General features: G+C 63.8%; 35 protein-coding genes (2 of these 35 running past the window's edge). 18 read left to right on the top strand and 17 right to left on the bottom strand.

Annotated features, from left to right (window positions below):
* From BMY90_RS03500 to BMY90_RS03475, 6 genes are all read right to left on the bottom strand, one after another.
* A protein-coding gene (locus BMY90_RS03500) for a CocE/NonD family hydrolase (protein WP_245734850.1) crosses the window boundary here: on the bottom strand, positions 1 to 342 show its beginning. 1,626 nt of this gene lie to the left of the window's left edge; the window shows 342 of its 1,968 coding nt (coding positions 1–342); the start codon lies at positions 340 to 342; its stop codon lies beyond the left edge, outside the window.
* A gap of 84 nt (positions 343 to 426) precedes the next feature.
* The gene (locus BMY90_RS03495) at positions 427 to 3,456 is read right to left on the bottom strand and encodes a TonB-dependent receptor (RefSeq protein WP_245734848.1); all 3,030 of its coding nucleotides are present in this window, start codon (positions 3,454 to 3,456) and stop codon (positions 427 to 429) included.
* A gap of 331 nt (positions 3,457 to 3,787) precedes the next feature.
* A complete protein-coding gene (locus BMY90_RS03490) occupies positions 3,788 to 4,555 on the bottom strand; it encodes a DeoR/GlpR family DNA-binding transcription regulator (RefSeq protein ID WP_092701581.1) in 768 nt (255 codons plus the stop codon).
* The gene (locus BMY90_RS03485; protein ID WP_217638546.1) at positions 4,545 to 6,209 is read right to left on the bottom strand and encodes an ABC transporter permease subunit; all 1,665 of its coding nucleotides are present in this window, start codon (positions 6,207 to 6,209) and stop codon (positions 4,545 to 4,547) included. The genes BMY90_RS03490 and BMY90_RS03485 overlap by 11 nt, the downstream gene beginning before the upstream one ends.
* An 8-nt stretch (positions 6,210 to 6,217) precedes the next feature.
* A complete protein-coding gene (locus BMY90_RS03480) occupies positions 6,218 to 7,225 on the bottom strand; it encodes an ABC transporter ATP-binding protein (protein WP_092701578.1) in 1,008 nt (335 codons plus the stop codon).
* Between the two features lie 30 nt (positions 7,226 to 7,255).
* Positions 7,256 to 8,263, bottom strand: a complete 1,008-nt coding sequence (locus BMY90_RS03475) for an ABC transporter substrate-binding protein (protein ID WP_092701823.1) — start codon at positions 8,261 to 8,263, stop codon at positions 7,256 to 7,258.
* Positions 8,264 to 8,490: 227 nt separating this feature from the next.
* On the opposite strand from BMY90_RS03475, the gene hisN reads away from it, so the two are divergent.
* The 3 genes from hisN (at position 8,491) to BMY90_RS03460 (ending at position 13,698) form a co-directional block, all read left to right on the top strand.
* A complete protein-coding gene (hisN, locus tag BMY90_RS03470; protein ID WP_092701575.1) occupies positions 8,491 to 9,324 on the top strand; it encodes a histidinol-phosphatase in 834 nt (277 codons plus the stop codon).
* An 18-nt stretch (positions 9,325 to 9,342) separates the two neighbouring features.
* A complete protein-coding gene (locus BMY90_RS03465) occupies positions 9,343 to 11,508 on the top strand; it encodes a phosphocholine-specific phospholipase C (protein WP_092701572.1) in 2,166 nt (721 codons plus the stop codon).
* Positions 11,509 to 11,649: 141 nt separating this feature from the next.
* Positions 11,650 to 13,698, top strand: a complete 2,049-nt coding sequence (locus tag BMY90_RS03460) for a S9 family peptidase (RefSeq protein WP_092701569.1) — start codon at positions 11,650 to 11,652, stop codon at positions 13,696 to 13,698.
* A gap of 415 nt (positions 13,699 to 14,113) precedes the next feature.
* Here the strand turns inward: BMY90_RS03460 and BMY90_RS03455 are convergent, their stop codons facing one another.
* Positions 14,114 to 15,079 carry a GlxA family transcriptional regulator gene (locus BMY90_RS03455; RefSeq protein WP_092701566.1) on the bottom strand — a complete coding sequence of 322 codons (966 nt, stop codon included), beginning with the start codon at positions 15,077 to 15,079 and terminating at the stop codon, positions 14,114 to 14,116.
* A 94-nt stretch (positions 15,080 to 15,173) separates the two neighbouring features.
* Here BMY90_RS03455 and BMY90_RS03450 point away from each other — a divergent pair, with 94 nt between their 5' ends.
* The 3 genes from BMY90_RS03450 to BMY90_RS03440 all read left to right on the top strand — a co-directional run bounded on the left by BMY90_RS03450 (position 15,174) and on the right by BMY90_RS03440 (position 17,305).
* Positions 15,174 to 15,884 carry an alpha/beta hydrolase gene (locus BMY90_RS03450; protein WP_092701563.1) on the top strand — a complete coding sequence of 237 codons (711 nt, stop codon included), beginning with the start codon at positions 15,174 to 15,176 and terminating at the stop codon, positions 15,882 to 15,884.
* 100 nt (positions 15,885 to 15,984) lie between these two features.
* Complete coding sequence (locus BMY90_RS03445) at positions 15,985 to 16,875, top strand: alpha/beta fold hydrolase (RefSeq protein ID WP_092701560.1); 891 nt, start codon at positions 15,985 to 15,987, stop codon at positions 16,873 to 16,875.
* Positions 16,876 to 16,984: 109 nt separating this feature from the next.
* The gene (locus BMY90_RS03440) at positions 16,985 to 17,305 is read left to right on the top strand and encodes a hypothetical protein (protein ID WP_217638545.1); all 321 of its coding nucleotides are present in this window, start codon (positions 16,985 to 16,987) and stop codon (positions 17,303 to 17,305) included.
* Positions 17,306 to 17,535: 230 nt separating this feature from the next.
* Here BMY90_RS03440 and BMY90_RS03435 read toward each other — a convergent pair whose 3' ends face one another.
* From BMY90_RS03435 to BMY90_RS03420, 4 genes are all read right to left on the bottom strand, one after another.
* Entirely contained in the window at positions 17,536 to 18,261 is a 726-nt protein-coding gene (locus BMY90_RS03435) for a 3-keto-disaccharide hydrolase (protein ID WP_245734846.1), read from the bottom strand.
* Positions 18,262 to 18,335: 74 nt separating this feature from the next.
* Positions 18,336 to 20,729, bottom strand: a complete 2,394-nt coding sequence (locus BMY90_RS03430; RefSeq protein ID WP_092701554.1) for a GH92 family glycosyl hydrolase — start codon at positions 20,727 to 20,729, stop codon at positions 18,336 to 18,338.
* A 420-nt stretch (positions 20,730 to 21,149) separates the two neighbouring features.
* Positions 21,150 to 22,781 carry a family 43 glycosylhydrolase gene (locus BMY90_RS03425; protein WP_092701551.1) on the bottom strand — a complete coding sequence of 544 codons (1,632 nt, stop codon included), beginning with the start codon at positions 22,779 to 22,781 and terminating at the stop codon, positions 21,150 to 21,152.
* Positions 22,782 to 22,858: 77 nt separating this feature from the next.
* Complete coding sequence (locus BMY90_RS03420) at positions 22,859 to 24,520, bottom strand: glycoside hydrolase family 43 protein (RefSeq protein ID WP_245734844.1); 1,662 nt, start codon at positions 24,518 to 24,520, stop codon at positions 22,859 to 22,861.
* A gap of 327 nt (positions 24,521 to 24,847) precedes the next feature.
* On the opposite strand from BMY90_RS03420, the gene BMY90_RS03415 reads away from it, so the two are divergent.
* Positions 24,848 to 27,826 carry a TonB-dependent receptor gene (locus BMY90_RS03415; protein WP_245734842.1) on the top strand — a complete coding sequence of 993 codons (2,979 nt, stop codon included), beginning with the start codon at positions 24,848 to 24,850 and terminating at the stop codon, positions 27,824 to 27,826.
* Between the two features lie 241 nt (positions 27,827 to 28,067).
* On the opposite strand, the gene BMY90_RS03410 is transcribed toward BMY90_RS03415, so the two are convergent.
* Positions 28,068 to 29,669: an alpha-L-fucosidase gene (locus BMY90_RS03410; RefSeq protein ID WP_092701819.1), complete on the bottom strand. Its 1,602-nt coding sequence runs from the start codon at positions 29,667 to 29,669 to the stop codon at positions 28,068 to 28,070.
* Positions 29,670 to 30,036: 367 nt separating this feature from the next.
* Here BMY90_RS03410 and BMY90_RS03405 point away from each other — a divergent pair, with 367 nt between their 5' ends.
* The 7 genes from BMY90_RS03405 to BMY90_RS03375 all read left to right on the top strand — a co-directional run bounded on the left by BMY90_RS03405 (position 30,037) and on the right by BMY90_RS03375 (position 45,446).
* The gene (locus BMY90_RS03405) at positions 30,037 to 32,877 is read left to right on the top strand and encodes a TonB-dependent receptor (protein ID WP_092701546.1); all 2,841 of its coding nucleotides are present in this window, start codon (positions 30,037 to 30,039) and stop codon (positions 32,875 to 32,877) included.
* 150 nt (positions 32,878 to 33,027) lie between these two features.
* Entirely contained in the window at positions 33,028 to 35,184 is a 2,157-nt protein-coding gene (locus BMY90_RS03400; RefSeq protein WP_139201675.1) for a beta propeller repeat protein, read from the top strand.
* Positions 35,181 to 37,166, top strand: a complete 1,986-nt coding sequence (locus BMY90_RS03395; RefSeq protein WP_092701542.1) for a sialate O-acetylesterase — start codon at positions 35,181 to 35,183, stop codon at positions 37,164 to 37,166. The genes BMY90_RS03400 and BMY90_RS03395 overlap by 4 nt, the downstream gene beginning before the upstream one ends.
* Positions 37,061 to 38,794: a GH35 family beta-galactosidase gene (locus BMY90_RS03390; protein WP_425438641.1), complete on the top strand. Its 1,734-nt coding sequence runs from the start codon at positions 37,061 to 37,063 to the stop codon at positions 38,792 to 38,794. The genes BMY90_RS03395 and BMY90_RS03390 overlap by 106 nt, the downstream gene beginning before the upstream one ends.
* An 11-nt stretch (positions 38,795 to 38,805) precedes the next feature.
* Positions 38,806 to 41,328, top strand: coding sequence for a glycoside hydrolase family 3 C-terminal domain-containing protein (locus tag BMY90_RS03385; protein ID WP_092701539.1), 2,523 nt, complete (start codon positions 38,806 to 38,808; stop codon positions 41,326 to 41,328).
* A complete protein-coding gene (locus tag BMY90_RS03380) occupies positions 41,325 to 44,183 on the top strand; it encodes a TIM-barrel domain-containing protein (protein WP_092701535.1) in 2,859 nt (952 codons plus the stop codon). The genes BMY90_RS03385 and BMY90_RS03380 overlap by 4 nt, the downstream gene beginning before the upstream one ends.
* 207 nt (positions 44,184 to 44,390) lie before the next feature.
* Positions 44,391 to 45,446 carry an SGNH/GDSL hydrolase family protein gene (locus BMY90_RS03375; RefSeq protein ID WP_175481483.1) on the top strand — a complete coding sequence of 352 codons (1,056 nt, stop codon included), beginning with the start codon at positions 44,391 to 44,393 and terminating at the stop codon, positions 45,444 to 45,446.
* Positions 45,447 to 45,470: 24 nt separating this feature from the next.
* Here BMY90_RS03375 and BMY90_RS03370 read toward each other — a convergent pair whose 3' ends face one another.
* Positions 45,471 to 46,658: a XylR family transcriptional regulator gene (locus tag BMY90_RS03370; RefSeq protein WP_092701530.1), complete on the bottom strand. Its 1,188-nt coding sequence runs from the start codon at positions 46,656 to 46,658 to the stop codon at positions 45,471 to 45,473.
* Positions 46,659 to 46,890: 232 nt separating this feature from the next.
* Between BMY90_RS03370 and dgoD the strand changes: the two genes are divergently transcribed.
* The 4 genes from dgoD (at position 46,891) to BMY90_RS03350 (ending at position 52,807) form a co-directional block, all read left to right on the top strand.
* Positions 46,891 to 48,039 carry a galactonate dehydratase gene (gene dgoD / locus BMY90_RS03365; RefSeq protein ID WP_092701527.1) on the top strand — a complete coding sequence of 383 codons (1,149 nt, stop codon included), beginning with the start codon at positions 46,891 to 46,893 and terminating at the stop codon, positions 48,037 to 48,039.
* A 148-nt stretch (positions 48,040 to 48,187) separates the two neighbouring features.
* A complete protein-coding gene (gene xylB / locus BMY90_RS03360) occupies positions 48,188 to 49,702 on the top strand; it encodes a xylulokinase (protein ID WP_092701524.1) in 1,515 nt (504 codons plus the stop codon).
* A 40-nt stretch (positions 49,703 to 49,742) separates the two neighbouring features.
* Entirely contained in the window at positions 49,743 to 51,080 is a 1,338-nt protein-coding gene (gene xylA, locus BMY90_RS03355) for a xylose isomerase (RefSeq protein WP_092701521.1), read from the top strand.
* Positions 51,081 to 51,373: 293 nt separating this feature from the next.
* Positions 51,374 to 52,807, top strand: coding sequence for a sugar porter family MFS transporter (locus BMY90_RS03350; protein ID WP_092701518.1), 1,434 nt, complete (start codon positions 51,374 to 51,376; stop codon positions 52,805 to 52,807).
* Between the two features lie 62 nt (positions 52,808 to 52,869).
* Here the strand turns inward: BMY90_RS03350 and BMY90_RS03345 are convergent, their stop codons facing one another.
* The 4 genes from BMY90_RS03345 to mprF form a co-directional block, all read right to left on the bottom strand.
* Positions 52,870 to 53,889: a hypothetical protein gene (locus BMY90_RS03345; RefSeq protein WP_092701515.1), complete on the bottom strand. Its 1,020-nt coding sequence runs from the start codon at positions 53,887 to 53,889 to the stop codon at positions 52,870 to 52,872.
* A gap of 157 nt (positions 53,890 to 54,046) precedes the next feature.
* The gene (locus BMY90_RS03340; protein ID WP_008213839.1) at positions 54,047 to 54,220 is read right to left on the bottom strand and encodes a DUF1328 domain-containing protein; all 174 of its coding nucleotides are present in this window, start codon (positions 54,218 to 54,220) and stop codon (positions 54,047 to 54,049) included.
* 265 nt (positions 54,221 to 54,485) lie between these two features.
* Entirely contained in the window at positions 54,486 to 55,331 is an 846-nt protein-coding gene (locus BMY90_RS03335) for an AcvB/VirJ family lysyl-phosphatidylglycerol hydrolase (protein WP_092701512.1), read from the bottom strand.
* A protein-coding gene (mprF, locus tag BMY90_RS03330; RefSeq protein ID WP_175481482.1) for a bifunctional lysylphosphatidylglycerol flippase/synthetase MprF crosses the window boundary here: on the bottom strand, positions 55,328 to 57,671 show its 3' portion. It continues 212 nt past the right edge of the window; 2,344 of the gene's 2,556 nt are visible here — the last part of the coding sequence; the start codon falls outside the window, past its right edge — the gene reads right to left on this strand; the stop codon is at positions 55,328 to 55,330. Before mprF ends, BMY90_RS03335 begins: the two co-directional genes overlap by 4 nt.

Below are 57,671 nucleotides of genomic sequence, written 5' to 3'. Positions count from 1 at the left end.
GATGTCGTCGGGGGTGTCATAGCCGACGATCGTCGGGCCCAGGTGCGGGCTGTCGGCATGATGGGTCATGCTGTCCGCGCCATAGGGCGTGCGGGTGAGCAGGATGCCTGCGTGTGTCGCGCCCTTCGGGATGAGGATCACGGTGTGCAGCTTCACGCCGTCGCGCATCGGGATGTCGACGACGCGGCGGGTGAAGTCGAAACTGCCGGTCACCGGTTTGAAGTGTGCCGGTATCTCGCTGGGAAGCTGCACGTGGGCCTGGTCGGCGCCGTGGGCCGATCCGGTGGCCATGGCGGCGACCAGAAAGAAAGCGGGAAAGGCATGACGCATGAAGCGATGCATGTTCGGTCCTCTTGGGTCCGGTTGTTCCAGAATGCCGGACCCGGCCATGCGCGCCACGCGCTGGCCGGGGCAGGCATCGCCGTGTCAGAAGTCGTAGGAGATTCCGAAGCGGACGTATCGAGGCATCGTGTAGTCGATGACGCGCTCATAGCTGTCGTTGATCGATTTGCTCGAGCCGTATCCAGGGCTGATCTGCAGGGGCCGTTGCTGGTTGAGCAGGTTGTACACCATCAGGTTGAATGCCAGCTTGTGGTCGGCCCACTGCGGGCGGTATTCGACGCTGCCGGTGATGATCTCCTGCCACGGATTGCTGCCGACCTTGCCCGGAGGAGAAGGTTGGCCATCGCAGTAATGGTAGTAACTGCCATAGCCGACCGGATCGTTCTGCTGCGTCCCGAAGAATCCGAGGCACTCCTTGGGCAGGCCGGAGAGAATCGAAAGATTCGCCGACACCATCCATTCCGGTGCGATCTGGTACGAGCCGTAGATCTTCAGCGCATGGCGCCGGTCGTTGCCCTGGTCGCCATTGGCGTAGAGCATCAGCTGGTAGTAATCCCAGTCACGCGTGGCGGACACGTTCTGCTGCCCTGTGAACGAGGTGACCTGGCCCTCGGTGTTGCCGTAGCTGTGCGACCAGACGTAATCGATCTTGCCCGACCACTTGCCGTCGAACGGATGCGACAGGTAGACCTCCAGTCCATCGTAATTGCGCTTGAGTTGGGGGAAGCCGAAGTCCTTGTTGGTGACGGTCACCTTCGTGTAGCCGCCGCTGGCGTTGACCAGGTCGTAGGTATTGGCGCGCCCCGGGTTGGACAGGTAGCACGAGCCGATGGTGAGCGTGGAAAGATCCGCCCCCTGCGCCTGTGCCGCGCGGCCGATCGCGCCGTTGTCGCAGACGTCGTCCAGTGCATTCCTCAGATGGCGCACGGTCCCCTTCATGCCCCATAGCCACTTCGGATTGATCTGCTGGTCGAAGCCGAGGATGAATTCATCCTGGTATTCCGACTTGATGTTCTGCGCACTGACGGTCTTCGGGTCCGGTGGCTGGCCGTATTCGCCGTTGGGCGAGACGGCGCCGCCGGTAGACGACTTTAGGAAGGTCATGCCGGTCGGCATGCCATTGGCATCGATGCCGGTATAGGTGAAGTACTGGTTCGTGGCGATCGAGCCCGCTGCCGTGCGCAGCGCCACGCTGGCCGGCATGGCGAGGTAGTAGCGTCCGGCGTTGCCGTAGACCTTCAGCGACGAATCACCATGCACGTCCCAGGAGAAGCCCAGCCGAGGTGCCCACTGCGGACTGGTGAGGCGAAGATAGGGGGCGCCGGCGGGGTTGTAGTTGGTGAACTGGTCGTTGCGGATGCCAAGTTGCAGCATCAACCGGTCGGTAACCTGCCAGTGGTCCTCGACGTATTGCGCCCGCTGTTTCACCCGCACCGAGGCGGAATTGGAATAGTGGCGGATGTAGCCGAAGTAGCCCTCCTCGCCGCCGGGGTATTTGCCGGGCGCATCGACGAAGGGAGATTCGCTGATGTCGGTATTCGGGTCGCCCTTGCCGTACCACAGCTCGTAGCCGCTACCGATGGTGGCGCCGTCGTCGATGTCGTGCGAGTCCTGGTTGTCGATGCCCGCGGTGATCGAGTGGTCGCCGATCTTGTAGGTGAGGTCCAGCCGCAGGTTGCGATTGGTCGAGCGATGGCTGGGATTGTTGACTACGTCAATGGTCTGGCCGTTGGTGCGCGGTTGGTTCCCGACATATGCCGGGTTCTCCTGGTCAAGTCCGCGAATGCTGGGGCCATCCACGCCGGAGTCAGGCACCTGGGTGAAGTAGTCGATGCTGGACTTGCCGTACATGGCGCTCAGCGTGAGGTCGTCGGTAATGTAGCTGGTGAACTTGGCCACATAGATTTTTGCGCTGGTCTTGTTGGTTGTGTCCTTGCTGACGAAGCCGCCAGTGCTGCCGCTGTCGTAGTCGTAGGCATAGTCGGAAGCGTCGGAGCGATGGGTCTGCGACACCCCGGTCAGTTCCAGGATGTTGGAGTCGTTGATGTTCCAGTCGAGCTTCAGGTAGCTCTTCGGATCCTTGTAGGTGTAGCGGGTATTGGCGGGGGTCGATGATTTGTCGCTGATCGTGTTGCCTTGCTGCTGCTTCGCCTCGACGGCGGCGAAGACGTACAGGCGGTCCTTGATCAGCGGTCCGCCAGCGTAGGCATCCACCGTGGTTTCCCATGATTTGTTCTGGTTCTTGCGCTGGAAGATCTGGCCGGCCTTGCTGCCGCGGGCGTAGTAGATGTTCCGCTGGTCGTTCTGCGCGAAGGCCGGCTGCCACAGCACCTGTGCACCGAAATGCCATTGGTTGGTGCCGCGCTTGCCGACCTGGCTGATCACGCCGCCGTCGGAGCGGCCATAGGCTGCCGAGTAGCCGCCATTCAATATCTCTTCCTGCTCGACCGCGCCGTAGGGCAGGGTGATGCCGCCAAAGCCGCTCAGCGGGTCGGTCGTGTTGAAGCCGTTGATGTAGTAGGCGTTCTCGGTGGCCGCCGAACCGCTGAACGAGACCAGTGTGTTGCCCATGGCACCATGGAAGTAGGTGCTGGCGGGCAGTGCGCCGGGAGCCAGCAAGGCCACCGCCTCGGCCGTGCGCGCCAGCGGCAACCTGGCCATCTGTTCGGCCGTGATGATGGTGCTGGAGCCGGTGGAGGTGACATCTATAGGGGGCAGCGCATTGGCGCTCACCGAGACGGTGCTGAGTTGTTGCACGCCGGCCGGCGAGGTGTTTGCGGAGGCCGTCGCGGAGAAGGACACATTGGTGGCAATGCCGACGCGCAAGGTGACATGGTCGCGCGTGTCGAGGGTCTTGCCGTTCTGCTGCAGCGACACCGTGTAGGTGGCCAGGGGCAGCGATACCGCGCTGTAGCGGCCCCGGCTGTCGACGGGCACTTCGCGAGTGAGGCCGTTGCTGCCCTGGATCAGGACGGTTTCGCCGCTGACGACAGGGGCTTGCCCGATGATGCTGCCGGTGGTGGATTGGGCGTGCACGACGGTGCCTGACAGCACGGCTGCCAGTGCCAGCGCAATCGCCGATCGGAGTGAAACGGATTTCATTTGCCGACTCATGGTGGTGACTCCTTGAAAAGAAGATAGGTTGCTGACAAGCAATGGATACATCGATTTCAATCGATCCAAAAGCCATCCATGAAAAATCGGGTCCCGGGTATTCCGCCGAGCCCCTGGAGCTGAGGGGGTTCGATGACGGCAGGTGCCCGATGCACCGCCGTATTGAATTTTTTCGACCGACATATCGTCGGTGGCCAACGCAACATGCAGCTTCTATTCCTTGTGCTTCATTCGGAGCGGGCTCATGGGCCGTCTGCTTCAAGTGTTTCCCGGCAGGCGCGGTGTCGTGGTGGCGACTGTCCGCGATACCCGCCTCGTCGGATAACCGGTTTCATGCGTAGATCACCTTTCCGACGTGTCTGCTTATCGCCTTCATCGCCTTGATCTTCACGGCAGCCCGGTCCGTTACCAGCACATCGATGTCCTTCAGCGGGCAGTAGCCGATCCTGCTGCGCACGCCAATCTTCGAATGGTCGGCGGCGATCACCGTACGCAATGCATTCGCGTTCATGGCTCGTGCGATTTCCGACTCATCCAGCAAGAAGCTGCTCGCGCCGTACTCGGTGTCTACGCCCACTGGTGAGAGAATCGCCAGGTGCGCCTGGTAGCGCTGGATTTCGGCGATGGTGCCGGGCCCGTAGTTCGAGGACAGTTCGCCGTGGAAACGGCCGCCCAGCAGTTGCACGTGATTGTTGTTGCGGTCACCCGTGGGGCCAGCGATCTTCCTGGCCACGTCCACCGAATTGGTGACGACGGTCAGGTTGATCAGCCCTGCCAGCGCTTCGGCGACCGCCGACATGGTGCTCCCCGAATCGAGGAAAACGGTTTGCCCGCTTTCGACCAGCGCGGCAATCTTCTTTGCGATCAGCTGTTTTTCCTTGACCCGCGTGGTGGCACGGACCCCGATGGGAGGTTCGTTTCCGGCAAGTACGGCACCGCCATGCACCCGCAAGACCTCGCCCATGGCTTCGAGCTTCAGCAGGTCGCGGCGGATCGTTTCGCGCGATACGCCGAGATCGCTGGTGAATCGATCGACCGAGACCTGTCCGAACGCCTTCAGCAGGCTGCGGATGCGTTGATGGCGTTCCTCATGCCACATGCAGTTTTCCCCTTTGTTGCAGATAGATGCCGATGCGGGCCGTGCTCAGGCGCATCAGGCCGAGTGCGACGGCCACGACGGCGACGATGCACGCGGAATAGGCGGCCGCCTGCGAAATGAAGCCGTTCTCGTTCAACTGCATGACGGATACGGAAGCCAGGTTCAATTCCGGCGTGACCAGAAAGGTCACCGCCGAGAGGGTGACCATCGATTGCATGAAAAGCAGGAAGAACGTCGATACCAGTGCCGGGGCGACGAACGGCAGCACCGCGTCCCGGGTGGATTGCAACGGGCCGCCTCCAAGGCAGGTGGTAGCGTCTTCCAGCGCGGCCGGCACGGTACGCAAGCCGGTCGATATCGTGAGGAAACCTTGCGTGTGGTAGTGGTAGAAATTGCACAACGCGACGATGGCCAGGCTGCCGTAGAGCCAGTGCGACAACGGACCATGGTTGAAGGCCAGCACGTAGCCGATGCCGATGATCATGCCGGGCACGGCCGCCGGCATCATGGCGAGGAACGCGACGATGCGGGCCAGGGCGGGCGACAGTCGACGCATGCCGATCGCCAGCATGAACAGTAGCAGCGTGCCGAAGATGGCTACGGCAATCGAGATCTTCAGTGAAGTAAGGATAGGCGTATAGCCGTCCGGAAGGTTCGTGTGGTAATGCGCCAGCGTCAGGCTGAAGTCGTAGGGCCACAGCTTTACGAAGCTGGCGTAGAACACGGTCGCCAGTACGACCGCCACCGGCAACAGCAAACCGATGCAGGTCATCGACAACGCCGCGTCGCGCCCGCGCCCGGGCGGTGCTTCGGAAGGCAGCGCGTGTTCCGAACCGTTGTGCTGGCGCGAGGCCACGTGCTCGATATACAGCGACAGAATCGCCGGCAGCAAAAGGACCATGCCGATGGTTGCGCCCATGCCGAAATCCATCTGGCCGGAAACCTGATTGTAGATCTCGGAGGCCAGAACCCGATACGAGCCGCCCACGACCATGGCATTGCCGAAATCGGTGATGGTGATGGTGAACACCACGAAGGCCGCTGACAGCAGGCCAAGCTTGGCCTGGGGCAAGGTGATGTCGATGAATTGCCGCCAGGCGGAGGCACCCATCGATTCCGCGGCGTCGTAGTAGCGGCGATCGGTGCGTACCAGCGCGACGGAAATGATCAGCACGGCTTGTGGAAGCGCGTACAGGACGTCCGCGGCGACCAGGCTGGCGAAGCCGTAGATGTCGGTGGGCAAGCCGGTGAGCCTGTGCACCAGGCCGTTGCGCCCGAACAAAAAGATCAATCCCAGCCCCTGCACCAGCGACGGCGCCAGCAGCGGCAGAATGAGGACGCCACGGACCAGCCACTTGCCCTTCATCCGCGACCGGTGCAGCGCCATCGCGATCGCCAGCGCCGCCACCGTGGTGAGCAGCATGGTGGTGCCGCTGACCCACAGCGTATGCAACATGACACGCGGAAGGCCGGGGTCGGTCCACAGCCGCCGGTAATGGGCCAGGCTCAGGACATCCCCCTGACCGAGGAAGCTGCGCAGGCCGATGACGATCAGCGGGTAGCCGAAGAACAGCAGCAGGCCGAGCACGGGCAGGCCGATGAAGGTCCAGGCCAGCAGGCGATCGCCCGGCACGCCAGGATGGTTTGTACGCACGGCCCGGTTCATGCGGCCACCCATGCGGAACGGTCCGGTCGCACGTCCAGGGTGACGCTGTCACCGGGCTTGAGCGTGCAGTCGCGATGCTGCTCCGCGGTGAATGAGCGGCCCCGCCAGTCGATCACCAGCCGGATCATGCTGCCGAGGAAGGTGACGGCGCGTACCGTGCCTTCGCCGTCTTCGGCGGCAGTTGCGTGCACGTCCTCCGGACGCAGGCAGGCTTCCAGATGGTGGTCGGGTGCTGCAGGTCGCCCGGACAGCAGCGTCGGCAGCGCTTCGCGCACCCAGCTTGTCGGCAACAGGTTGGACGCGCCGATGAACTGGGCCACAAAGCGCGTCGCCGGATTCATGTACAGCTGGCGTGGCGTGCCGATCTGCTCGATGCGGCCCCGGTTCATGCAAATGATCGTGTCGGCCAGGGTCAGCGCTTCCTGCTGGTCATGCGTGACCATCAGGGTGGGAATGCCGAGTTGGCGTTGCACCTGGTGAATCTCGCCGCGCATCTGTTCGCGCACGCGGGCGTCCAGGGCGGAAAGGGGCTCGTCGAGCAGCAGCAAGGCCGGATCGACGGCCAGCGCTCGTGCCAGCGCAACACGTTGCTGCTGCCCACCGGAAAGCTGCGCGGGATATTTGCCTGCTTCATCCGGAAGCTGGATCAGCCGGAGCAGTTCATCGCGGCGTGCTGCGGCGGCGCGGGGCGGCAGGCCGCGAAGCTTCATGCCGTAACCGATGTTTTCCGCCACGGTCATGTTCGGAAACAGCGAGTACGACTGGAACACGATGCCGAAATTGCGTTCGCGCGCCGGCATGCGGGTGATGTCCCTCGCACCGAGCATGATGCTGCCGCTGTCAGTCGCGAGCAGGCCCGCGACGATTCGCAGCAAGGTGGTCTTGCCGCAGCCGCTCGGCCCGAGCAGGCAGACGAAGTCGCGTTCGCCCACGGCAAAGCTCACCCGATCCAGGGCCGGGCGGCCACCGAAGGACTTGCTGACGTCGTTTACCGTGAAATGCACCAGAGAGCTCCCCGTTCTTGTGCCCGTGTATCAGTTCGCCACGTCGCTCTTCCATCTGGCGATGGTCGCCGCGCGGTTTTCCATCGATGCCTTGAAATCCATCGGATACAGTCGGTGCGCGATGTCTGCCGGCAGCCCGTCCTTGATCTGCTCGGGCGTCGGTCCGGCGCCGGGCATCGCGACGATGCTCTTGTACTTGCGGTACAGCGCGGCGGCCTGCGGTGAGGCGATCCAATCGAGGAAGCGCTTCGCATCGACCTGGTTTGCCGAGGTCTTCATCATGGCGGAGGCCTCCAGCTGATAGGCGACATCGCTCGATGGGATCACCATCCTGATCGGAAAGCCCTGTCGGATCGATTGCATGGCGGTGAAGGCGAACGACACGCCAATGGGAAATTCACCGGTGCGCGCCAGCTTGCAAGGGCTGGACCCGGACGGACTGAACTGGGCGACGTTGCCGGCGATCTGCTTCAGCAGAGCCCAGCCTTTGTCCGCGCCCATGCCTTGCAGGATCGCCGCCACAATCATGTAGCCGGTACCGGAAGATTGCGGGTCCGGCATGACGACTTGGCCCTTGTAGACCGGCTTCGCCAGGTCAGCCCACGATGTCGGCATGGGCAGATGCTGGGCCGCGAGCGCATCGGTATTCACGCAGAAGGCGGCGAGGTAGCCGGTGGCGACGAACCATTTGTCGTCCGGCGCGCGGTAGCGCGAAGGCAGCTTCGCGATGTTGGGCGATGTGACCGGTGCCAGCTCGGCCTCGATGCGCGGATCGAGCATGTCGGTGAGTGCCTCGCCCCAGATCACGTCGTTATGCGGCGCGGCGGATTCGGCGATCAGGCGTGCGGCCAAGTCTCCCGTGGAAAGGCGCAGCACGTGGACGTGCAGGTCAGGCATCGCCTGGCGCGCGGCGGCCAGGTACACCGAGACTTCGTCGTTCTCGAGCGCCGTATAGACCGTGATCGAGCCCGCCTGTGCCCAACCACAGGCAAGGGCATACACGGCAAACGCGGCGGCGAGTCTGGTGGCTATGCGCATGAGAGCAACCTGTGCGGTACGGCTGTTGGCGTCGATTCGCGAACGGGCGTCCTTGAAGCGTGGGACGTCCTGATACCCGGTCCCCAGCTTGCCCAGAGAATGTGTCATTTTGTGGACATTTGCAAATTTGAGGAAAATCCTACAAAAGTGCTCGCTGCCCTGTCATGATCCGGGCAGGCGTCGACGAGGGTCGGCTCCGTCTTCGTTTCCATTCGTGAGGTAGCCAAATGGCCTTGCCTGCGTCGTCCACCGAGGAATTCCGTCGATTCGCCGAAAGCGTTGCCGAGCGCGCGCGGGCCATGTCGTTGCCGGGCTTCCGCAGCAACTTGCATGTCAAGTTCAAGGGTGACGCTAGTCCCGTCACGGAAGTGGACCGCAATGTCGAGGCGATGGTGCGCGAGTGCATCCGGGAGGCCTACCCGGAACATGGTGTACTTGGCGAAGAGCATGGCTCGAGCCACACCGATGCGGAATACGTGTGGTCGATCGATCCCATCGACGGGACGCGAAGCTTCGTCACGGGCTGGCCACTGTGGGGGACGCTACTGGCCCTGTTGCACGAGGGCCAACCGGTGCTTGGCTTGATCGACATGCCGGTGCTCGACGAACGCTGGATAGGCATGCGCGGTGCAAGCACGACCCTCAACGGACGGCCGTGCCGCAGCAGGCAGGGCACGGCGCTGGCAGGTGCGGTGGTCTACACCACCTCGCCGGATGCGTTTTCGCAAGCCGAGTTGGCGGTGTTTGAACGGATCAGCCGGGCCGCACAGAACCGGCGTTTCGGCGGTGACTGCTACAGCTATGCGTTGCTTGCCTCCGGGCATATCGATGTGGTGATCGAGGCCGACCTGAAGCCCTATGACTATCTGGCGCTGGCGCCGGTCATCGAGGCAGCGGGCGGTGTGATCACGGATTGGGAAGGGCATTCGCTGGGCATGCACAGTGGCAGCCGGGTCATTGCCGCAGGCTCGGCGGAACTGCATCGCGAAATCATGGGTCTGATCGGGAAGCCTGCCCTGCGCGATTCCGTTTCACCCGGCAGCCACCCGCGCATGGCGTGATTCGGAGAGTTCGGTTTCATGGTGTCCATTGATCGTCGGCGTTTTCTGCAAATGTTTGGTGGTGCCGTCGGCACCGCGGCCTCGGGCCAGGTACTTCCGGCCAGTTTGCGCAAGGCACTGCAGGTACCGGCGCAGCGGAGAACGGGTACGATCCGCGATGTCGAGCACGTGGTGATCCTGATGCAGGAGAACCGTTCGTTCGATCACTATTTCGGCACGCTGCGCGGCGTGCGCGGGTTCTCCGATCCCCGGCCGCTGCTGTTCCCCGATGGCCGACCGGTCTGGTACCAGCCGAATGCGTCGATAACCACGCCGAAGTACAACGCGTGTGGTGTGCCGGCCGACGCCGACTACGTGCTGCCGTTCCGCGTCGACACCCGCGAGAACGGCGATCACCAGCACAGTACCGATCACAGTTGGAGCTCGGGCCACTTGTCCTGGAACCACGGCAGATACGACCAGTGGATTACCCAGAAGCAGGATGTGCTGACGATGGGCTACTTGCGTCGCGAAGACGCGGCTTTCCATCATGCGCTGGCCGATGCCTTCACCATCTGCGACAGCTATTTCAGTTCGGTGCCCGCCGACACGGCGATCAATCGCATCTACCTGTGGTCGGGCACCTGTGATCCGAACAACGTGATGGGCCGGATTCCCAACGGCCCCGGTCTGGCCGAGCGGCCGCGAGTGAATGGCTACACCTGGACCACCTATCCGGAGCGGCTGGAATCGGCAGGGATCAGCTGGAAGCTGTATCAGGGCGGGACGGGCGAGCCCGGCTCGCCCACCGACAACTTCACCGACAATTCGCTGGAGTTCTTTGCCAACTACCAGGTGGACGAAGGCGCCGATCCGCGAGGTCCGCTGGTGCGCAAGGGCGTCTCGCAACATACGTTGAAGGAGCTGCGCGACGATGTGCTGCACGACCGTTTGCCGCAGGTCTCGTGGATCGTCGCACCCTACAAGTATTGCGAGCACCCGGCCGCCTCGGCCGCCGATGGCGCGTATTACATCAAGCGTGTGCTTGAGGCGTTGACCGCCGATGCGGAGTCGTGGAGCAAGACCGTGCTGTTTCTCTGCTACGACGAAAACGACGGCTTGTTCGATCACGTCGTGCCGCCGATGCCGCCCTCCAGTAGCGAGCGCAACAGTCGCGGCATGGTTTCGCACTCGCTGGCTGGCAGCTTTCGCGACGAATTTCTCGACCTGGATGTCAACACGTCGATGATTCATCCACTCGTGCCCGGCGCTGATCCGGGTGGACGGCAGCCGCTGGGCTTGGGCATGCGTGTGCCGATGATCGTCATCTCGCCGTGGACGACGGGCGGCTGGGTTTGCTCGCAGACTTTCGATCACACGTCGATACTGCAATTCCTGGAAACCCGCTTCGGCGTCGCCGAGCCCAATATCAGTGCGTGGCGACGTTCCGTCTGCGGCGATCTCACCAGCGCCTTCGATTTCGGCCTCAAGCCCGACCTGGGCATGCCGAATATTCCCCTGCCCGAATCGCATCCGGATCTCTTTGCGCCGATCATCGCGCCGGCGATTCCAAGCATGCCTATCCAGGAGGATGGTCTGCGCCCGGCACGACCGATCCCCTATCAGTGGCAACTGGAGCACCGGCTGGATGCCGCAGCGGGCAAGTTCTGGCTGGACTTCCGCAACACCGGCGCGGCGGGGGCGGGTTTCTATGCCTACGACCAAACGGCGCCGGCCAGTGATCCGCGTCGCTACACGGTCGCCGCCGCCGAGATGGTCAGCGATTACTGGCCGCTGCACCCGCACGGTGTTGCTTACGACATCCTCGTGCATGGGCCGAATGGCTATCTCTGTCATGCGCGCGGTGAACTGCCGGCTGCGACGACCGCGACTGTCGAAGTCCGACTGATATACCAACCGGAGCGCTGTCAGATCCAGGCCATCCTGTCGAACACGGGCAGCCTGGCGTGCTCGGCTTTCATCCACGACGCCTATGTCGGGCATCTGGCCGAACTGCCATTGAAGCCGGGCGCCACGATGGAGTTGACCCACGACTTGAGCGCCAACCATGGCTGGCATGACATCTCGGTCACGCTGGATACGTCGGACGTCTATCTGCGCCGCTTCGCCGGCCATCTCGAAACCGGCCGTCCAGGCACCAGCGACCCGATGCTGTCGCCTTCGTTGCGTACGCGTATCGGGTGAGCAAGACCCGGGTTCCGGGTGGCCGAGCGGGACGATGGGGCCTCTGCGCCTGCGTTCCGGGGATGACATGTGCCATCCGGCACATGGGGCGATGGGGTGCGCAGGAGTAGGTTCAGACGGTTATCCCACTGGGGCCCCGTCATGAAGCTTGCTTGTACCCCCGCGTTCGCCGTCGCCGCTTTGGCTGGCCTAGCTTTCTCATCAGCCGGTTTCGCCAAGGACTCGCCCGCGTCGCCATCGGAAACGGCGCGCATCGAGCAGATCCTCGCCGCGCACGCCAAGGTGGTGCAGGTCGGGTCGGTAGCGCTGTCCCACGATGGCACCCATCTCGCATGGACGCAGTCGAAAAAGGGCAAGAAGGAGCTGATGCTGGCGTCGTGGGATGGAAAAAACGCGCACGCAGTGAAGATTCCGGGGGATTGCCACGAAGAGGACATCCACTGGGCGCCTGATTCCGACAACCTGGCAATCTTGACCCGCTGCAAGGTCGATCCGAGCAACACCAAACCCATCAAGGGCGCGCTTTGGGTGGTGGACGGGGCCGGGAAGGCCGCACCGCGAAAGGTGACGGATTTGAGCGGTTTTGCCTCCGACGTGCAATGGTCGCGCGGTGGCCAGAGCATCGCGTTCATGTATGTGCCGGGCGCGACGCGGATGCCGTTCGCGACGGCGTCCGGCAACCCCCGGGTCGGCGTCATCGGCCAAGAGACCGAGCAAGTGGAGCGGATCGCTGAAGTTCCGACTTCCGGCGGCACCCCGAACATCCTGACTCCCGCGAGTTTGTACGTATACGAGTTCGACTTTTCGCCCGATGGCCACACGATCGCGTATACCGCGGCGCCGCCTCCGGGCGACGACCACTGGTGGTCGGCCAAGTTGTATACGCAGAAGGACCAGGCTGGCGCCACACCGGAAGTGGTGGTGGATCCGGCCACCGTCACCGGTTCGCTGCACGGCATGCAGATGCAGCAACCGACGTGGTCGCCGGATGGCAAGTCCATCTATTTCGTCGGCGGTCTGATGAGCGACCGCGGCGCGGATGCCGGCGAGCTTTATCGCGTGGCCCCGCAAGCTGGGCAAGTGGTGGACATGACACCGGGTATTCCGGTCACGCTGCACCAGTTCACTTTCCTGACGCCCGATACGCTGGTGTTCACCCAGGAAAAACTGGGCCACGTGCAGATCGCCAAATACACGATTTCCGATTCGGCGGCGCAGCCGTCGCGCGTGTTGTACACGCTGCCCGGCGCCGTGCGCGGTGTATCGATCTCGTCGAGCGCGCCACATCGCATCGCCTATGCGGCCAGTTCATTCGAACACGCGCCGGAGGTGTACTCGGGCGCGCTGGGTGATCAGCCACCGTCTGCGGTGACTGCCGTCAACGCCGCGTTGAAACCGAGCTGGGGCAAGGCCCGGTCGGTGACATGGCATAGCGGCAAGCTGTTGATCCAGGGCTGGCTGCTGTATCCGGCGAACTTCGACCCGCACAAGACCTATCCCTTGATCGTGTCGGTGCACGGTGGTCCGACGTTTGCGAACCTGCCTTACTGGGGCACCAACGCCACGGCCTATTCGTCTTTCGGCTATTTCGTGCTGCTGCCCAATCCGCGTGGCAGCACGGGTGAAGGCGAAGCCTTCGTGCGAGAGAACATCGGCACGGGCAAGATGGGTTACGGCGATCTCGACGACATCCTCGCCGGGATCGATGCCGTCGAGAAGATCGCGCCGGTCGACAACAATCGCCTCGGCATGACCGGCTGGAGCTATGGCGGCTTCATGAGCATGTTTGCACCGACCCAGACCAACCGCTTCAAGGCCGTGGTCGCCGGCGCCGGCATCTCCGACTGGAAGAGCTATTACGGCGAAAACCAGATCGACGGCTGGATGATCCCGTTCTTCGGCGCGTCCGTATACCAGAACCCGTCGGCGTACGAGAAGAGCTCCGCGATCAACTTCATCACCCGTGACCACACCCCGGCACTGATCGTCGTGGGCGAACGCGACGAGGAATGCCCGGCGCCGCAATCGTTCGAGTACTGGCACGCGCTGCAGACCCTGGGCGTGCCAAGCAAGCTGGTCGTCTACGCCAACCAGGGCCACGGCATTGCCAATCACGACGACCAGGTCGACATCCTGCGTCGTTCACTGGACTGGTTCGGCAAATATCTCGCAGCCGCGCCGGCAAAATAATCCGGATTTCGCCTGTTGGTACTGGGCAGCTGGAACGCAGAGCCGAGGTTCTGCGTTCCAGCTGCCCAGCGTCATTCAGTAGTTCGAGTGCCATGAATGGCGGATGTGGCAGGGTGGCGGCGGACGACCCACGCATGCGTCGCCGCCGCGAAAAATAGCAGTCAAACACCCCGAGCCGCGACGGTTGGTCGCGAATCGTTGTCTGGTTGAGCAACAAATGCAGGTCAAAGGTCGCTTTTCGACCCATTTGTGTCGGTCATGAATGGCTGCTTTGTGGCGAGCATTTGAAGCAGTCTGTACCCATCGTTGGCCAAAAGCGTACCTCAGGCTAGTGCGATTGGAGTTCGTTATTGACGGTAGGGAAGTGCTCAGTACCTATCCCTCCATAGAGACAACTTGCTTCCCACGCCCTGCGCTAGCCATGCAAGCCGCGGCTACGGCGGCGCAGCGCCCGGGGTGAGAGGCCGTAGATACGCAGGCAGGCGCGCCGCATGCGCTCCGTATCCAGTCCCACCTGTCTTGCGATCTGCTCCAGTGGCTCGCCGGTTTCCTCGATGCGCGGCAAGGCCGCTTCACAGCGCAGGCGCTCAATCGCACGCGCAGGGGTTTCGCCGGTCTCGGCGGTGAACTGCCGCGCGAACTGACGCGGGCTGATGTTTGCCACCTCGGCCAGCCGCTCGACTGAAAGCTGGTCTTTGAGGTGCAGCCGAGCGTGGGCCAGCGCGTCGCGAATCCGCCCCGGGGTCGGCTCAAGATCGAGCATGGTCGAGAACTGCGATTGTCCTCCGCTGCGGCGGTGATAGACCACCAGGTCGCGCGCGATGGCCTTGGATGTTTCGGTGCCGCAGTCCTCCTCGATCATCGCCAGCGCGAGGTCGATCCCGGCGGTGATGCCGGCTGAGGTCCAGATATCGTCTTCGCGGATGAAGATCCGGTCCGACTCGACCTTGATGGCGGGGTAGCGCCGTTGCAGCTCGGGTGCACAGCGCCAATGCGTGGTGGCACGACGGCCGTCCAGTAGACCGGCGGCCGCGAGCAGGAAGGCCCCGGTGCAGACACTCGCCGTGCGTCGGGCACGGGGGGAGATGGCGCGGACGAGGTCCACCGTATCGGCTTGTGCATCGGATGAGTCTGGCGTTGGCGCACCCACCACCATCAAGGTATCGACATGCCCGCGAGGCGATGCCGCCGTGGTGTCGATCGCGATTCCGGAGCTTCCACTGACCAGCCCGCCAATGCTGGAGATGACGCGGATGTCGTAGCCGGCCTGATGAAAGTCCCTCGCCAGCGTGAAGGCGCAGAGCGGGCCACCGAGGTCGAGCAACTCGAACCCCGGAAACACCACAAACCAGAGCGTTTTCGATGTCTTTGAACGCGGCATGCCAGATTTCCAGAGTTGGCAGGATAAGTGGGAATTATGTCCTTTCTGACATTCGCTCGGGAGCCAAAATTTCTCGGTCAAACAACCCACGGCCATGGCCGACTACCGACGGAGAAAATCGATGAACACTTCCATCCCAAATGTGATTCTGGTCCATGGCGCCTGGGCCGATGGCTCGACCTGGTCGAAGGTAATCCCGCTGCTGGCCCGCAACGGGCTCACCGCAACCGCTGTGCAGCTCCCGTTGACTGGCTTCGAGGCCGACGTGGCCGCCGTGCAGCGTGCCATCGCGCTGGCAGAAGGCGACGTGGTCCTGGTCGGCCACAGCTATGCCGGCGCGGTGATCGGCGAAGCGGGCAACGACCCGAAGGTGGCCCGCATGGTCTACATCAACGCGTTCGCACCGGACGCGGGCGAGTCGGCGGGTACGTTGTTCGAGAAGTTCGAGACCGCACCGCTCAATGACGAAATCCGCCCTGATGCACAGGGCCATCTGAAGCTCACCCGGGACGGTATTTTCAAGCTGTTCGCGCAGGACCTGGACGACACCGAGAAAGCTTTGGTCTACGCCACGCAAGGTCCGCTGCATGCCTCCGCACTCGGCGGCACGCTGACCGAAGCGGCATGGCGCAGCCGGCCGACGTACTACTTCATCGGAAACCAAGATCATGCGATTCCTCGTGTGGAGCAGGAGCGCATGGCCGCTCGCATGAACGCCACCGTGGCACACGCCGACAGCAGTCACGTGCCGATGCTGTCGCAGCCGCAGGCTGTTGCTGACTTCATCGTCTCGGCCGCCGCTTGAGGCCGCCCCCAGCGCGGCCTGTTGGCAGCGTCAAAGCTATCGCGTGGCGCTCGATGCCAGATCGGCGCCACGCCGTGATTCTTCGCAGGAGTGATGTCTCATGATGATCGAAGCAAACGGCATTGATCTGCATGTCGAACAACGTGGCGCGGGAGGACCAGCGCTGGTGTTCCTGCACTACTGGGGTGGTTCTTCGCGTACTTGGCAACACGTGGTCGACGCGCTTTCGCCCGACTACCGCACCGTCGCCATCGACCAGCGCGGCTGGGGCAAGTCCGCTGCACCGGAGGCAGGCTATGCGTTGAGCGATCTGGCCGGCGACGTGCTCGCCGTGGTCGATTCCCTAGCGCTGGAAAGCTACATCCTGGTTGGCCATTCGATGGGCGGTAAGGCTGCACAGCTTGCGGCATCGCAGCGTCCGCGCGGGCTTCGGGGTCTGGTGCTAGTGGCGCCCGCACCGCCGACGCCGTTGGCGCTTCCGCTCGACGCTCGTCAGGGCATGGTGCATGCCTACAACTCGCGCGAGAGCATCGTCGCCACCTTGCAGCAAGTGCTTGCACCCGACGGCTTGTCTGACGGTGATCTGGACACGGTCATCGCGGACAGTCTGACCGGTGCCAGCTCAGCCAAAGCGGCGTGGCCACTGGCGACCAGCCAGGAAGACATTACAGCGGTGGTTCCGTTGATCGATGTGCCGGTGATCGTGATTTCCGGTGAGCACGATTTGGTCGACCCGCCTGAGGTACTGCGTCGCGAAGTGCTGCCGCGCATTCCCCAGTCCACGCTGGTCGTGCTCCCGGGTGTCGGGCACCTGTTGCCCCTGGAGGCGCCGACCGATCTGGCCAACGTGATCAAGGCCTTTGTGCTGGCACAGACCAGGGGCGGGTTCTTCGCACTGCCCGAGGCCCAGCAAGAGGTTGCTCTGACCCGCTGCGGTGATTGCGGCATGGCGCGCCTGACGGCCAGTACGACCGCACCCCGACGTCCGTAATCGCGCCGCACATCGCACAAAGAAACTGCCGCCGAAGCGGCTCATCTCAACACCCTTCATTCAACGAGGACACGTCAATGGATAACCAAGAATCATCCAGATCCGCGTCTTGCCGTTCAACATGGTCAACGCTCACCTGAGCAAAACCGACGACAGCTGCATTCTCGTCGACACCGGCATTCCAGGCCTCGAACGCAAGGACTTCGGCGTCGACGGCATCGTGCACCATACCGCCGGTCACACGCCCGGCTCGCAGACCGTGGCCCGCGAGCCGGAGCGGCTCGTCAACAGCGGTGCTAAGCGTTTCCACATGGGTCATGGCGGGACGCTGGAGGCTCCCGAGGTGCTTCGCCACGCAAAGGTGCCAGTCAAGTTGGACCCGGCTCATTGTGTGTGCGGCCAGCACGCACCGGCGGCCTCCGCTACCTGACCCGAAGCTGACCCCAAGCGACGTCCGTGACCGTCCGCCTTATGACAATCAATGTGATCAGGCGAATGGCTGGAGTTGGCCGATCGCTGCCGTCATGCACGGCAACGATCGGCAGTGATCACGAACAGCATGCGGATCACGATCTACCGGCACGGATAATCCGCGCATCGGAAAACGCTCCGCCAGCCGTAGGCATTTAGACGGCTGATCGAATGTGAGCGCCGGGTCGTTTACAGCCTCCTGATCCTGATATTGCGGAACCAGATGCGGATCGGCTTGGCGCCCTTGTCTTCGGTGCCCTGCAGTGAAATATGGCCGCTGTGGAAGACGCCGAAATCGGGCCAGGCCTTGAACTTGGTGCTGGCGACCAGCTTGTTCCAATCGGGAGTCCACAGATGGGTGTCGATCACCTTGCGTCCGTTCTGGAAGAATTGCAGGTGGCCTTGGTCGGAGATGATTTCGAACTGGTTCCACTGGCCGCCTTCGCGGACGGTTTCCACATCCGAGGAGATCAGGTCGAACAGGTCACCGGAGCGTTCGTTGAGCACCCGGCTGTCGGGTTTGGTGCATGCCAAGTCGGCGATCTGCATCTCCGGGCCGGTTTCGTAGGTTGCGCCGTACTTCGGTGATTCGTGCACGTGGAACATCACGCCGCTGTCGGCGCAGGGGCTCATCTTCCATTCCAGCTTCAGGTCGAAGTTGCCGTATTCGGCATTACTGACCAGGTCGGCGAAGTCCTTGGGTGCGTCGTGGCCGGTTTTCTGCAGTCGGATCGCGCCGTGGTCGACGGTCCAATCCTTGCCGGGCGACTTCTCGAGGTAGGAATGCCAGCCGTCAAGATTCCTGCCGTTGAACAGCAGCTGCCAGCCGGCCGCCTTTTCCTGCGCGCTGAGCGTGTTGACGACCTGTGCCGCAGCCATGCCGGGAAGCAGACCGCCCAGGGCGATGGCAGCCATCGATTGCAGAATCCATGTCCGTTTCATCGTGAGGTCTACCTGTAGATGGGTGGATGGGGCGGCAGTGCGGAAACTCAGGATTGCGGCGGGAACGACGGCGGTGCGTCCGCCATCGAACTGCCCCATGCGCGGTCAGGCGTCGCTTGCAGCGTGAAGCCAAGACGCCCGCCATGCGCGACGAAGCTGGCCGGCAGCCATGGCTTGTTCCAGGCCTTGCCGTCGACCTCGAGCGCGCGGACATACGGTGTGCCGGTAGATGCTTTCGGTGCATCGATGGTCACGTCGCCGCCGGAGCCATGCACGACGGCATGGGTGAACAGCGGACTGCCGAGCACCAGTTCGGTTCGCCCCGGAATTTCCGGGTACAGCCCCAAGGCCGACCACACGTACCACGAAGACATCTCGCCCAGATCGTCATTGCCGGGAATGCCGTCGGGCGCGTTCTTCCACAGCGAGTTGACCACAGCGCGAACGGTGGCCTGGGTCTTGTACGGCTGCCCGGCGAAGTCGTACAGCCACGGCGTTTCGACGGAGGGTTCGTTGTTGAGTTCGGCGTGCAGCGGACCGGCGTTGGTGAACGCCCACTTCCCATCGGCGGTGTGGAAGAAGCGGTCCAGCCGGGCGATCGCGGTGGCGTCGCCGCCGAGCTGCTGGAACAGGCCGTGCACATCGAACGGCACCATCCACAGATAGACGGCTGCGCTCGCCTCGACGAAACCGTCGTCGGTACCTGGCGTGAAGGCGGGCCAGCTGCCATCGGCGTTGCGATTCTGGATATAGCCGCCATCGGGCGCGGCTTTCGGGTTGTACAGATTGCGCCAGTAACCGGCGCGCGCGAGGAATTTGCGTTCGCCCGCTTTGTCGCCGACCTCGGTCGCGAGTTGCGACAAGGCGAAGTCCGCGGTGACGTCTTCCAGCGTTTCGGCCGCACCGCCCCACGCATGTGATTTGGTGGCGATGTAGTGCAGCTTCAGCCACTGGTCGAGCGACGGACGTTCACCCACGCATTCCACGTTGCAACCGGCATTGGACTCGTCGTGCGCGGTGGGCACCGTGGCGGCACGCGCCAGCGAGGCGTAGGCGCCGCGCAGGTCGAAGTCATGACCACCGAAGGCGTGGATATCTGCCAGCGCCGGCACCGCAGGGTCGCCACTCATCACATGGGTGCCGCCGCTGTTGTGGGTCCAGCGATCCCATTCGCCGTGGTTCTGGCGCGCCTGGTTGTACAGCGACTGGGCGATGTCACTGCCCACCTTCGGCATCAGCCAGGTCAGCAGCTGCAGTTGCGAGCGGTAGATGTCCCAGCCCGAGAAGTTGGCGTACTGCGCGTGTTGCGGGGTTTTCACATGGTGAATGTGCTGATCGAAACCACGGTATTCACCATTGACGTCGCTGAACACGTTCGGGTGCAGCAGCACGTGGTACAGCGCGGTGTAGAACGTGGTGCGCTGATCCGCCGTGCCGCCGTCGATCGCAATGTGTCCCAGCGCCTTGTTCCATGCGTCGCGCGCCTGCGACGTCACGTGGGCGAGCGTGCTGTCGGCCGGAATTTCGGCACGAAGATTGGCGCGCGCATTGGCCAAACTCACGTAGGAAATGCCCACCCGCACCTGTACCGGGCCCTTGGCCGGATCGAAACCGACCCACGCGCCCGAGCCCTTGCCCGGCACCGGGAAACCCTTGTCGGCGTAGCTGGTGCCGCCGTGTCCGGAGGTTGCGCCGAGCGTCACCGTGCCGTTGTGCCAGCTGCCCACGCGGGTGAACGGACGATCGAAATGGGCGACGAAATACAGCGTGTAGTAACTGTGCTGGTCGGCCTTCGCCAGGTAGCCGCAGAAGTTGCCGCTGGTCACCGAACCGGTGATGGTTTGCGTGGCCGCATCGACATGCACCGCCGCGTCACTGCTGCCCACTTCGGAGTCGGAGACGCGCACCAGCAGGTTCGCCGGTCGTCCGGCGGGAAAGCTGAAACGCGCCATGCCGCTGTGCATCGCTGCGCCCAGTTCGACGTTCACACCATTGGCCAGCCGCACGCGATAGTCGCCGACTTTCGCCTGCTCGTCGGCGTGCGAGAAATCACTGGCGTAGATGTGGTCGGTGGTATCGGACGATGGCGAGCTGGTGACGGGAATGGTGATCGGCATCAGCGGGATATCGCCGCTGGCGCCGGCACAACCCGCTCCGGAAAGATGCGTGAGGCTGAAGCCGCGGATGCGCGTGGTGTCGTACTGATAGCCGCTGGGCGAGGCCGTGCGCGTGTGTTTGCCGCGGGTGTTTTCGGGGCTCCACTGCAGCATGCCGAAAGGAACCACCGCGCCCGGGTAGGTGTTGCCACCATTGCGACTGCCGATCAACGGATTGACGGCATCGGCCGGTGACGAAACGGCTTGCGCCATGACCGCGCCCGTGGACGTGGCCAGCACGCAGGCCAGGGCGGATGTCTTCAGCAACTTGGACGGTAGGTACATGGTATCGGCTCGTCTCGTGGAGATAAGGAAAACGTCGGAACACGCGTCTTCGTCGTCCTGACCGGATGGGCCGCCCAAGCGGGCGTCACCCTCAATTTGAATCGATCTAAATTCCGCCCCAAAAAAACAGGCCTCAAGAGCCCTGTGTGGTTTGACGCTCCATGCAAATGCCACAGCCACGCCGACGGCGGGCATCTGCCACGCGCAGCATCCGCGCGTTGATCGCAGTCCCCGACTCTACACCGGCGGTTTTACGGAATCTTGCGGCAATGCAATACAGGCATGCACGCATGCCAGTGATCAGAGCATGTCCCGGCCCGTTGAACAGGAGAGCAGGGCTTGATCGGTGCGTGCGTATCCGCACCCCGCCAGCCAACGATTCCAATAAGGGGGGCGCATGTTTGTCGGGAGTGCGCGATGTCAGATCAGCGGGTTGCCCGCGATGGCGTGATAGCGGAAATCGCTCAGTCGCAACGTTCCGCTGCCGGCGCTGTAGATGCCCAGCTTGAGGCACAGGAAATCGCCGAACACGTTGTGGTGGATGCCGGATACCTCCATGCGGATGGTATGCAGTTGCCAGCTGCGGCCGTCGTCGTGCGAGTACGCATAGGTCACCACGTTATGGTCGTTGGTGACCCGCACGCGCACATGCCGGCTTTTCTTCGCGATGCGAGCCCAGTCCAGTTCCTGCGCGTATTCGAAGGTCTTGATCGTGTCCGGCGTGAAGCCGACACCCACGAAAGCCTTGTGGTTGTAGAAAAGCAGCAGGCCACCTTCCGCATCGCCGGACAGTTCGAAGGTGATTTCCGCCACGTAGGCGCGGTCGCCCACGCTGCATACCAGCGGCGCACTGTCCGCTGGTGAGCTGCCGAACCCGCGGAACTCCAGTGCCTTGCCCGTATATCTGGCCCGCTGCATTTCATATGGTCGCGGACGGTGGAAGGACCACAGGGTGCCGAACCGGTTGCTGGAAAAATCGTCCGAAAGCGCCATGCCATCCGCACTTGCCGAGCCGCCCGCGGGCTTGCGAAGCGGGCGGGACAAATCGCTTCCGGTGGCGCGTGGCCAACCATCTGCAGTCCACGCCATCGGTTCCAGCAAGGTTTGGCGGCCCAGTGTCCTGAAGCCGTTCTCGTAGCCGTGATAGATCATCCACCAGTCCCCGGCTGGTCCTTCGACCAGGGTGGCGTGGCCACGCGACCACCACGGTTCGGCGGCCGACCGGGTGCGCACGATGGGATTGTGCGGACAGTTTTCCCACGGACCGTGTACCGACTTCGAGCGGGCCACGATGACCATGTGCCCCGTCGGCGGACCCGCCGTGCCGCCCACGGCGCTGACCAGGTAGAACCAGTCAGCGCGTCGCAGCAGTTTGGGGCCTTCCGGGGCGAAGTCCTCGACAATCCAGTCCTTCGGGTATTGCCATGGCGTATAGGCGTGTTGCAGCGGGCCGTCGGTAGCCAGGCCATCGTCGGTCAGGCGGATCATTCGAATGCCGTTGACGAACAGGTAGCGTCGGCCGTCTTCACCGACCACGTGTCCCGGATCGATGCAGCCGGCGATATCGAGATCGACCGGTTCGCTCCATGGGCCGCGGATATCGTCGGCCCAGATGACGTGGATCGACCAGTCCCCGCCGGCTTGCTGGGCTGGCAGGTAGATGTAGTAGCGGTTCTTGTATTTGCACAGGTCGACAGCCCATACCGTGCCCATCGGCTTGTGCAGTGCGGTGCCGATCGGCGCCCAGTTGACCAGGTCGGTCGAATGCCAGATGACGAGTCCGGGCGAGGCGAAGAATGGCGAAAACGTCATGTAGTAGTCGTCGCCGTCCTTGAGCACGGTGGGGTCGGGATGATCGCCGGCAACAACGGGATTGATGTAGGTGCCGTCGCCAAGGTCGGCCTTGCGTTGATCCTCGATGCCCTTGGCCCAGTGCGGCTCGGGACCGACACATGGACGGACCGGGTCGGAGTGGATCGTTCGGGCGAGGGGGATGGCAATGGCTCCTGTTGCCAGGGCTTTGAAAAGGTCTCTGCGGCCCAAGTCAGGCATGATTGGTTTTCCCGATGAACGTTTTGAAGCCGTGCGTACTTGACGGATTGCATGGGCTGGCGTCGCAGCCAGTTTGGCTATTTCCGGTAGGCATACGGGCCGAAGGTCACGCCGGTAAAGCCGCCGGCTGTGGCGGTGCTGAGTACGCTGGCATCCAGGTTTCGCGCCAGCGGTTGCCACGCTCCGGAGCCTTGCGCGTACCACGCGTCCAGCCGCGCGCCGTCAAGCTGGAAGCGCAGCCGAAGTGGCTGTGTCGTTTTGCCCAGTGCCACGCGTGCGATTGGCGTGCCGGCAGCGGGTTCGTCCTTGCTGGTGCGGCGGTAAAGCACCACGGCGTTGCCGGAGTGGTCATGCACCCGCATCGCCGCATAGAAGTGGGTTTCGTTCTGGAACAGTGCCAGGCCGGCCTGTTCGTTCGGTGCCAGCAGAGCGGCGTCGAGTGTGGCTTCCAGCGAGGCGACACGGTGTTGCAGCCGATGCGCGACATAGGCCGGCTGGCCGTTGGCATAGTCACCCAGTGGGGTTGCCGAAGGAGTGATTCGCAGTCCCTTCGAACCGGTGGCGTACCAGTGCGTGCGCGGCACGTTGATGGTCATCCATGCCAGTGGCAAGCCGGGGCCATGGAAGTGTTCGGTCCAGCCGAACGGGCCCGTCGTCGGTTGCGTAGAGGCGGTGCGCGGAAGCGGCGGACGCGTGGCGACCAACGGCACCGGCGTGTCGTGGGGAAGCACTTGCGGCCAGTCATCGTGCCAGTGCACCGGTAGCAGGAAGGTTTCGCGGCCAAGGTTGTACTGGTTGCCGCGGTAAGGCCGCGTGGCCAGGAACACCGACCACCACGAGCCATCCTTCAACTCGACGAATTGTGCATGGCCTGCCGACGTGACGGGATGGGCGCGCGCCGGATCGAGATCACGCTGGGTCAGCACCGGGTTGCCTGACCATGCCATATAAGGACCGGTCACATGATGGCTGCGCCAGACCATCTCCGCATGCTGCTCGCCGGTGCCGCCCTGGGCTGCGATGAGGTAATACCAGCTGCCGCGCCGGAACAGGTGCGGGCCTTCCACGTATTGCGGATCGGCGGAAGGATCGGTGCCGCCATCCACGATCACCTTGCGCGGACCGACCAGCTTCATCGACGTCGGGTCGAACTGCTGGATCCAGATCGCCCGATGGCCTTCGTAGCGAGGTTTGCCCACGGGCATGCCGTTGTTGACCAGCCACGCCTTGCCGTCGCTGTCGAAGAACAGCGAAGGATCGATCCCCTCAATGCCGAACCACACCGGATTCGACCATGGCCCGGCCGGATTCTTCGCGGTGATGACGTAGTTGCCGCCGTCGCAGTAGAAGCAGGTGTTGGTGATGTAAAACGTGCCACCGTGGTAGCTGATCGAGGCCGCGAACAGGCCGCGGGTCAGCTCGTGTCGGCCGTAGTCGATTTGGCCGGGGCGGTCGATGGCGTTGCCGATCTGCGTCCAGTCGACCAGGTCGCGGCTGTGGAATACGGGCAGGCCGGGGAAATAACCGAAGCTGGAATTGACCAGGTAGAAATCGTCGCCGACACGGATGATCGATGGATCGGGATAAAAGCCTGCCAGTATCGGATTGCGGTATTGCGATGTCGTGGGCGTGGGGCCACCGTCGGCGCCCTGGTAGTGGATGCGGGTGAACAGCGCGCTTCCCGCTTGCGCGACGGGAACCAGCAGCAGGCAGATCAGCGCGAGCAGGCAGCGTTTCACATCCTTACTCCACAGCGATGGCATCGGGGGCTCCCGGAATGACGTGGCAGAACCCTGCGAACGTCCATGAGTCACTGCGCAAACTACCAGTCGGTTGGCACCGTGCAGCGGTCATGACGCGTTCGCAAATGAATAAACATTACCCGGCGCCCTTGTTTTCGTAATTGTCAGTTCGTAGCGCTGCGCCCCAACATCCAGACCTGCGAAAAGGGCACTTGGCCACGAATCGCCATACACCGCTGCCTGGAATGGGGAGGCGCGGAAGAACCAGGGTTGCCGACAAGCCTTGCCGGCGATCGACCATCATTTCCGGGGAGAGCTTTGATCATGACTGAGACCACCCTTCAGGCTGGATGTAGTTCGGCGGGTCGAGCGCTGCCGCTGGCGCGCTTGTCCGCTGCGATTGCCATGGGCCTGTTGCTCTATGCCCCTCTGGTTGCCCATGCGGGTCCGGTGTCGTCAACGCCGGCAGCACAAGACCAGGGCCAGCCAGCCGCCAAGGCTGCCAAAAAAAAGCGTGCAAAAGCCGATGCCAAGGAGGTCAAGAACCTCCAGGCCGTTGTCGTGACCGGTATTCGTGCATCAGTCGAGCAGGCGCAGGACGTCAAGCGCTACGCGGATACTTTCGTCGATTCGGTATCCGCCACGGATATCGGTGCGCTGCCCGATCGCAGCGTCACTGATACCCTGGCGCGCATTCCCGGCGTCACCATCGACCATTTCCTCTCCCAGGGGGATCCGGAACACTTCTCTGCCGAAGGCAATGGCGTGCAGGTGCGCGGCCTCACGCAGGTGCGTTCCGAATTGAATGGGGGGGACAGTTTCTCCGCCAACGGTGGGCGCGCGCTAAGCTTCCAGGACGTGCCGCCGGAATTGATGTCTGGCATCGATGTCTACAAGAACCAGACGGCCGACATGATCGAGGGCGGCCTGGGCGGCACGGTGAACCTGCGCACCTTCATGCCGTTCGACTTCCAGGGCCAGAAGATCGCCGCTTCCGTCAGCGAGAACTACGGCAACTTCGTCAAGAAGTACAAGCCGTCCGGCTCGGTGCTCTACAGCAATCGCTGGCACACCCGTCTCGGCGAGATGGGTTTCCTCGTCGATGTCGCCGATTCCCAACTGTCCACGCGCACCGATGGCCTGTTTGTGCGTCCGTTCTTCAAGAACGCCAGTGGCACGTGGGTGCCGCGCGGCGCCGACTGGCGCACCTTGCTTTACGATCGCAAGCGTGATGGCACCTACCTGGCCTTTCAGTGGCGTCCCAGCGACAATCTTGATTTTCACGCCACCGCGTTCCAGAGCAAATACCACGAGGTCTGGAACGAGGATGCGATCTTCGTGAGCAACGACCCGACGCAGGTGATGGTGGATGCCAGCCAGCCGAGCGTCGTCAACGGCGGGGTGTTCCAGTCCGGTCGCCTCACGCAGAGCGGCGGCATGCCGATGGGCACCGACATCCGCGCCTCCAACAGCCACTCCAAGACCACCGATTTCTCCACCGGGATGAAGTGGCGGCTGGGCACGAGCACCGAGATCACGAGCGCGGTGCAGTTCGTCAAGGCCACCACCAACAGTCTGGATTCCACGGTGGCCCTGGGTACCAACGTGCCCTACATCGACGTCGCCCTGAACGGCAGCAGCCCGCCACACCTCGGCGTCGATTCCGACTTCACCGGGAACCCCGCCAATTACTACTGGGGGTTCACCCAGGATCACCAGGATCAGAACTATGCGAGAGAACTGGCCTGGCGTGCCGACATTGATCACACCTTCGCCGATGGGTTCGTGCAAGGGGTGAGGGCTGGCGTGCGCCTGACCAATCGCTATGCCGACAACATCGATACCGGCTACAACTGGGTGCCCGTGTTCCAGACCTGGATGCAAGGCTGGGCACTGCCCAGCGGCGCTTTGCCCGGGCTGGACTTGAACGGCACGATCAATAGCAGCCTGGTGCACCTGGACACGTTCAAGAATTTCTACAAGGGTGACGCCGGCGTACCAGGTGCGTTCTATGCACCGGTGCCGTCGACCGCGCTGGGCTATCCGGGCAGCTACGCGGACATCCACAACGCCGCCATTCCGTATTACATCCCCGGCAACGGCTACGACGCCCCGTACCAGCCCACGCTGCTCGATGCCGCGCACACCAACATCCAGCACGAGAAGACCTACGCGGTGTACGCCATGCTCGACTTCGGGGTGGACGATGCCCATCTGAGCGGCAACATCGGCGTGCGTGCGGTGAAGACCAGAAATGCCGGCCAAGGCTTCCTGGTGTATCCCAACCAGGCGTTGGCGCCCTATCTGGGCACGGGTCAGTCTACTCCCATCAGTGCCCGCAACGAGTACACCGACGTCCTGCCCAGCTTCAACGTGAAGTGGGAGTTCGCGCCGAACCTGCTCGCGCGCTTTGCCTTTTCCAAGGCGATCGCGCGGCCGGACTTCAGCCAGATGCAGGCCTATCAGATTCTCAATGCCGGCGTGGTGTCAGGCTATACGCCGCCGGCCGGCACCACCGTCCTGCCGATCGACAAGCTGACTCTGACTGGCACGTCCACCAGCAACCCGTACCTGACGCCGATGAAGGCCAACCAGTTCGATCTGTCGCTGGAGTGGTACTTCGATCAGGACCGCGGCGGCATGGCTTGGGTCAACCTGTTTCGCAAGTCGCTAAGCAATTATTTCCGCAACGAGTCGGAGTTCGTGACGTATCCAGGCATCGACGGCAACAATTACCAGTATCTGATTACCCGTCCGGTGAACGTCGGCAAGGCGACGATCAATGGCGCGGAAATCGGCTGGAACCAGTTCTTCGACTTCCTGCCAGTCAAGGGTTTCGGCATGTCGGCGAACTACACCTACATCCGCAGCAGGACCCATGTGCCGAACGACACGACTGCGGTGCCGCTGGACACGGATGGCTCGGGTTACGGCAGCCTCCCGGCGGATGGCTTGTCGCGGGATTCTCTCAATGTCGCCGGCTTCTACGAGCACGGTCCGTGGCAGATCCGGTTGGCCTACAACTGGCGCAGCCAGTATCTGCTGTCGATCGGTCCGAATGGCTACAACGGCACCGACAACAACATTCCGTGGAAGCTGCCGGTGTTCGCCGATGCCTACGGACAACTGGACGGCTCGATCTTCTACGCGTTCAACAGACACTTGAAGCTCGGCCTGGAGATGAACAACATCAACAATGCCGAGCAGCGCACGATCATGTATCAGAATGGAGCCGGCAAGCACATCACTTCGTGGTACGTGAACGACACCCGTTATGCGTTGACGCTGCGCGCGACGTTCTGATCGCGACGCCTGAAGCATCGGGTGGATTCTGGCAGGAGGCAGGGTGGCCAGCGCTGGCTGCCCTGCCTCCGCACGAAAGCCTCGTCACGGTCGATCCGGTTTCGGCGCGCGGATCGGACGGAACGGAGGCGGTTGCCGGGCGACATCGACGAACGGGATCACGTGCCCCGATGCAGGCGACGGTGTGTGTGGAATTCGCTTGTAGCGGACGCCCGGGGCACCGCCGGGTCGGCGCAAGATTTCAGTGGTTGGTGCCGGCGCTCGCGAGATCGATCTCGTAGACATAGGTGGCTGGCCCGGACGGGCGCTTGCCGGGATGGATGACCAAACCCTTTGGCGAGCTCTGCCAATTGACCGGCTCGCTGGAGCCGAGCAGGCGCACGTTGCGCACGCCATCGGCCGGTTTGATTGCGCCGATGGTGACGGTGCCGCCATTCGGCCAGCCGAGTTCGATCGCATACACATGCCCGTGGTTCCGCGTGAAGCGGAAGTCTCGCCACGTGTAGGGCTTGGCCTGCTTTTCCTGAAACGCGCCGGCAGCTTGCGTGGTGGGACCATCACCGAAAACGCGCCACGGCCGACTGCCGTAGATGGCCGCCCCATTCACGTGCAGCCATGCGCCGATCTGGCGCAGCACGTCCTGTTCCTGCTGCACGATGGTGCCGTCCGGACGCGGGCCGATGTCCAGCAGCAGGTTGCCGTTCTTGCTGACCACGTCGGCGAGCAGTTGCAGGATCTCGTTGGCGCCTCGGTAGCTGTCGTGTTTCACGTAGCCCCACGAACTGCGACTGATCGTGGTATCGGTCTGCCACGGTTGTGCGCGGATCGCGCCGAGCTGGCCGCGTTCCACGTCCAGGGTGGCGCTGCCATCAGCCAGCGCCTTGAGCTTGTAGGTGAGCACCACGCCACCGCGACGCGCGCCGTCGTTGTAGTAGTAGGCGAGCAGCTTGGGCAGTGCCAGCCGGAAGGCGGGCTGGCCGACCCACCAGTCGAGGTAGATCAGGTCGGGGTGGTAGTACTTCTCCAGTTCGGCAGTGCGTGCCAGCCAGTCGTTCACCCAGGCTTGCGAGACGTAAGTCCAGTCGTCGGCCAGGTCCTGGTCGGCCGGGTCATGCGGGCCCGGCAACTGGGCAACAGCCGGGCCATAGAGGCCGGCGTAACGCGGGTCGTTGACGTCCGAGTCGATTTCCCGGCCATGGTGGAAGAACCAGTCGTTCTCGGCGGTGTGCGAGGAAACGCCGAAGCGCAGGCCATCGGCATGCACGGCCTTGCCCAGCTCACCGATCACGTCGCGGTGCGGCCCCATCTTCACCGAGGTCCAGTCGGACAGTTTCGAGTTGTACATGGCGAAGCCGTCGGAGTGTTCGGCCACGCCCACCACATAGCGTGCGCCCGCCGCACGGAACAGCGCCGCCCAGCGGGCAGGATCCCAATGCTCGGCCTTGAACAGCGGGATGTAGTCCTTGTAGCCGAAATGGGCCAGCGAGCCGTGCGTGGCGACCTGGTGCGCATATTCGCGCGTGCGCTGGTCGTACATGTTGCGTGGATACCATTCGTTGGCAAACGCCGGTACCGAGTAGACGCCCCAATGCACGAAGATGCCGAACTTGGCGTTCGCAAACCATGCCGGCGCACGATAGGCGCGCAGCGAGGCCCAGTCCGGGTGGAACGGTCCCTGTGCAGCACCCTGCGCCACCGTATCGAGCATGGCGTGCCGCGCCGGGTCGAAACGTCGCATTGCCTGTTGCCAGCGCAGGTCGGCCTGTTCCTGAGTCAGCGTCGATGCGGTGGGTGCGGAGGCCTTGTTCGCCTGGGCGAGGGGCGCGTATAGCGACAGGGCCATGCAGGCGAACAGGCCATGGCGAACCAGCCGTGGGCAAGGAAAGGACTGGGTTTGCATTCGCCCCCCGGGCTGTTGGAATCGGCCTGGCGCGGCATGCGACGAGGCATGGAAAATCTAGCAGGCCCGTACATCTTTCCGGGGATGATGTGGCGAACGCATATGAATAAACGTTACCGGCCACACTCGATTTCGTAATTGTGCATTCCACTCGCATCGCTTCAGCATGCATTGATCCCCGCGTGGGGAAGGCATGAACGGAACGAAGGCACGGTTACCGCCACGGCAGCCACGAAGCCGGGAATCCAATCTGACAACAGGGCCGGGAATGTACCCAGGTCCGCGAACTGACGATGTGGGGGAGAGAACCATGATCGAACGATTGCACGAAAAGACTGCGGGCCGGCCGCTGGCGCGCTTGTCTGCCGCGATCGCACTGGGCCTGGTGTTGATGTATGGGCCGGCGGTTGCGCATGCGCAGCAAAGCACCACGACTCAAGATGACACGACGGCGGCGACTGGCGGTACCGCGCAAACCAATGCGACCCCGGCGACCGGCAAGAGCAAGCACGACAAGCAGAAACCCACCGAGATGGCTGCGGTGCAGGTCATCGGCGTACGCGCGAGTATGGAGTCGGCGATATCGCGGAAGGAGAACGCCGACCAGATCGTGGATTCGGTCGTGGCCGAAGACATCGGCAAGTTGCCTGACAACAACGTGGCCGAGGCATTGCAACGCATTTCCGGCGTCCAGATCGATCGTAACTACGGCGAGGGCAGCAGCATCGCCATTCGCGGCCTGACCCAGGTGCGCACCGAAATCAATGGCGGCGACAGCTTTACCGCCAACGGCGGCGACACACTGAGCTTCGAGGACGTGCCCGCCGAATTGCTGGCCGGCATCGACGTGTACAAGAACCCTTCGGCGGAGATGATCGAAGGTGGCATCGGTGGCACGGTCAACCTGCGCACGCACATGCCATTCGATTTCAAGGGGCAGAAATTCGCGATCAGTGCCGAGGACGATTACGCCGACCTGGCCAAGAAAAACAAGCCTTCCGCCTCGGTGCTGTACAGCAACCGCTGGCATACCAGCGCCGGTGAATTCGGCTTGCTGGTGGACCTGGCCTATCAGAAGCACGCATTCCGTCAGGACGTCATCTCGACCGAACCTTTCTATGCCATACAGGCGGGTTCCGGCGGCGCGTATGCCAATTATCCGAACTACGCCGGTCAGACGCTCGAGGTTCCGCATGGCGGCGGCGTCGGTGAGACCGTGGGTGAACGTCGTCGCATGGGCAGCGTCATCGCGTTGCAGTGGCGCCCCAACAATGACCTGCAGCTGTACGCGCAGGCGGTACGCTCGGACTACCACTTCCAGTGGAACGACTACTCGTATTTTGCCTATACCGGCACCACGCCGATCGTCCTGGATACGAGCAAGCCGTACGCGTTCGGTCCCAGCGGCAACTTCCTCAGTGGCACGTTTGATGGCACGGGCACACTGGGTGCCGATGGCAATCCCGATCCGAACGGAGTGACCACGGCAGGGATTCCCGTCGCCTCCAACAGCAGCCTGACCACGCGGCACTCGATCACCACGGACTACACCTGGGGTGCTTCGTGGAACGCGACCAACAACCTCACGCTGAAGACCGATTTCCAGTACATCACGGCGAAGACCAACACCTTTCGCTACATCCTCAATACCAGCAGCACGACGCCGTATCTCTATCAGGACATCAGCGGCAGCCTGCCGGTGCTGAAAGTGGACACGGCCTACACAACCAATCCGGCCAACAACACGTTCGGCTATCTGCTGGATGACAAGACCAACGCCACGGGGCGCGAATTCGCGTGGCGGGCCGATGGCGAGTACACGCTGGGCGGCGATTTCTTCCAGTCGATCAAGTTCGGCGTGCGCACCACCCATCGCACCGCCGAGACCGAGGATTCGGGTTATCGCTTCGTCTACATCGGCCAGCCGCTTTCCAATTATCCGGCGTCGGCGGCGGTGATCAAGACGTACGGCGACTTCTTCCACGGCAATGCCGACACGTTCGGTTCCACCATCACGCCGAATCCCGCGTTGCTGTTCGACTACGTCAACTCGCTGTCGATGTTCGGCGAGAACACGCCGCTCAGCTATCCCGCCACGGGCATCAACAACCAGGGCCAGAACACCTATGGTGGCTACGGCCTGATCACGTTCGGCAGCCAGATCGGCAGCATTCCGTACGACGGCAACATCGGTATTCGTGCCGTCCACACCAAGCTCAGTTCAGACGGTGCGCTGGTGAACTCGCTGGGTGAAACCTTGCCGTTGAACGTGGGCCAGTCCTACAACTCGTTCCTGCCCAGCCTCAACCTCACTTTCCATCTGACCGACAAGCTGCAGTGGCGCTTCGCCGCATCGAAAGCGTTGTCGCGGCCGACTTTCGATCAGCTCAATCCGATGTTGCAGTTGAGTACGCCGGATGCCACCACCGGCGTCAATGCCTACACCGGCACGGCGGGTGGCAACCCGTATCTGAAGCCGATGACGGCGAAACAGTACGACACCTCGCTGGAATGGTACATGTCGCCATCGCAACTGTTGTACGGCGGCCTGTTCTACAAGAGCGTGGACGGTTTCGTACAGACGGTTACGCTTGAAAAGCCCGAGATCGACCAGCTCGGCGTGCTCCACAATTACGCCATCAGCAGCCTGGTGAACGGCAAGAACGGCGTGATCAAGGGTGCCGAAGCGGGTTACCAGACCTTCTTCGATTTCCTGCCGTCGCCCTTCGACGGATTGGGCGTGCAGGCCAATTACACCTACGTGTACAGCAAGGCGCCAAGTCCGGACGCCTATGATACGTCGGGCAATCCGCTGCTGGTTCCGCTGGAAGGCCTGTCGAAGAACAGCTACAACCTGATCCTGATGTACGAGAAGGGGCCGATCTCGGCTCGCGTCGCCTACAACTGGCGCAGCCAGTGGGTGGAAACGACCCAGGGCAACGGTACCGGTAGCCTGCCGATCTACGACAAGGCCTTCGGCCAGGTGGACGCGTCGGTGACGTATCACTTCACCCGCGACTTCTCGCTGACCGCGGCGGCGGTGAACCTGACCAACACCAAGCGAGCCACGAACTTCGGCCTCGACACGCTTCCGCGTGACGTGCAGATCAATGACCGCATGCTCAGCCTGAAGGCCCAGTTGAGCTTCTGATGAAGTGTCCGGTGTCGGCCACCTCGGGGAGGCCGGCACGCAACGAATGGAAGAACGATGCAACGACTCACGCGACGCTGGTCTCTCCCCAAGCTTGGCGGTTGCACGTTTCTCCTGGTCGTCGTGCTTGCATGCACGACGACCTTAATCATGGCGCATGGTGTGTCCTATCGCTGGCGCAACGTGCGTATCGAAGGCGGAGGCTATGTCAGTGGCCTGGTCTTCCATCCTGCCGTACGCGGCCTGATCTATGCGCGCACTGACGTGGGCGGTGCGTATCGCTGGGATCGGGCGCGTGCGCGCTGGATACCACTGACCGACTGGATCGGGGCGAAGGACGAGAATCTGCTGGGTATCGAGAGCCTGGCACTTGATCCCGCCGATCCGCAGCGCCTGTACCTGGCGGCGGGCACCTACACCACGTCGCAGGCGGGCGATGCCGCGATCCTGCGTTCGCACGACCAGGGACGTCATTTCGAGCGCACTGACCTGCCGTTCAAGCTTGGCGGCAATGAGCTGGGGCGTGGCAATGGCGAACGCCTGGCGGTCGATCCGAACGATGGCCGCATTCTGTTCCTTGGCTCACCCGATGCCGGCCTGTGGCGCAGCGATGATTACGGTGCGCACTGGGCAAAGGTCGACAGCTTCCCGGCGGTGGCAACCTCGTCGTCGGCCAGTGCGCGTAACACGTGGCGCACGCAACCCATCGGCATTGTATTCGTGGTGTTCGATCCGGCCAGTGGCCGGCACGGTACGCCGACCCCGGTGCTCTATGCCGGCGTGTCCACCCGACAGACCAGTCTGTTCCGTTCCGTCGACGGCGGGCGCCACTGGAGCGCCGTGCCGGGGCAGCCTGTCGGCTTGCGGCCCAGCCACATGCATCGTGCCACCGATGGCAACTATTACCTGAGCTATGGCGACGAGCCAGGCCCGGACACCATGAACGACGGCGCCGTGTGGCGCTGGCAGTCGTCCAGCGGCCACTGGACCGACATCACGCCCTTGCATGGCAACGGCAAACCGCCGGGCTTCGGCTGGGGCGATGTGGCCGTTGACCCCTCCGATCCGAAGGTGTTGATCGCCAGCACCCATCATCACTACACGCCGCACGACCTGCTGTTCCGCAGTACCGATCGCGGCGCGCACTGGACCGAGGTCTTCGCGCACTCGGTGTTCGATCACAGCGGTGCGGCATGGACGGTGGGGCATGCGCCGCACTGGATGACCACCGTGGCCATCGATCCATTCGATCCCGACCACGTGATGTTCGTCACCGGCTACGGCATCTGGGCTTCGCGCGACATGCGCCGGCTCGATCTTGGCGCCAAGGTGCACTGGTGGTTCCAGGATCGCGGGCTTGAGGAAACCGTGCCGCTGGGCCTGATCAGCCCGCCGCAGGGCGCGCACTTGCTGAGCGCGATCGGCGATCTCGACGGTTTTCGGCACGACGACCTTGCCGTGGCGCCGTTGCAGTTCCAGGCACCGCCGCGCTATGCCAACAGCGAAAGCATCGACTACGCGGGGCAGCGTCCAACACTGATCGTGCGCAGCGGTTACCTGCGTGAACCGTTCGGGCCGGCCATGCGCGCGGCTTGGTCCGATGACGATGGCCGGCACTGGCAGGCCTTCGCCAGCGAACCGCCGGACGGCGACGGCGCCGGCAGCATTGCACTCACCGCCGATGGCAGCGCTGTGCTGTGGGCGCCGCGGCATGCGCGGCACGTCTATATCACCCGCGATTTCGGCCGGCACTGGCAGACCGTGCAGAGGCTGCCTGGCACGGTGGTCGTCGTGGGTGATCGCGTCGATCCGCGGCGCCTTGCGGCGTTCGATCCGCATACCGGGGCATTGTTTGCCAGCCAGGATGGCGGCGTGACATTCGGGCCGATTCGGGGTCGCCTTGGTGCAGCCGCGCAGGGCCACGATCACGTGCAATTGCAGGCGGTGCCGGACGCGGCCGGCGTGCTCTATCTCGCGGCGCGTGATCTGCCGTTGCTGCGTGGCGATGACGCCGGCAACGTGCAGCAACGCTTTGCCGGCCTCACCGGTGTGGATGCCTTCGGTTTCGGCAAGCCTGCGCAAGGGCGGCACGAGTCGACCTTGTTCGTGGCCGGCCGGCTTGACGGACACCAGGGCATTTTCCGCTCCATCGATGACGGCGGCCACTGGCAGCGCATCAATGATGCGGCGCATCGCTATGGTCGCATTACGCATCTTGTCGGCGACCCGCGCGTGTTCGGCCGTGTGTATCTGGCCACCAGCGGGCGCGGCATTGTCTATGGCGAACCAATGGAAACGGCACCATGAAGCGCCTCGTTTTATCCGGCGCGTTGAGCCTGGGCGCGCTGCTGCCGCTGGCGACGCAGGCCACCACGCTCACATTGCCTCGACTGTTCTCGCCGGGCGCCGTGTTGCAGCGCGACCAGCCGATGCGCGTGTGGGGCTGGGACACGCCGGGGTCGCGGGTGAAGCTGGGCTTCGACGGCAGGCATGTCGTGGCGGTCGCCGATGCGCAGGGACGCTGGGATGCGACCTTGCCGGCCCATCCGGCCGGTGGCCCCTACGCACTGGATGTCGACGACGGGTATCAGCATCGCCGCGTCGGCGATGTGCTGGTCGGCGATGTGCTGGTCGGCGATGTGTGGTTGTGCTCGGGCCAGTCGAACATGGAGTTCATGGTTTCCGAAGGTCGCGACGCCGCGGCCGAGGAAGCGAAGGCGAACGATCCGTCGATCCGCCAGTTCAAGATTCCGCACGCCGCATCCACCGCGCCGCTGAAACGGCTGCAGGGCGGCAGCTGGGTCGCGGCCAGTCCGTCGACCGTTGGCCAGTTCTCCGCCGTGTGCTGGTTCTTTGCACGCGACATGCAGGTGCGCACCCATGTGCCGCAAGGTTTGGTCAACAGCAGCTGGGGCGGCAGCAGTATCGAAGCGTGGACGAGTGCGCGTATCGGTCATGTAGGCGTGAAGGCGCTGGTCGCCAGCATGAAAACGGCCACGGCCGCAGAGACGGCGAAACTCGATCGCACCCGGCAACGTCTTGCACGCTGGCCGGAACAGCATGGTGATGTGATGGACGCGGCCGGCAAGTTCGCCTGGGCGGCGGCAAAGCTCGACGAATCATCATGGGCGAACATCGCTGTGCCAGCGTACTGGGAAACGGTCGGCTACTACGACATGGACGGTATCGCGTGGTACCGCACGCAGTTCATCTTGAGCGCCGACGAGGCACGTCACGGCGTCACTCTGGGGTTGGGCGAAATCGACGATTCCGACCGCAGCTACGTCAATGGCCGGCTGATCGGTCAAACCGAGCGGCAATGGAACCTGCAGCGTGTCTACAAGGTGCCGGCCGCGGCCTTGCATGCGGGCAACAACACGCTCGCCATCCGGGTGGACGACCTGGACGACGGTGGCGGCATCCATGGTCCGGCCAGCGAGCTCTATGTGCAGCCACAAGACGGTGCGCGCCGCACGTTGGCAGGTACGTGGCACTTCCATCCGGCCGCGGTAACGCTGGTGCCTACCGAGACGCGCGAGGTGACGCCGACCCTGCTCTACAACGCGATGATCCACCCGCTTGAGGGTTATCCGTTGCGCGGCGTGGTCTGGTACCAGGGCGAGGCCAATGCACTGGACGGCAACCGCAACGCGCTGGCCTACCGTGACCAGTTCAAGGCGCTGATCAGCTCCTGGCGCGCCGCGTGGAAACAACCGCGGCTGCCGTTCCTGTGGGTGCAGCTGGCCAACTTCAAAGCCGGCGAGGACACCGCGGACTCCAGTCCGTGGGCGGGACTGCGTGAATCGCAATCCGCTGCGCTGGCACTGCCCGCCACCGGGCAGGCGGTGACCATCGATATCGGCAGCACCGAAACCATCCATCCCACCGACAAGCAGGACGTGGGACATCGACTGGCATTGGTGGCACGTCACGTGGTGTTCGGCGACAAGGTGGTCGATGCCGGGCCGGTCTTCCATGCCATGCGGGTGGATGGTGCCAAGGCGGTGTTGTCGTTCGACACGCAGGGTGAAGCACTGGCGGTGCGCGGGGGTGGACGGACCGTACGCGGCTTCGAGATGGCCGGCGGCGACGGGCATTACCTGCCGGCGCAGGCGCGTATCGAAGGCGCAACCGTCGTGGTGTGGAACGCGATGCTGCGCCACCCGGTGGCCGTGCGCTACGCATGGAACGAAGACCCGGTCGATGCCAACCTGATCGACCACGCCGGCTTGCCGGCCTGGCCCTTCCGTACCACGAAGCTGGCTGCGCCGATGCAGATGCCCCGATGAAACCGGAGATGACGATGCATTCATCCATGATGCGCCGCCTGTGGTGCGCCGCTGCCCTCGTACTTGGTCTGGCCGCCGCGTTACCGGCGACTGCTTCGTCGTTGCCGCGCGTGGTCAGCCAGGACGGCCGGCACATGTTGCTGGTGGATGGACAGCCCTACCTGATGCTGTGCGCGCAGGTGAACAACTCCAGCAACTGGCCGGCGATGTTGCCGCAGGTGTGGCCGGCGATGGAAGCCCTGCACGTGAACACCGTGCAGATGCCGATTGCGTGGGAACAGATCGAACCTACCGAGGGACATTTCGATTTCAGCTTTCTCGACACCCTGGTGCAGCAGGCGCGCGAACAGCATGTGCGGCTGGTGCTGCTGTGGTTCGCCACCTGGAAGAACAACGGCCCGAACTACGCGCCGGCGTGGGTGAAGCTGGACAACCGACGCTTTCCGCGCGTGCTGAAGAAAGATGGCGGCACGCTCAATTCGATGTCGCCGTTTGCCCGCAGCACGCTGGATGCCGACCGCAGTGCGTTCGTGGCGCTGATGAAACACTTGCGTGGCATCGATGGTGACCGCCACACCGTGATCATGGTGCAGGTGGAAAACGAGTCGGGCACCTACGGTACTGATCGCGACTACTCCGCGGCCGGTACCCGTTTGCTGCAGTCGCCGGTTCCCGTGGCGGTGCTGAAGAAGACCGGAAAGCCTGCCGGCAGCTGGTCGCAGGTGTTCGGCAAGCATGCGGCGGAATACTCCTACGCCTGGGCCATCGCGCACTACATCGACCAGGTGGCCGCCGCCGGCAAGGCCGTCTACGACCTGCCGATGTACACCAACGTCGCCTTGCGCGATCCGTTCCACCCCGGACCACCTGGCGGCTATGCCAGCGGCGGCCCGACCGACAACGTGCTGGATATCTGGCGCGCCGCAGCGCCCGCGCTCGATCTGATCGCGCCGGACATCTACATGCCCGAGTACGCCAAGTACACCACCGTGCTGGGCCGCTACAGCCGCGCCGACAACCCGCTGTTCGTCGGCGAAACCGGCAGCGCGGCGCCGTATGCGCGCTACGTGTTCGCCGCGCTGGGCAAACAGGCGATCGGCTTCTCGCCATTCGGCATGGATTACACCGGTTACTCCAACTGGCCGTTGGGTGCGCGCAAGGTGGATGCGGACACCCTGAAACCGTTTGCCCTGAACTACGCCTTGTTGCGTCCGATCGCGTCGCTGGTCGCCAAGGCCAGTTTCGAGGGCAAGGTCTGGGGCGCCTCCGAGCCGGAGAAAACGCATACGCAGCAGCTCGACCTGGGCGACTGGCAGGCACAGATCAGCTACGGCCAGCCGCTGTTCGGCACGCCCGAGGCGAAAGGCAATCCGACGCCGGAGGGTGGCGTGTTGATCGTCCAGCTCGGTCCTGATGATTACCTGGTGACCGGCGACCACGTGCGCGTGAGCTTCCAGCCGAGCGGTCACAACGCCGGCCGGCATGCCTTGTACGACCGCGTCGAGGAGGGACGCTACGTCGACGGAAAGTGGCAGTTCATGCGCGTGTGGAACGGCGACCAGACTGACTACGGCCTCAACTTCACCAGTGCGCCGCAGTGGCTGCACGTCAAGCTGGCCACGTATTGAAGGATGCATGCATGATTCGTTGGAAAACTTTCTCCGTGGCGCTCGTGTTCACCGGGTTCGCGTTGCCGGCGCTGGCGTCCGTGCCGTCAGCGGATTCGCCGGCGGTGGAGCATCGCGTCGATAACCTGCTGCACAAGCTCACGCTGGAGCAGAAGGTCGCGCTGCTCGGCGGAGCCGATGGTTTCGATGTTCGCGCCGAGCCGTCGATCGGCCTGCCGGCGCTGGGCATGTCCGACGGTCCGTATGGTGTGCGCATGGGTGGAAAATCCACCGCGTATGCCGCCGGCATTGCGTTGGCGGCGAGCTGGGATCCGGCGCTGGCGCAACGCGTGGGCGCCGCCATGGGCCGCGATGCCCGCGCCCGCGATATCAGCTTCCTGCTTGGCCCAGCGGTGAACATCTACCGCTCGCCGTTGAACGGCCGGAGCATGGAGTACTACGGCGAAGACCCCTACCTGGCCGGTCGCACGGCGGTGGGTTTGATCGACGGTATCCAGAGTCAGGGCGTGGTGGCCACGATCAAGCATTTCGCCGGCAACAATTCCGAATACGACCGTCGCCAGCTCAACTCGGTGATCGCGCCACGGCCGCTGCACGAGATTTATCTGCGCGCCTTCGAGATGGCGGTGAAGCAGGGTCATGTCGGCGCGGTGATGAGCAGCTATAACCTGGTCAACGGCGATTACATGGCCGAGAACAAGGCGCTGGTGGACGGCATTCTGAAGCACGATTGGGGCTTCGACGGCATCTACATGTCCGACTGGGGCGCGGTGAGCGATGGCCTCAAGGCGTTCAAGGCCGGCCTCGACCTGGAGATGCCGGCAGCCGACAAGATGACGCCCGCGCTGCTGTTGCCTGCACTGCGCGATGGCAGCTTGTCGAAGGCTGCGCTGGACGACAAGGTGCGACGCATCCTGCGCACCGCGGTGCGCTTTGGCTTCCTCGATCGCCCGCAGCAGGAGCTGGCGCAACCGCTGCTCGATCCGCACAACGATCAGGTCGCACTGGAGTCGGCGCGCGAATCGCTGGTGCTGCTGAAGAACGACCATCATGTGTTGCCGTTCGACGCGAACACGATGAAGACGATTGCGGTGATCGGCCCCGATGCCTATCCCGGCAACGCCACGGCTGGTGGCAGTTCGCATGTGGATACGTTTCACACCGTGAGCATTCTCGGTGGCATCACCGACTATCTCGGCCAGCGCGTGCGCGTGCTGTACAGCCCGGGCCTGCCCACGCCGGATGCGGTGTTCAAGCGTGACGGTTTCACCACCGCCAAAGGTCAGCCCGGCTTGCAGCGCGAGACGTTCGACAATCCCGACTTTCGCGGCGCGCCGGTCACGATCGGCATCGATGCCCATGTTGACCAGTGGAAGCCGGAGTTGTGGACGACGCCAGCAACGTTACGTCGCAGCATTCGCTGGAGTGGCCGCTTCGTGGCGCCGCATGCCGGCCGATACCTGTTCCTGACTGCAGCGGCCAGCGCCGACACCTATACGCTGTATGTGGATGGCAAATCGGTGATTGCGCAGCCCAAGCGGGAAGGTCAGGCGCCGCTGTATGCCACGTTGGACCTTGCGGCGAAGCAGGTGGTGACGATTCGCCTCGATTATCTGCCCGACGTGAGTTACAGCCGCATGGGCCTGGGCGTGGTGGCGGTCGATGAGCTGATCTCGCCCGATGCGGTGAAGATGGCTGCGATGGCCGATGCCGCGGTGGTGGCGGTGGGCTTCGACCCCAGTTCCGAAAGCGAGGCGTATGACCGCACCTATGCGCTGCCGTGGGGCCAGGAAGCGCTGATCGAGGCGGTGGCCAAGGCGAATCCGAAGACGGTGGTGACGGTGACCTCGGGTGGGGGTTACACCACCGCGAACTGGTTGGGCCAGGTGCCGGCGCTGCTGCAGAACTGGTACCCGGGGCAGGAAGGTGGCCGCGCCGTGGCCGAGGTGCTGTTCGGTGCGCGCTCGCCGGAGGGCAAACTGCCGATCAGCTTCGAGCGCCGTTGGGAAGACAATCCCACGCACGATTTCTATTACGCGCCGCCGCACCCGGCCGGCACGCATCCGTCAGTGAACTACGGTGAGGGCCTGTTCGTCGGCTATCGCTGGTATACCAGCCACCCGCACAAGCCGCAGCCGCTGTTCGCGTTCGGCTATGGCCTGTCGTACACCACGTTCGCGTTCGCGCATCTGGCGGTGGCGCCAACCGCGCATGCCGGCGACACGGTCAAGGTATCGTTCGACGTACGCAATACCGGTGCGCGTGCCGGGGCCGAGGTGGCGCAGCTGTATGTGAGCGACCCGTCCGCGACGGTGCTGCGGCCGGAGCGTGAACTGAAAGCGTTCCAGAAGGTGCGCCTCGAGCCGGGCCAGACCCGGCACGTCACACTGACGCTGGACCGGCACGCGTTCGCTTACTACGACCCAAAACACAATGACTGGAAGATCGACCCGGGCCGCTTCGTGATCCGCGTGGGCGATGCATCCAACCATACGCCGCTGGCAGCCGACCTGACCCTGGAGAATCCGCGATGAGTCCCAACCGTCTTCCCATCCTGGTGGCCTTGCTGGCGTCGGGGTTATGCCTCGGTGCTGCGCATGCCGCCGTGCCGCCCACCGCCGCCCATGTCACTCGCTTGCCCGACGGCATCGTGGTCAGCGTCGATGGCTCACAGCAAAAGGTGCGGCTGCGCGTGGTATCCAACCACATCATCCATGTCACCGCGGTGCCGCAGGGTGGTTTCGATCTGCCGCCCAGCCTGATGGCATTGAAGACCGGCGGCGATAGCCATTTCAGCGTGCACGAACACGACGGCACGGTGGAGCTGGATACCTCGGCGATCGAGGCGAAGGTGTCGCTGCGCGATGGCGCGGTGAGCTTTTTCGATCACGATGGCAAGCCGATCCTGGCCGAGCAGCCCGACGGGCGCAACTTCACCCCGGTGACGGTGCAGGGCAAGTCGTTCTATGCGATTCGCCAGCAGTTCGCGTCGCCGGCCGACGAGGCGTTCTACGGCCTGGGCCAACATCAGCAAGGCACGGTGAACTACAAGGGCAAGGACGTCGAGCTGGCCCAGCACAACATGGATATCGCGATTCCGTTCGTGGTGTCATCGCGCAATTACGGCGTGCTGTGGGACAACAATTCGATTACCCGCTTCGGTGATCCGCGTCCGTACCAGATGATCGATCACGGTCTGAAACTGTTCGACGCCAACGGCAAGCCTGGTGGCCTCACCGCCAGTTATTACGTCGACGGCAAGCTGAAGCTGCGTCGCGACGAATCGAGCATCGACTATGAATACCTGAAGGATCTGAAGCGCTGGCCGGCGGCGTTGACCGGCGCGAAAGGCGTCACCGGTGGGCCCGGTCAGACGGTGGAATGGAAGGGCTCGCTGGCTTCGGACGTGGCCGGCGTGCACAAGTTCCGGCTCTACGCCAGCGGTTACTTCAAGCTGTATATCGACCACAAGCTGGTGCTGGACGATTGGCGGCAGAACTGGAATCCCTGGTATCGCGATTTCACCGTGGCGATGGAGCCTGGCGAGAAGCACACGATTCGCATCGAGTGGACGCCGCAGTCGGGCTACATCGCGCTGGACCATCTGGACCCGCTGCCGGCGGCCGAGCAGAACGAGCTGTCGCTGTTTTCCGAGCTGGGCCACGCGGTCGACTACTACTTCATCGATGGCAACGACCTCGACGACGTCATCGCCGGCTATCGCGACGTCACTGGCAAGGCGGTGATGCTGCCGCGCTGGGCCTACGGTTTCTGGCAAAGTCGTGATCATTACGAGACGCAGCAGCAACTGCTGGCCACCGTGGCACGCTATCGCAAGCTGGGCTTGCCACTGGACAATATCGTGCAGGACTGGCGCTACTGGAAAGATGACGCCTGGGGCTCGCACCAGTTCGACAAGTCACGCTACCCCGACCCGAAGGCGATGATCGCCCAGGTGCATGCCGAGCACGCGCACTTCATGATCTCGGTGTGGCCGAAGTTCTACCCGACCACGAAGAATGCCAAGGAACTGGAAGCGGGCGGCCACATCTATCAGCGCAACATCAAGGAAGGCGTCAAGGACTGGGTAGGGCCGGGCTATCTCAGCTCGTTCTACGACCCGTACTCGGCCGAGGCGCGCAAGATCTACTGGCGGCAGATCCGCGAAAATCTGGGTGACCTCGGCGTCGACGCGTGGTGGCTGGACGCGACCGAGCCGGACATTAACTCCAACACCAGCATCGCCGAGCGCAAGCTGCTGATGGGACCGACGGCGCTGGGCCCGGGTGCGGCGTTCTTCAACAGCTATCCGCTGATGACCACCACGGCGGTGTACCAGGGCAGCCGCAAGTCCTATCCGGACAAGCGTGTGTTCATTCTCACCCGTTCCGCCTTCGCCGGGCAGCAGCGCAATGCCGCGGCGAGCTGGAGCGGCGACGTGGTGGCGCGCTGGAGCAACCTGCGTGACCAGATCGCCGCCGGTATCAACTTCTCGCTGTCGGGTATCCCCAACTGGACCACCGATATCGGTGGTTACGCGATCGAAGATCGCTACATGAAGCCGGATGCGAAGAATCTGGCGGAGTGGCGCGAGCTCAACCTGCGCTGGTTCCAGTTCGGTGCGTTCAGCCCGATCTTCCGTTCGCACGGGCAGGGCGTGCCGCGCGAGATCTACAACATCGCGCCGCCGGGCTCGCCGGTGTACAACGCGCTGGCCTGGTACGACCGCTTCCGTTACCGCTTGATGCCGTACATCTACACGCTGGCAGCGAATACTTGGTGGCATGACGGCACCATCATGCGCGGGCTGGTGATGGACTTCCCGCATGACGCGAAGGTGCGCGACATCAACGACGAGTACATGTTCGGCCCGGCCTTCCTGGTTGCCCCGGTGACCAGGTACCAGGCCCGCAGCCGTGCGGTCTACCTGCCGGCCGGCAGCGATTGGTACGACTTCAACACCGGCAAGCATTACACCGGCGGCCAGACCATCCAGGCCCCGGCGCCGCTGGCGCGGATGCCGCTGTTCGTGCGCGCCGGCGCGATCGTGCCCACCGGGGTGGCCGAGCAGTACACCGATGCGAAACCCGATGCGCCGATCACCTTGCTGGTCTATGCCGGAGCCAACGGCCACTTCTCGCTGTACGAGGATGCCGGCACCACCTACGGCTACGAGCACGACCACTACTCGCGGATTCCGATGAGCTACGACGACGCCTCCGGCGTACTGACCCTGGGCAAGCGCGAAGGCGATGGTCAGGGCGCGCCGGCGAAGCGGGAGTTCATCATCCGGCGCATCGATGGCACACACCCGGATGCCGATGCATTGAATGGCAGTCACGACCAACACGTCGAATACGACGGCAACGAGCTGAAGGTGCAACGTTGAGTGGCCACGCAGCAAAAAACACGCGGGAGAAGTGACATGCATCATCGAATATTGAAATGGGTCTTTGCCGGCTCGGTTTGTGCCGTCGCGACTTGCGCGATGGCTGCGAGCGGCACGGGACATCACGCATGGGTGGATGCCTGGGAGGCATCGCCAGATAGCGCCGGTCCCGTGCTGAATGCACAAACGGTACGGCAGGTGGTGCGGATGAGCGTCGGTGGCTCGGAGCTGCGCGTTCGTCTTTCCAATCTGTTCGGTAACGTGGCGGTCACCCTGGGCCCGGTGCACGTGGCGTTGAGCGCGAAGGGCGCGGATACGGTGCCTGGCAGCGATCACACGCTGCTGTTCGACGGCAAGTCCACCGTGACCATCGCCAAGGGCGCAAGCGTGTTGAGCGATCCGGTGCAGATGGACGTGAAGGCGCTGCAGTCGCTGGCGGTGAGCATTTATGCCCCGGCGGACAAGCAGGATCACGCGTCGACCATCCACAGCGCCGGTTTTGCCACCGCATACATCACTGAAAGCGGCGATGCCACCGCGGCCGTGCGCTTCCCACGCGAAGAAACCAGCGGCAATCGCTTCTTCCTCACTGACGTGGAAGTGGCTGGCGCTTCCACCAGGCGCACGCTCGTCGCTTTCGGTGATTCCATCACCGACGGCGTAGGTACCAAGGCGGATGCAAACGAACGCTGGCCGGATGATCTCGCCGCGCGCCTGCAGGCCGACGCAAAGCTGTCATCGATCGGTGTAGCGGATGCCGGCATCAGCGGCAATCGCATCCTGCACGACGGCGCCGGCCCCAGTGCGTTGACACGCTTCGATCGCGATGCACTGGACCAGCCCGGCGTGCACTGGATCATCTTGTTGGAAGGTATCAATGACATCGGTGGCTCAGGCTACGCCTGGAACGCCAAGGACAAGATCAGCGCGCAGCAAGTGATCGACGGCATGAAAGTGCTGATCGCCCGCGCGCACGCCAGACACGTGAAGATCTATGGCGCCACCCTGACACCCTATGGCGGCGCCGGCTGGCCGTACCACAGCGCGGCGGGCGAAAAAACGCGCGAGGCAGTGAATGCCTGGATCCGCCACTCAGGGGCGTTCGACGGCGTGGTGGATTTCGACAAGGTGATCCGCGATCCGGCCGCGCCGGAAAGGATGCTTGCCGCCTACGACAGCGGCGATCACTTGCATCCGAACAGCGCGGGTTATCGGGCAATGGCCAATGCGGTGAATCTGAGCTGGTTTACCGCCAAGCCGTGAACCGTTGATCGCCCCGTCTTTCCATCAATGCATGGCGCGTTCCTGGGAGCGTGCCTTCTCGGCGAACTGCCGGGGCGTGCAGTTGAACTCGCGGCGGAATACGGCGTACATGTATTGCAGCGAGGTGAAGCCGCTGCGCACCGCCACATCGGCCAGCGGGATATCCGTGTCGGCCAGCATGCTGCGCGCGGTTTCCAGCTTGTACTCCAGGATGGTCTGGTGCACCGTCTGCTTCAGTTCGCGCTTGAAGTGTTCTTCCAGCAGCGTCCGCGAGATGCCCACGTAGTCGGCCACCTGCTCGACCTTGATGCCGAGGCAGGCGTACTGACGGATATAATGCTTGGCGCGCATCACGTGCGGGCTCTTCATCGGTTCGTGCAGGCTGCTGGCCTGCACGTTGATGCCCAGCGGCGGCACGATGATGCGTGTGTCCGGCGCGATGTGCCCGTGCAGCATCTTGTGCAGCAATTGCGCTGCCGAATGGCCCATGTCCTCCGCGCCCTGGGTCACCGAGGTCAGTGCGATACGGCACAACAGCTGGGCGATCGGGTCGTTGTCGATGCCGACCACGGCAATCTGCTCGGGAACGGGGATATCCGCCACCACGCAGGATTGCAACAGTTGGCGCGCTCGCGCGTCGGTCACCGCAATGATGCCGATGGGCTTGGGTAGCGAGCGGACCCATTCGGCCATGTCTTCCTGCGCACGTCCCCAGCCGCCGGCGCTGGTGGACGAACCCCGGTAGACCACGCCCTCCAGTTTGTCGGTCGCGATCATCCGGCAGAACGCGTCCTCGCGCTCCTGCGCCCAGCGGTTGCCCGGCGTGGGCGGCAGGCCATAGAAGGCAAAGCGTTGCAGCCCCTGTTCGATCAGGTGGTCATAAGCCAGTCGAACCAGCTTGGTGTTGTCGGTCGCCACGTAGGGCGTCTTCGGCGGATAGTGGCTGGCGTCCGCATAGGAGCCACCCACGGCGACCACCGGTATTGGCACATCGGCCAGCGTCTCTGCCACGGTGGGGTCGTCGAAGTCCGCGATGATGCCATCGCCACGCCAATGGCGAATGCCCAGCGTGCGGCAGCGGAAATCCTCCTCCATGAAGAGGTCCCACTCCACGCGCGTGGATTTCAGGTACTGCCCGATACCGGCGATGACCTGTCGGTCATAGACCTTGTTGGCGTTGAACAGCAGGGCGATGCGGTGCGGTGATGACATGGCATGCCAGTACTGGCTTTCCCCCGACGAAACAATGGACTTGGAGAAGCTACCAGTTAAGCCGGCTGCGGACATGACGCAACGCGACAGGGAAAAAGACGTACGGCGTTGGTGGATTTCGCAATTGCGGGGTAGGGGAGTGACTTGCAGCATCGGGTGGCAACGACCTGCCATGGGCGAGTCGTGCGCCACCGTTGACCGGGTGGGTATCCCACCGACACAGAAAGCCTGCATGAAGATCACCGCCATCACCACCTTCCTCGTCCCGCCGCGCTGGCTGTTCCTGCGCATCGATACCGATGCCGGCATCAGCGGCTGGGGCGAGCCGGTCGTCGAGGGGCGCGCGCAAACCGTCGCCGCGGCCGTCGAGGAGTTGTCGACCTATCTGGTCGGCAAGGACCCGCGGCACATCGAGGATCACTGGAACGTGCTCTATCGCGGCGGCTTCTATCGCGGCGGCCCGATCCTGATGAGCGCCATTGCCGGCATCGACCAGGCGCTGTGGGACATCAAGGGCAAGGACGTGGGCCGACCGGTCTACGAACTGCTCGGCGGCCCGGTGCGCGATCGCATCCGCGTGTACTCGTGGGTGGGCGGCGACCGCCCGGCCGACACCGCGCGTGCCGCTCAGGATGCCGTGGCGCGCGGCTTCACCGCGGTGAAGATGAACGCCACCGAAGAAATGCAGTACGTCGACACGCACGCCAAGGTCGAGCGGGTGCTGGAAAACGTGCAGGCGATCCGCGATGCGGTGGGCGCGGACATCGGCATCGGCCTGGATTTCCACGGCCGCGTGCACAAACCGATGGCCAAGGTGCTGATGCGCGAACTGCTGCCGTACAAGCTGATGTTCATCGAGGAGCCGGTGCTGTCCGAACACCTGGAATGCCTGCCCGAACTGGCCGCAATCTCGCCCGCGCCGATCGCGCTGGGTGAGCGCCTGTATTCGCGCTACGACTTCAAGCGCGTGCTGCAGACCGGTGGCGTGGACATCATCCAGCCCGATCCCTCGCACGCCGGCGGCATCACCGAGACGCGCAAGATCGCCGCGATGGCCGAAGCCTACGACGTGGCGCTGGCGTTGCACTGCCCGCTGGGTCCGATCGCGCTGGCGGCGAACCTGCAGCTGGACGCGGTGTGCCACAACGCGTTCATCCAGGAACAAAGCCTGGGCATCCACTACAACGCCACCAACGACCTGCTCGACTACGTGAGCGACAGCGGCGTGTTCGCCTATGCCGACGGTTACGTGGCGATGCCCAAGGGCCCCGGCCTGGGCATCGAGGTGAACGAAGCCTATGTGGTCGAGCGCGCCAAGATCGGCCACCAGTGGCACAACCCGATCTGGCGTCATGACGACGGCAGCGTGGCGGAATGGTGAGCCGTCCCATGCTCTCGCGATACAGCGATCGATCGCGCCGCCCCTGGCGTGCCATGCCGGCCGCGGGGTCGCGTGCTGGCGACGCGCGCATGGGTATCCGGGGCAACCCCCATTCGGGACGAGTGCAGGTTCAAGCGAGGGTGCGCGCATGAGTCTGGTAGCCGGACTGGATGTTGGTACCCAGAGCATCAAGCTGATCGTCTACGATCCGTCCGCGCAGCGGGTGGTTGCCGTCTGTGGCCATCCGCTCGAATTGATGACCGGGAGCGATGGTCGTCGCGAGCAGCGGGCGCAGTGGTGGATCGACGCAATCGTGGCCTGCTTTGCCAAACTCGATGCCACTACGCGAGCCCGCATCGTGGCGCTTGGCGTGTCGGGTCAGCAGCACGGCTTCGTGCCGCTGGATGCGGAGGGCGAGGTTTTGGCACCGGTCAAGCTGTGGTGCGACACCAGCAGCCAGCGTGAATGCGACGAGATCATGGCCGTTGCGGGTGGCGCACAGCGCTGCGCGGCACTGGCGGGCAATCCCGTGCTGGTCGGCTATACGGCTTCCAAGTTGCCGTGGACGCGCAGGCATCGAGCCGCGGTGTACGAGCAGTTGGCGACCATCATGCTGCCGCACGATTACGTGAACTTCTGGCTGACCGGCGAACGCTGGATGGAGTGCGGTGACGCCTCGGGCACCGGCTGGCTGGACGTGCGCACGCGCGGCTGGAGCAGCGCGATGCTGGCCGCGACGGATCCGCAGCGTGATCTTTCCGCCTGCCTGCCGCCGCTGGTCGAGGCGGACTTCGCTTGCGCCATCGCGCGTGATGTGGCCGACGTACTTGGCGTGTCGCGATCGGTGCAGGTGTCGGCCGGTGGCGGCGACAACATGATGGCGGCCATCGGGACCGGCAACGTTGCGCCCGGCATGCTGGGCATGAGCCTGGGGACGTCGGGCACCCTGTTCACCCATGCCGATCATCCGGTGGTGGATACGACGGCACGCTGGGCAGCCTTCTGTTCGTCCGACGGCGGCTGGTTGCCGCTGGTGTGCACGATGAATTGCACGGTGGCTACCGAGAGCGTGGCGAAGGCGTTCGGTTTCGACGTCCGCGACGGCGACGCGGTGATGGCAGGCACGGCACCGGGCGCCGGCGGGCTGGTGATGCTGCCGTTCCTCAATGGCGAGCGCACGCCGGATCTTCCCTACGCACGTGGAAGCCTGCATGGCATGGACATCGCCAACGTGACACGCGCCAACCTTTATCGGGCCGCGATGGAAGGGGCGACCTACGCGTTGCGCAACGGCTACGACGCGCTGCTGGAAGCCGGGCTGCGGTTCGAGGCGATTCGTCTCACTGGCGGCGGTGGCCAAAGCGGCGTATGGCGCCAGATGGTCGCCGACGTGTTTGCTCTTCCGGTGGAAGTGCCGCTGCAAGCCGAAGGTGCCGCATTCGGCGCCGCGCTGCAGGCGCTGTGGGCGAGTGCACGGGCGGACGGCGAGAAAACGCCACTGGCCGACATCGTGCGCAAGCACGTTCAGTTGGCCTCACACCTTTGTGTTCATCCGATCCCGGAAAACGTTGCGGGATATCGACCCTCTTACCGGCAGTTTCTGCGCCATCTCGACACAGTCTGCTCCCTCGGCGCAAACGAGCAGGCAAGCGACATTGCCTGACCCGGCCGCGCATTCCCCACCCTCGAAGGACACGAATTCCATGAGCAATCTCTTCACAGGCAAGCGCGAGTATTTCCCCGGCATCGGGCGCATTCCGTTCGAGGGTGTCGGTTCGGACAATCCGCTCGCCTACAAGCATTACGACGCGACCCGCAAGATCGGCGACAAGACCATGGCCGAGCACTTGCGCTTCGCCGTGTGTTATTGGCACAGCTTCTGCAACTCGGGTGGTGATCCGTTTGGTCCGGGCACGCGCCGCTTTCCGTGGGACGAGCACGACACGGCGACGACGCGCGCCGACGCGCGGATGGACGCCGCTTTCGAATTCTTCACCAAGCTTGACGTGCCGTACTACTGCTTCCACGACATCGACATGGCGCCGGATGCCGAAGATGTCGGCGAATACGAGAAAAACCTCCGGCGCATGGTGGCGATGGCGAAGGAGCGTCAAGAGGCCACCGGTATCAAGGTGTTGTGGGGAACGGCCAACCTGTTCAGCCATCCGCGCTACATGAACGGCGCGGCCACCAACCCCGATTTCGCCGTGGTGGCGCGAGCGGCGGTGCAGGTCAAGGCGGCGCTCGAGGCAACCGTCGAGCTGGGCGGCAGCAGCTACGTGTTCTGGGGTGGCCGCGAAGGCTATTCCTCGTTGCACAACACGCAGATGAAGCGTGAGCTGGAGCATTTCGCCCGTTTCCTGGAGATGGCGCGTGACTATGGCCGCAGCATCGGCTTCAACGGCAACTTCCTGATCGAGCCCAAACCGATGGAGCCGATGAAGCACCAGTACGACTTCGATTCGTCGACGGTGGTGGGCTTCCTGAAGCAGCACGGACTGGACAAGGATTTCAAGCTCAACATCGAGGCGAACCACGCCACGCTCGCCGGCCATACCTTCGAGCACGACCTGCAGGTGGCTTCCGACCATGGCTTGCTCGGCAGCGTCGATGCCAATCGTGGCAATGCGCAGAATGGCTGGGATACCGATCAGTTCCCGACCGATCTCTACGACACTGTCGGGGCTATGCTGGTGGTATTGCGACAGGGTGGGCTGGCGCCCGGTGGCTTGAACTTCGACGCGAAGGTGCGCCGCGAGTCGACCGATGCCGAGGACCTGTTCCTGGCGCACATCGGTGGCATGGATACCTTTGCGCGCGGGCTGGAGGTGGCACATGGGTTGCTGACCCAGTCGCCGCTCGAACATCAGCGGGCGAAGCGCTACGTCAGCTTCGAGGCCGGTGCCGGCAGCGACTTCGTGCAGGGCAAACTCGGTTTTGCCGACCTGCGCGATTACGCGGCACGGAACGGCGAGCCGGTCCAGTTGAGTGGCAAGCAAGAGCGTTACGAGAACCTGATCAATCAATATCTGTCACGCTGAGGGTAGGGGATGCTTCACCCCGGGCTAGTCCGGGCCTCACCCCATGTTCCAAACTTGAGCGCCGTCATCCCAGCGAAAGCTGGGATCCAGCGCCTCTCGGTACACGGCAGAGGCGCTGGATTGACCAGCTTCGCTGTTGTGAAGCGCCTCAGCTTTCGCTGGAATGACGGGCTTGGGCGTCGCTTGATTTTGGGGCATCGAGCCCGGCCCGGTTTGGGTGAAGACATGTCGCACCGAGATGCGCCATTCCCGCGGGGGGAACGGCCGGCAAACGACCCAGAGACTTCCATGACATGAACAGTGTTTCGCTTGAAAATCCGGGTGTCGCCAAGTCGGCGGAAAATACCCGGCTCATTGTCCAGATCAGTTGCGTCGCCACCTTGGGTGGTTTCCTGTTCGGTTTCGACAGTGGCGTCATCAATGGCACGGTCGATGGCCTGAAGCAGGCCTTCCATTCCAACGCGGCAGGGCTCGGTTTCGAAGTGGCCTCGATGCTGCTTGGTTGTGCCTTGGGTGCATTCTTCGCAGGGCGCGTGTCCGACTACTGGGGGCGGCGTTCGGTGCTGATCATCTCGGCCGTGCTGTTCCTGTTGTCGGCACTGGGGGCCGGAGCGGCACATGATGCGGTGTGGTTCGTGACGGCTCGCCTCACCGGCGGTTTCGCGGTGGGCGCGGCCAGCGTCATTGCGCCGGCCTATATCGCGGAGGTAGCGCCGGCGCGTTATCGCGGCCGGCTGGCGACGGTGCAGCAGATTGCCATCATCGGCGGCCTCTTCAGCGCTTTCCTCAGCAACTACTTGCTGGCCAGCGCCGCGGGTGCTTCCACCAGTGTGTTGTGGCTGGGCCAGGATGCCTGGCGCTGGATGTTCTGGGTACAGGTGTTGCCGTCGTCGCTATTCCTGGTCTCGCTGCTGTTCATTCCCGAAAGCCCCCGTTTCCTGGTGGTGCGCAAGCGTGAAGTCGAAGCCGCCCGTGTGCTGGGAAGCCTCTATGGCGAGTCCGAGGCGGCCACCAAGCTGGCCGAAATCGGCGCTTCGCTGGCGCAGGACCGGCATCGCCCGAAACTGTCCGATCTGCTGGACAAGACCTCAGGTCGCGTCCGTCCCATCGTCTGGGTGGGCATCGGCCTGGCCACGTTCCAGCAGCTGGTCGGCATCAACGTGGTGTTCTATTACGGCGCGGTGTTGTGGCAGGCGGTGGGCTTTTCCGAAAGCGACGCGCTGCTGATCAACGTGTTGTCCGGCGCGCTCAGCATCGGCGCGTGTCTGATCGCCGTCGCATTGATCGACCGGATCGGCCGCAAGCCGCTGCTGTGGATCGGCTCCGTCGGCATGACCGTGACCTTGGCGCTGGTCGCCTGGGCATTCATCCATGCCGGCATGGATGCCCAGGGCAAGTTGAGCCTGCCGCCTGCCATGGGCACGCTGGCCCTGGTGGCGGCCAACGCCTACGTGGTCTTCTTCAACATGTCGTGGGGCCCGGTGATGTGGGTGATGTTGGGCGAGATGTTCCCGAACCAGATCCGCGGCTCCAGCCTGGCGGTGGCTGGTGCGGCGCAGTGGATCTCGAACTTCATCATCACCATCACCTTCCCGATGCTGCTGGTTGGCATCGGGCTGGCAGGCGCCTATGGCCTGTATGCGGCGGCGGCCGCATTGTCGATCGTGTTTGTCGTGATGTTCGTCAGGGAAACGCGCGGCAAGGAACTGGAAGAGATGGAAGGCTGAGCACGCAGCGCCGCCACGCTTGCCGCCCGGTGCGGGCATGCAAGTGTGGCAGCGTCGTCAGTTCAGGCGAAGTCCGGGCCGATCGCCAGCACGCATTCATCCGCACCGCAGCTGCGGCAGCAGAGGGTGAAGATCGAGATTGCCTCGGCGGTCACCGCGGGCCCCAATAACCCTTCCAGATAGCCGTTGAAGAACTGGCAGCCGGGATGGCCATCTTCCGTGCACAGCGGACTGTGGCGAATGTGCAGTTGCTCGCCGCGGTGTTCGATCTCGACCAGCGCGCCCAGTGCAGGTGTGCCGATACGCTCGATGGCCTCGTGCAGGTCCAGCTTGCCCAGCGCAGCGTAGTCGCGGTTGAAGATCCAGCGGCCCAGGCGTTGTCCCGCCAGCCACAGCGATTGTTCACGCGCCGTCGCGTCCACGGTTTTTTCCAGCGTCAGCAGCGTGGGAAAGACCTGCGGATAGCGACCGAGCAGCTTCGGCAGTGCAGCCTCGACGGCCGATTCGTCCGGACCGGTCGGGACGAGTTCGACGAACGGCGCGATGAACGGTTCCGGCTCCATGTGCGTTGGCGCGGGAGCGGGTGGATGGGGCAGGATGAAGTCCAGTTCCAGCTCCGGCTCCGATGCATGCGGCGGTTCCGCTTCGACCAAGGGTTCCTGTCGGGTCGCCACGACGGACGGAATCGCGAAGACGTCGACCGGAGCGGCCACCGCGGCTGTGTTCGGTGCTGCCGTAGCCGGCGCCGCTTCGGTTGGCATGTCGGGTTCGAGCACGACGGGCCGCGGCGCGACCGGTGGATGGGCGAACTTCCGTGATGCAGCGAAATGCGGCCGCGTCTCGCCTTGCACGAATGGCGAAATCTCGAAACTGATGATGCGCTCGTGCGCATCCAGCGCATCTTCGAGCGCGCGCTGCTTGCGCGACGGCCCGCGCACGACCATGGTCAGCAACGCGCCATGGGGATCCTGCGCCAGACGCTGGCGCAGCAAGGTGAATCCGGTGGCGACGACGATGCCGCCCACATCGATGAGCAGACCCTCCCGCGTTTCCGAGAGTGTCTGTATTTCCAGCTCGATCATCGGCCCCCCTGTGCTCGATGCTGGTGAAACGGAAATGGCGGCGAATTGAATTCGCCGCCATTTCCGTATTCTACTCAAGCGGAAGCGCGTCGTGTCTTGCCCACGCTCCTGGGCCGCGGAAGGCACGCGCGATCCGCTTCCCGATGTGCGCTGAGTGCTACAACCGCGGTCCGCGACGGAAGCCACCGAAGATCAGCGACAGCACGAACAGGATGAGGAAGATCACGAACAGGATCTTGGCGATGCCGGCGGCGCCGGCCGCGATGCCGCCGAAGCCGAAGATGGCAGCGACGATGGCGATCACGAAAAACACGATGGCCCAGTAGAGCATGGCGTTTCTCCACGTTGGCGATGCCGAAGCCGGCATCGCGGTTGGGGCATGGACGCCATGATCGGGCGCCAGCCGTTGCGATAGGCGCGGAGGTGGTGCGGGTGGCTTGCCACGGTCCGTGCGGCACTGATTCGAGCAGCCTGCTCGTGAACGCCTTGTCGCGATCTCGCGATGCGGTTCAGGCAGGTGCGCGGCGCTGTCACGCGGCCTTCGCATCACCTGCACGAACGCGCGGCGGTGATGCGAGGGCCGGTGCGACCGGGGGTCAGTTCGTGGCGGGTGTGGCAGTGGCTGGCGCCGGGACCGACGACGTGGCGGCCGGCGCGGCAACCGGAGTGGTGGCGTCAGCGGGCAGCTCGTGCAGCATGCGGGTGATCAGCGCCGGATAGTTGTCGTCGAAGTGATGGCTGCCCGGCATGGCGTGCACTACCAGCCACGGTGGCAGGTTCTTTTCGCTGCACAGGCTGTCGTCGCTGTCGTCGGTGCCGTAGTAGCAGATCACCGGCGGCTGGTTGTCCAGCGCGGCCACGCGCGGCAGCGACGGATAGTGCGGAATCGGATTGACCTTCTCCATCACCGCCTTGAGCTTGGTCTTGAACCAGTTTTCGCGCATGTAGCCTTCCAGCGCGATTTCGAAGTTCACGTCGCGGCTGGGCGAGAGCAGCACCATCTGGCTGATCTTCGCGCGATTGGCCGGGCTCAGGTGCTGCACGATCGAGGGCAGCACGTCGGCGCCGAAGGAAAAGCCGATCAGCCACACGCGCTTCTTGTGCCACTGCGCGAGGTAGCGGGTGATCATCGGGTCGAGTTCCTGCGCCGACTCCTCCGGCGAGCGCTGGTGCCAGTAGTAGGCCAGCGTGCTGACCCCCAGCACCGGCATGCCGCGCGCCACCAGCAGTTTGCCCAGTTGCTGGTCGAGGTCGCGCCAGCCGCCGTCGCCGGAGTAGATGATGGTCAGCACGTCGCTGTCGCCACCGGGCGCATGCGTGCCTGGCGCGGCCAGCAGCTTCACCGTGGATTTTTCCAGGCTGGGCCGCGAGAACGGATTCCAGACGATCGCGGCCGCCACCGCCACGCAGGCCACCACGGCACCCAGTGCAAGCAATTTCATCGACGTACCACTCCGGTAAGGCCGCCGGAAATCAGGCTGGCCACGTTGGTCAGCACCACCGGCAATGCGATTCCGCCGGGCACCGCCATGTAGCGCGGCTCCCACTCGGGATCGAATTTGTCTTTGTAGCGATGCAGACCGCGAAAATTGTAGAAACGTTCGCCGCGACCGAACAGCAGTGCGCCGAAACGGTTCCATAGCGGTGCCTGGCGCCGGTTCTGCAGGCCCGACAGCGGGGCCATGCCGAGGTTGAACCAGCGGTAGCCCTGCGCCTTGGACCACAGCATCAGTTCCACGAACAGATAGTCCATGATGCCGGGCGGGCCATCGGGCAACTGGCGCATCAGGTCGACCGAGGCCTCTTCCAGGGTGTCGCCCAGGAACAGGTTGGCGAATGCCACCGGCTGCTCGTCCTGCCATACCACGGCCATCGGCGTGCGGGCGAGGTAGCGCGCGTCGAACGAGCCGAGCGAGAAGCCCTTCTCGCGCACGCGCTTGTCGCGCAGCCAGGCGTCGGAGACCGGTTTCAGCCGCGGCAGCAGTTCGGGTACGCGTTCCACCGGCACGATCTCCATCCGCAAGCCGTCGCGCTGCAGCTTGCTGACGATGTTGCGCAGGCTCTTCTTCGACTTGCCGTCGAGGTTGAACTGGTCCAGCCGTACGCGCGCTTCCTCGCCGACCTTCAGCAGGCTCATGCCGACTTCCAGGTACAGATCGAGGTCGCGCGGATTCACCTGGTAGAACACCGGCCAGCCGCCGGCGCGTTCGCACAGTTCGTGGAAGGTCCACACCAGTTCCTGCCGGGCCTTGGGGTCACGGCCCACCGGATCGCCCATCGCCACCCAACTGCGCCCGCCAATGGCGTACATGATGAAGGCGCGGTCCTCGGGGTCGAACAGCAGCGCCTTGTCGCCCATCAGCGCCAGGTGCGTCTGCGCGGACGGCGATTGCTTGATCAGCGGCAGCGCCCGCGCCAGTTCGGCTTCACTGGGCAGGGTGGGGCGCGGCTTTTCCGAGCGGATCAGGCTGACCAGCGCGAACAGCAGGCCGGCCGCGGTAGCGCCCACCAGCGCGCGCAAGGCACGCGGCGCGCCACCGTGGTGGAAGCTGAATTCCCACCAGAGGTCGTTGTTGTATTCCACATGCTGGTAGCTGAAGAACACCAGCCACAGCGTGCAGCCCAGCACCGCCACGATCGCCAGCGACCAGCCGAACGAGAAGGTGGCGTGGAACAGCGAGGCGCGGCGATAGAACAGCTTGTGCGCCGGTGCCAGCGCCAGCGCCAGCATGATCAGCAGCGTGGCCTCTTCGTAGTCGATGCCCTTGAGCAGCGAGAACACCGCGCCGGCCACCAGCAGCGTCAGGGTCAGCACATAGGCCGCGTCCAGCCGGCGCTGCAGTCCGCGGGCGAGGATCAGCAGCGACATGCCGATCACGCTGCTGAGGAAGTGCGACACCTCCAGTACCGGCAGTGGCAGCACATGGCTCAGCGCGGTCAATCGGCGCGGCAGCGCCTGGGTGGCGCCGGAGAACAGCAATATCGCGCCGGAGACCAGGGTGAGCCCGGCGAAGAACGGCGGTAGCAGCCCGGTGAACCAGGGCGACAGCAAGGTGCGCTGGCGCAGGCCGCGTGCCTCGCGCACCACCACCAGCACAGTGGCGACGCACAGCGGCAGCAGGTAGTAGACGCCACGGAACGCCGCCAGTGCACCCAGCATCGGCGCACTCAGCGTGGCGTTGCCGGTGGCGCCCAGGCCGGCCAGCATCACCGCCTCGAACACGCCCAGGCCGCCAGGCACATGGCTGACCAGGCCGGCCATCTGCGCCAGCACGAAGATCGCCAGGAACGGCCCGAAATCGATCACGATCTCGCTGGGCATCAAGGCATACAGCACCGCCGCGGCCAGGCCCCAGTCCAGCGCGCCCACCAGCACCTGGCGCAACGCGGTGCCGAAGCTGGGCAGGGCCAGCTGCCAGCGCCGGAAGCGCAACGGTTCACGCCGCAGCAATCCGCCCAGCAGCCACGCCAGTGGCAGCAGCGTCAGTACGATGCCCAGCGGTATGTGCAGCGCGGCAAACGGCAATTGCGGCGACACCGGTTCCAGCAGCAAAGTCACCCCGGTCACCGCACACAGGCCCAGCCAGAAGCTCAGCGTGCAGAACAGCACCACCTTGGCCACGTCGGCGGTCGACAGCCCGGCCTGGATGTAGAAGCGGTAGCGGATCGAACCGGATACCAGCAGCGCCATGCCCAGCGTGTTGCTGAAGGCGTAGCTGATGAAGGAGATCAGTGCCACGCGCCGGCGCGGCAGGCGCTTGCCGATGGCGGCGAGCGCGAAC

The sequence above is a fragment of the Rhodanobacter glycinis genome, from assembly GCF_900114325.1.
In the GTDB taxonomy this organism is placed as follows: domain Bacteria; phylum Pseudomonadota; class Gammaproteobacteria; order Xanthomonadales; family Rhodanobacteraceae; genus Rhodanobacter_A; species Rhodanobacter_A glycinis.
The sequence above is the reverse complement of the archived record's forward strand: the minus strand, read 5'-3'. Positions and strand labels throughout refer to the sequence as shown.

Bases quoted from the DNA above. Each gene is read 5' to 3' on its own strand.
- BMY90_RS03350 (WP_092701518.1), top strand. From the start codon at position 51,374: ATGAACAGTGTTTCGCTTGAAAATCCGGGTGTCGCCAAGTCGGCGGAA.
- BMY90_RS03450 (WP_092701563.1), top strand. From the start codon at position 15,174: ATGGCCGACTACCGACGGAGAAAATCGATGAACACTTCCATCCCAAAT.
- BMY90_RS03410 (WP_092701819.1), bottom strand. From the start codon at position 29,669: ATGGCCCTGTCGCTATACGCGCCCCTCGCCCAGGCGAACAAGGCCTCC.
- BMY90_RS03395 (WP_092701542.1), top strand. From the start codon at position 35,181: ATGAAGCGCCTCGTTTTATCCGGCGCGTTGAGCCTGGGCGCGCTGCTG.
- hisN (WP_092701575.1), top strand. From the start codon at position 8,491: ATGGCCTTGCCTGCGTCGTCCACCGAGGAATTCCGTCGATTCGCCGAA.
- BMY90_RS03380 (WP_092701535.1), top strand. From the start codon at position 41,325: ATGAGTCCCAACCGTCTTCCCATCCTGGTGGCCTTGCTGGCGTCGGGG.
- BMY90_RS03475 (WP_092701823.1), bottom strand. From the start codon at position 8,263: ATGCGCATAGCCACCAGACTCGCCGCCGCGTTTGCCGTGTATGCCCTT.
- BMY90_RS03345 (WP_092701515.1), bottom strand. From the start codon at position 53,889: ATGATCGAGCTGGAAATACAGACACTCTCGGAAACGCGGGAGGGTCTG.
- xylA (WP_092701521.1), top strand. From the start codon at position 49,743: ATGAGCAATCTCTTCACAGGCAAGCGCGAGTATTTCCCCGGCATCGGG.
- BMY90_RS03425 (WP_092701551.1), bottom strand. From the start codon at position 22,781: ATGCCTGACTTGGGCCGCAGAGACCTTTTCAAAGCCCTGGCAACAGGA.
- dgoD (WP_092701527.1), top strand. From the start codon at position 46,891: ATGAAGATCACCGCCATCACCACCTTCCTCGTCCCGCCGCGCTGGCTG.
- BMY90_RS03465 (WP_092701572.1), top strand. From the start codon at position 9,343: ATGGTGTCCATTGATCGTCGGCGTTTTCTGCAAATGTTTGGTGGTGCC.
- BMY90_RS03495 (WP_245734848.1), bottom strand. From the start codon at position 3,456: ATGAGTCGGCAAATGAAATCCGTTTCACTCCGATCGGCGATTGCGCTG.
- BMY90_RS03390 (WP_425438641.1), top strand. From the start codon at position 37,061: ATGGAACGAAGACCCGGTCGATGCCAACCTGATCGACCACGCCGGCTT.
- BMY90_RS03415 (WP_245734842.1), top strand. From the start codon at position 24,848: ATGACTGAGACCACCCTTCAGGCTGGATGTAGTTCGGCGGGTCGAGCG.
- BMY90_RS03405 (WP_092701546.1), top strand. From the start codon at position 30,037: ATGATCGAACGATTGCACGAAAAGACTGCGGGCCGGCCGCTGGCGCGC.
- BMY90_RS03400 (WP_139201675.1), top strand. From the start codon at position 33,028: ATGGCGCATGGTGTGTCCTATCGCTGGCGCAACGTGCGTATCGAAGGC.
- BMY90_RS03490 (WP_092701581.1), bottom strand. From the start codon at position 4,555: ATGTGGCATGAGGAACGCCATCAACGCATCCGCAGCCTGCTGAAGGCG.
- xylB (WP_092701524.1), top strand. From the start codon at position 48,188: ATGAGTCTGGTAGCCGGACTGGATGTTGGTACCCAGAGCATCAAGCTG.
- BMY90_RS03370 (WP_092701530.1), bottom strand. From the start codon at position 46,658: ATGTCATCACCGCACCGCATCGCCCTGCTGTTCAACGCCAACAAGGTC.
- BMY90_RS03385 (WP_092701539.1), top strand. From the start codon at position 38,806: ATGATTCGTTGGAAAACTTTCTCCGTGGCGCTCGTGTTCACCGGGTTC.
- BMY90_RS03335 (WP_092701512.1), bottom strand. From the start codon at position 55,331: ATGAAATTGCTTGCACTGGGTGCCGTGGTGGCCTGCGTGGCGGTGGCG.
- BMY90_RS03435 (WP_245734846.1), bottom strand. From the start codon at position 18,261: ATGGCTGCCATCGCCCTGGGCGGTCTGCTTCCCGGCATGGCTGCGGCA.
- BMY90_RS03430 (WP_092701554.1), bottom strand. From the start codon at position 20,729: ATGTACCTACCGTCCAAGTTGCTGAAGACATCCGCCCTGGCCTGCGTG.
- BMY90_RS03445 (WP_092701560.1), top strand. From the start codon at position 15,985: ATGATGATCGAAGCAAACGGCATTGATCTGCATGTCGAACAACGTGGC.
- BMY90_RS03375 (WP_175481483.1), top strand. From the start codon at position 44,391: ATGAGCGTCGGTGGCTCGGAGCTGCGCGTTCGTCTTTCCAATCTGTTC.
- BMY90_RS03340 (WP_008213839.1), bottom strand. From the start codon at position 54,220: ATGCTCTACTGGGCCATCGTGTTTTTCGTGATCGCCATCGTCGCTGCC.
- BMY90_RS03455 (WP_092701566.1), bottom strand. From the start codon at position 15,079: ATGCCGCGTTCAAAGACATCGAAAACGCTCTGGTTTGTGGTGTTTCCG.
- BMY90_RS03460 (WP_092701569.1), top strand. From the start codon at position 11,650: ATGAAGCTTGCTTGTACCCCCGCGTTCGCCGTCGCCGCTTTGGCTGGC.